58 protein-coding genes and 1 pseudogene (2 of these 59 cut by a window edge) are annotated in these 55,321 nt (G+C 58.3%); 26 read left to right on the forward strand and 33 right to left on the reverse strand.

Annotated elements, in window-relative coordinates:
- From odhB to mdh, 9 genes are all read right to left on the reverse strand, one after another.
- Positions 1-537 carry the 5' portion of a 2-oxoglutarate dehydrogenase complex dihydrolipoyllysine-residue succinyltransferase gene (gene odhB / locus ACR0DL_RS13430; protein ID WP_480689603.1) on the reverse strand. Its footprint begins 975 nt before the window's first position, so 537 of the gene's 1,512 nt are visible here — the first part of the coding sequence; it begins with the start codon at positions 535-537; its stop codon lies beyond the left edge, outside the window.
- 3 nt (positions 538-540) lie between these two features.
- Positions 541-3,498, reverse strand: a complete 2,958-nt coding sequence (locus ACR0DL_RS13435) for a 2-oxoglutarate dehydrogenase E1 component (protein ID WP_480689605.1) — start codon at positions 3,496-3,498, stop codon at positions 541-543.
- Between the two features lie 38 nt (positions 3,499-3,536).
- On the reverse strand, positions 3,537-4,241 hold the full coding sequence (locus tag ACR0DL_RS13440; RefSeq protein WP_170397162.1) for a sulfotransferase family 2 domain-containing protein: 705 nt from the start codon (positions 4,239-4,241) through the stop codon (positions 3,537-3,539).
- A 57-nt stretch (positions 4,242-4,298) separates the two neighbouring features.
- Positions 4,299-4,841: a DUF805 domain-containing protein gene (locus tag ACR0DL_RS13445; RefSeq protein WP_480689607.1), complete on the reverse strand. Its 543-nt coding sequence runs from the start codon at positions 4,839-4,841 to the stop codon at positions 4,299-4,301.
- On the reverse strand, positions 4,838-5,524 hold the full coding sequence (locus ACR0DL_RS13450; protein ID WP_480689609.1) for a hypothetical protein: 687 nt from the start codon (positions 5,522-5,524) through the stop codon (positions 4,838-4,840). Before ACR0DL_RS13450 ends, ACR0DL_RS13445 begins: the two co-directional genes overlap by 4 nt.
- Positions 5,525-5,527: 3 nt before the next feature.
- Positions 5,528-6,409, reverse strand: a complete 882-nt coding sequence (gene sucD, locus ACR0DL_RS13455) for a succinate--CoA ligase subunit alpha (protein WP_117870362.1) — start codon at positions 6,407-6,409, stop codon at positions 5,528-5,530.
- 21 nt (positions 6,410-6,430) lie between these two features.
- On the reverse strand, positions 6,431-6,739 hold the full coding sequence (locus tag ACR0DL_RS13460) for a hypothetical protein (protein ID WP_170551633.1): 309 nt from the start codon (positions 6,737-6,739) through the stop codon (positions 6,431-6,433).
- 10 nt (positions 6,740-6,749) lie between these two features.
- Entirely contained in the window at positions 6,750-7,943 is a 1,194-nt protein-coding gene (sucC, locus tag ACR0DL_RS13465) for an ADP-forming succinate--CoA ligase subunit beta (RefSeq protein WP_170350625.1), read from the reverse strand.
- Between the two features lie 320 nt (positions 7,944-8,263).
- The gene (gene mdh, locus ACR0DL_RS13470; RefSeq protein WP_170377759.1) at positions 8,264-9,226 is read right to left on the reverse strand and encodes a malate dehydrogenase; all 963 of its coding nucleotides are present in this window, start codon (positions 9,224-9,226) and stop codon (positions 8,264-8,266) included.
- Positions 9,227-9,387: 161 nt separating this feature from the next.
- Here mdh and ACR0DL_RS13475 point away from each other — a divergent pair, with 161 nt between their 5' ends.
- Positions 9,388-10,143, forward strand: coding sequence for a sulfite exporter TauE/SafE family protein (locus ACR0DL_RS13475; RefSeq protein WP_425081679.1), 756 nt, complete (start codon positions 9,388-9,390; stop codon positions 10,141-10,143).
- Here the strand turns inward: ACR0DL_RS13475 and ACR0DL_RS13480 are convergent.
- Entirely contained in the window at positions 10,140-10,439 is a 300-nt protein-coding gene (locus ACR0DL_RS13480) for a hypothetical protein (RefSeq protein WP_170551624.1), read from the reverse strand. The genes ACR0DL_RS13475 and ACR0DL_RS13480 overlap by 4 nt on opposite strands.
- 168 nt (positions 10,440-10,607) lie before the next feature.
- On the opposite strand from ACR0DL_RS13480, the gene ACR0DL_RS13485 reads away from it, so the two are divergent.
- The 11 genes from ACR0DL_RS13485 (at position 10,608) to ACR0DL_RS13535 (ending at position 18,228) form a co-directional block, all read left to right on the forward strand.
- Positions 10,608-11,465 carry an HpcH/HpaI aldolase/citrate lyase family protein gene (locus ACR0DL_RS13485; protein WP_480689611.1) on the forward strand — a complete coding sequence of 286 codons (858 nt, stop codon included), beginning with the start codon at positions 10,608-10,610 and terminating at the stop codon, positions 11,463-11,465.
- 7 nt (positions 11,466-11,472) lie between these two features.
- Positions 11,473-12,027, forward strand: coding sequence for an NnrU family protein (locus ACR0DL_RS13490; RefSeq protein WP_480689613.1), 555 nt, complete (start codon positions 11,473-11,475; stop codon positions 12,025-12,027).
- A gap of 12 nt (positions 12,028-12,039) precedes the next feature.
- On the forward strand, positions 12,040-12,246 hold the full coding sequence (locus ACR0DL_RS13495; RefSeq protein WP_170350615.1) for a DUF1737 domain-containing protein: 207 nt from the start codon (positions 12,040-12,042) through the stop codon (positions 12,244-12,246).
- On the forward strand, positions 12,246-13,274 hold the full coding sequence (locus tag ACR0DL_RS13500; protein ID WP_480648155.1) for a MaoC family dehydratase: 1,029 nt from the start codon (positions 12,246-12,248) through the stop codon (positions 13,272-13,274). Before ACR0DL_RS13495 ends, ACR0DL_RS13500 begins: the two co-directional genes overlap by 1 nt.
- 55 nt (positions 13,275-13,329) lie before the next feature.
- Positions 13,330-13,998 (forward strand): DUF1194 domain-containing protein, encoded by a 669-nt coding sequence (locus tag ACR0DL_RS13505; protein ID WP_170551612.1) that lies wholly within the window; start codon positions 13,330-13,332, stop codon positions 13,996-13,998.
- Positions 13,999-14,205: 207 nt separating this feature from the next.
- The gene (gene sdhC / locus ACR0DL_RS13510; protein ID WP_170397177.1) at positions 14,206-14,589 is read left to right on the forward strand and encodes a succinate dehydrogenase, cytochrome b556 subunit; all 384 of its coding nucleotides are present in this window, start codon (positions 14,206-14,208) and stop codon (positions 14,587-14,589) included.
- Positions 14,590-14,600: 11 nt separating this feature from the next.
- Positions 14,601-14,972 carry a succinate dehydrogenase, hydrophobic membrane anchor protein gene (locus ACR0DL_RS13515; RefSeq protein WP_480689615.1) on the forward strand — a complete coding sequence of 124 codons (372 nt, stop codon included), beginning with the start codon at positions 14,601-14,603 and terminating at the stop codon, positions 14,970-14,972.
- A 22-nt stretch (positions 14,973-14,994) separates the two neighbouring features.
- Complete coding sequence (gene sdhA / locus ACR0DL_RS13520) at positions 14,995-16,803, forward strand: succinate dehydrogenase flavoprotein subunit (protein WP_170377745.1); 1,809 nt, start codon at positions 14,995-14,997, stop codon at positions 16,801-16,803.
- 12 nt (positions 16,804-16,815) lie between these two features.
- Entirely contained in the window at positions 16,816-17,595 is a 780-nt protein-coding gene (locus ACR0DL_RS13525; RefSeq protein ID WP_170361401.1) for a succinate dehydrogenase iron-sulfur subunit, read from the forward strand.
- A gap of 88 nt (positions 17,596-17,683) precedes the next feature.
- On the forward strand, positions 17,684-17,932 hold the full coding sequence (locus ACR0DL_RS13530; protein ID WP_480689617.1) for a hypothetical protein: 249 nt from the start codon (positions 17,684-17,686) through the stop codon (positions 17,930-17,932).
- A 155-nt stretch (positions 17,933-18,087) separates the two neighbouring features.
- Positions 18,088-18,228 (forward strand): hypothetical protein, encoded by a 141-nt coding sequence (locus tag ACR0DL_RS13535; RefSeq protein WP_170516755.1) that lies wholly within the window; start codon positions 18,088-18,090, stop codon positions 18,226-18,228.
- 258 nt (positions 18,229-18,486) lie between these two features.
- On the opposite strand, the gene deoD is transcribed toward ACR0DL_RS13535, so the two are convergent.
- The 3 genes and pseudogenes from deoD to ACR0DL_RS13550 all read right to left on the reverse strand — a co-directional run.
- Positions 18,487-19,200 carry a purine-nucleoside phosphorylase gene (gene deoD, locus ACR0DL_RS13540; RefSeq protein WP_425081673.1) on the reverse strand — a complete coding sequence of 238 codons (714 nt, stop codon included), beginning with the start codon at positions 19,198-19,200 and terminating at the stop codon, positions 18,487-18,489.
- 17 nt (positions 19,201-19,217) lie between these two features.
- Complete coding sequence (locus ACR0DL_RS13545) at positions 19,218-19,535, reverse strand: H-NS histone family protein (protein WP_480689619.1); 318 nt, start codon at positions 19,533-19,535, stop codon at positions 19,218-19,220.
- 123 nt (positions 19,536-19,658) lie between these two features.
- Positions 19,659-21,635, reverse strand: a pseudogene (locus tag ACR0DL_RS13550) (methylmalonyl-CoA mutase family protein); the annotation flags it as partial.
- 135 nt (positions 21,636-21,770) lie between these two features.
- On the opposite strand from ACR0DL_RS13550, the gene ACR0DL_RS13555 reads away from it, so the two are divergent.
- From ACR0DL_RS13555 to ACR0DL_RS13585, 7 genes are all read left to right on the forward strand, one after another.
- Positions 21,771-23,159, forward strand: a complete 1,389-nt coding sequence (locus ACR0DL_RS13555) for a 1-acyl-sn-glycerol-3-phosphate acyltransferase (RefSeq protein ID WP_480689621.1) — start codon at positions 21,771-21,773, stop codon at positions 23,157-23,159.
- Between the two features lie 110 nt (positions 23,160-23,269).
- Positions 23,270-24,556: a crotonyl-CoA carboxylase/reductase gene (gene ccrA, locus ACR0DL_RS13560; RefSeq protein WP_170377733.1), complete on the forward strand. Its 1,287-nt coding sequence runs from the start codon at positions 23,270-23,272 to the stop codon at positions 24,554-24,556.
- Between the two features lie 207 nt (positions 24,557-24,763).
- The gene (locus ACR0DL_RS13565) at positions 24,764-24,982 is read left to right on the forward strand and encodes a hypothetical protein (protein ID WP_170350439.1); all 219 of its coding nucleotides are present in this window, start codon (positions 24,764-24,766) and stop codon (positions 24,980-24,982) included.
- Complete coding sequence (locus ACR0DL_RS13570) at positions 24,921-25,640, forward strand: helix-turn-helix transcriptional regulator (RefSeq protein WP_170361413.1); 720 nt, start codon at positions 24,921-24,923, stop codon at positions 25,638-25,640. Before ACR0DL_RS13565 ends, ACR0DL_RS13570 begins: the two co-directional genes overlap by 62 nt.
- An 84-nt stretch (positions 25,641-25,724) precedes the next feature.
- Entirely contained in the window at positions 25,725-26,363 is a 639-nt protein-coding gene (locus ACR0DL_RS13575) for an acyl-homoserine-lactone synthase (RefSeq protein WP_170350599.1), read from the forward strand.
- A gap of 60 nt (positions 26,364-26,423) precedes the next feature.
- On the forward strand, positions 26,424-27,956 hold the full coding sequence (locus ACR0DL_RS13580; RefSeq protein ID WP_480689623.1) for an ATP-dependent DNA helicase: 1,533 nt from the start codon (positions 26,424-26,426) through the stop codon (positions 27,954-27,956).
- Positions 27,953-28,681 carry an SDR family oxidoreductase gene (locus ACR0DL_RS13585; RefSeq protein ID WP_170412735.1) on the forward strand — a complete coding sequence of 243 codons (729 nt, stop codon included), beginning with the start codon at positions 27,953-27,955 and terminating at the stop codon, positions 28,679-28,681. The genes ACR0DL_RS13580 and ACR0DL_RS13585 overlap by 4 nt, the downstream gene beginning before the upstream one ends.
- Before the next feature lie 3 nt (positions 28,682-28,684).
- Here ACR0DL_RS13585 and ACR0DL_RS13590 read toward each other — a convergent pair whose 3' ends face one another.
- From ACR0DL_RS13590 to trpS, 13 genes are all read right to left on the reverse strand, one after another.
- The gene (locus ACR0DL_RS13590) at positions 28,685-29,452 is read right to left on the reverse strand and encodes a TIGR02186 family protein (RefSeq protein WP_170350596.1); all 768 of its coding nucleotides are present in this window, start codon (positions 29,450-29,452) and stop codon (positions 28,685-28,687) included.
- 2 nt (positions 29,453-29,454) lie between these two features.
- Positions 29,455-30,375 (reverse strand): sulfite exporter TauE/SafE family protein, encoded by a 921-nt coding sequence (locus ACR0DL_RS13595; protein WP_170350595.1) that lies wholly within the window; start codon positions 30,373-30,375, stop codon positions 29,455-29,457.
- A 344-nt stretch (positions 30,376-30,719) separates the two neighbouring features.
- Complete coding sequence (locus tag ACR0DL_RS13600; protein ID WP_170350594.1) at positions 30,720-31,730, reverse strand: ABC transporter permease; 1,011 nt, start codon at positions 31,728-31,730, stop codon at positions 30,720-30,722.
- Positions 31,730-32,824, reverse strand: coding sequence for an ABC transporter permease (locus tag ACR0DL_RS13605; protein WP_170350593.1), 1,095 nt, complete (start codon positions 32,822-32,824; stop codon positions 31,730-31,732). The genes ACR0DL_RS13600 and ACR0DL_RS13605 overlap by 1 nt, the downstream gene beginning before the upstream one ends.
- A gap of 3 nt (positions 32,825-32,827) precedes the next feature.
- Positions 32,828-34,357, reverse strand: coding sequence for an ABC transporter ATP-binding protein (locus ACR0DL_RS13610; RefSeq protein ID WP_480689625.1), 1,530 nt, complete (start codon positions 34,355-34,357; stop codon positions 32,828-32,830).
- Between the two features lie 85 nt (positions 34,358-34,442).
- Positions 34,443-35,441, reverse strand: a complete 999-nt coding sequence (locus ACR0DL_RS13615; protein WP_058281934.1) for a BMP family lipoprotein — start codon at positions 35,439-35,441, stop codon at positions 34,443-34,445.
- Positions 35,442-35,600: 159 nt separating this feature from the next.
- Complete coding sequence (locus ACR0DL_RS13620; protein WP_480689627.1) at positions 35,601-36,014, reverse strand: GNAT family N-acetyltransferase; 414 nt, start codon at positions 36,012-36,014, stop codon at positions 35,601-35,603.
- On the reverse strand, positions 36,011-36,595 hold the full coding sequence (gene tsaB, locus ACR0DL_RS13625) for a tRNA (adenosine(37)-N6)-threonylcarbamoyltransferase complex dimerization subunit type 1 TsaB (RefSeq protein WP_480689629.1): 585 nt from the start codon (positions 36,593-36,595) through the stop codon (positions 36,011-36,013). The genes ACR0DL_RS13620 and tsaB overlap by 4 nt, the downstream gene beginning before the upstream one ends.
- Positions 36,585-37,148, reverse strand: coding sequence for a NifU family protein (locus ACR0DL_RS13630; RefSeq protein ID WP_170350589.1), 564 nt, complete (start codon positions 37,146-37,148; stop codon positions 36,585-36,587). The genes tsaB and ACR0DL_RS13630 overlap by 11 nt, the downstream gene beginning before the upstream one ends.
- Positions 37,149-37,217: 69 nt before the next feature.
- Positions 37,218-37,811: a 2-hydroxychromene-2-carboxylate isomerase gene (locus ACR0DL_RS13635; RefSeq protein ID WP_170350588.1), complete on the reverse strand. Its 594-nt coding sequence runs from the start codon at positions 37,809-37,811 to the stop codon at positions 37,218-37,220.
- A gap of 10 nt (positions 37,812-37,821) precedes the next feature.
- A complete protein-coding gene (locus tag ACR0DL_RS13640) occupies positions 37,822-38,277 on the reverse strand; it encodes a universal stress protein (RefSeq protein WP_170350587.1) in 456 nt (151 codons plus the stop codon).
- 65 nt (positions 38,278-38,342) lie between these two features.
- Complete coding sequence (locus ACR0DL_RS13645) at positions 38,343-39,206, reverse strand: branched-chain amino acid aminotransferase (RefSeq protein WP_170377714.1); 864 nt, start codon at positions 39,204-39,206, stop codon at positions 38,343-38,345.
- 58 nt (positions 39,207-39,264) lie between these two features.
- The gene (gene trpS, locus ACR0DL_RS13650) at positions 39,265-40,293 is read right to left on the reverse strand and encodes a tryptophan--tRNA ligase (RefSeq protein WP_480689631.1); all 1,029 of its coding nucleotides are present in this window, start codon (positions 40,291-40,293) and stop codon (positions 39,265-39,267) included.
- A gap of 86 nt (positions 40,294-40,379) precedes the next feature.
- Here trpS and ACR0DL_RS13655 point away from each other — a divergent pair, with 86 nt between their 5' ends.
- Positions 40,380-41,066, forward strand: coding sequence for a rhomboid family intramembrane serine protease (locus ACR0DL_RS13655; protein WP_170350584.1), 687 nt, complete (start codon positions 40,380-40,382; stop codon positions 41,064-41,066).
- On the opposite strand, the gene murJ is transcribed toward ACR0DL_RS13655, so the two are convergent.
- Genes murJ through ACR0DL_RS13670 form a run of 3 tightly spaced genes read right to left on the reverse strand, consistent with a single transcriptional unit; the run spans position 41,067 to position 46,556 of the window.
- Positions 41,067-42,608: a murein biosynthesis integral membrane protein MurJ gene (gene murJ / locus ACR0DL_RS13660; RefSeq protein WP_480689633.1), complete on the reverse strand. Its 1,542-nt coding sequence runs from the start codon at positions 42,606-42,608 to the stop codon at positions 41,067-41,069.
- On the reverse strand, positions 42,605-45,424 hold the full coding sequence (locus tag ACR0DL_RS13665; protein ID WP_170361438.1) for a [protein-PII] uridylyltransferase: 2,820 nt from the start codon (positions 45,422-45,424) through the stop codon (positions 42,605-42,607). Before ACR0DL_RS13665 ends, murJ begins: the two co-directional genes overlap by 4 nt.
- On the reverse strand, positions 45,384-46,556 hold the full coding sequence (locus ACR0DL_RS13670) for a penicillin-binding protein activator (protein WP_170350581.1): 1,173 nt from the start codon (positions 46,554-46,556) through the stop codon (positions 45,384-45,386). The genes ACR0DL_RS13665 and ACR0DL_RS13670 overlap by 41 nt, the downstream gene beginning before the upstream one ends.
- 88 nt (positions 46,557-46,644) lie before the next feature.
- On the opposite strand from ACR0DL_RS13670, the gene rsmI reads away from it, so the two are divergent.
- The 3 genes from rsmI to gshB all read left to right on the forward strand — a co-directional run bounded on the left by rsmI (position 46,645) and on the right by gshB (position 48,869).
- Complete coding sequence (gene rsmI, locus ACR0DL_RS13675; protein ID WP_480689636.1) at positions 46,645-47,502, forward strand: 16S rRNA (cytidine(1402)-2'-O)-methyltransferase; 858 nt, start codon at positions 46,645-46,647, stop codon at positions 47,500-47,502.
- A 1-nt stretch (position 47,503) separates the two neighbouring features.
- The gene (locus tag ACR0DL_RS13680) at positions 47,504-47,875 is read left to right on the forward strand and encodes a YraN family protein (RefSeq protein ID WP_170397216.1); all 372 of its coding nucleotides are present in this window, start codon (positions 47,504-47,506) and stop codon (positions 47,873-47,875) included.
- Positions 47,876-47,936: 61 nt separating this feature from the next.
- Positions 47,937-48,869, forward strand: a complete 933-nt coding sequence (gene gshB / locus ACR0DL_RS13685; RefSeq protein WP_480689638.1) for a glutathione synthase — start codon at positions 47,937-47,939, stop codon at positions 48,867-48,869.
- Here the strand turns inward: gshB and ACR0DL_RS13690 are convergent.
- From ACR0DL_RS13690 to cobU, 4 genes are read right to left on the reverse strand one after another with little or no spacing between them, the layout of a single operon-like run.
- Positions 48,866-50,380 (reverse strand): YifB family Mg chelatase-like AAA ATPase, encoded by a 1,515-nt coding sequence (locus tag ACR0DL_RS13690; RefSeq protein WP_480689640.1) that lies wholly within the window; start codon positions 50,378-50,380, stop codon positions 48,866-48,868. The genes gshB and ACR0DL_RS13690 overlap by 4 nt on opposite strands.
- 45 nt (positions 50,381-50,425) lie before the next feature.
- A complete protein-coding gene (locus ACR0DL_RS13695) occupies positions 50,426-51,310 on the reverse strand; it encodes a glutathione S-transferase (RefSeq protein ID WP_480689642.1) in 885 nt (294 codons plus the stop codon).
- 58 nt (positions 51,311-51,368) lie between these two features.
- Positions 51,369-51,947 carry a histidine phosphatase family protein gene (locus ACR0DL_RS13700; RefSeq protein WP_170350575.1) on the reverse strand — a complete coding sequence of 193 codons (579 nt, stop codon included), beginning with the start codon at positions 51,945-51,947 and terminating at the stop codon, positions 51,369-51,371.
- A complete protein-coding gene (gene cobU, locus ACR0DL_RS13705; protein ID WP_170350574.1) occupies positions 51,944-52,465 on the reverse strand; it encodes a bifunctional adenosylcobinamide kinase/adenosylcobinamide-phosphate guanylyltransferase in 522 nt (173 codons plus the stop codon). Before cobU ends, ACR0DL_RS13700 begins: the two co-directional genes overlap by 4 nt.
- Positions 52,466-52,565: 100 nt before the next feature.
- On the opposite strand from cobU, the gene ACR0DL_RS13710 reads away from it, so the two are divergent.
- The 3 genes from ACR0DL_RS13710 to coaBC form a co-directional block, all read left to right on the forward strand.
- Positions 52,566-53,444 (forward strand): RNA polymerase factor sigma-32, encoded by an 879-nt coding sequence (locus tag ACR0DL_RS13710; protein WP_170350573.1) that lies wholly within the window; start codon positions 52,566-52,568, stop codon positions 53,442-53,444.
- On the forward strand, positions 53,441-54,256 hold the full coding sequence (locus tag ACR0DL_RS13715; RefSeq protein ID WP_480689644.1) for a ChaN family lipoprotein: 816 nt from the start codon (positions 53,441-53,443) through the stop codon (positions 54,254-54,256). The genes ACR0DL_RS13710 and ACR0DL_RS13715 overlap by 4 nt, the downstream gene beginning before the upstream one ends.
- A gap of 63 nt (positions 54,257-54,319) precedes the next feature.
- On the forward strand, positions 54,320-55,321 hold the 5' portion of the coding sequence (gene coaBC / locus ACR0DL_RS13720; protein ID WP_170377690.1) for a bifunctional phosphopantothenoylcysteine decarboxylase/phosphopantothenate--cysteine ligase CoaBC. 195 nt of this gene lie beyond the right edge of the window; the window shows 1,002 of its 1,197 coding nt (coding positions 1-1,002); the start codon lies at positions 54,320-54,322; the stop codon falls past the right edge of the window.

Genomic DNA, 55,321 nt, shown 5'->3' on the forward strand with positions numbered 1-55,321 from the left:
CGAAATCACGGCCAGCTTGGCCGAGGCGTCCACGGTGGTGCCTTCGGGCGCTACGATTTCCGCCAGAACACCAGCAGCCGGTGCCGGAACCTCAACCGAGACCTTATCGGTTTCCAATTCGCACAGCATTTCGTCTTGCGCCACGGCATCGCCAACCTGTTTGAACCAGGTCGAAACGGTAGCCTCGGTCACGGATTCACCCAAAGTGGGCACCATCACATCGACGCTGCCACCACCAGCGGCCGCTGCAGGCGCGGCAGCAGGGGCCGGGGCAGCGGCGGGTGCCGGAGCAGCACCTTCGCCTGCGGTGATGGTGGCCAGCAGTGCGTCAACGCCTACGGTTTCACCTTCGGCAGCGACGATTTCGCCCATCACACCGGCAGCGGGGGCTGGAACCTCGACCGTTACCTTGTCGGTTTCAAGCTCACAGAGCATCTCATCCACGGCCACAGCGTCACCAGGCTTCTTGAACCAGGTGGCAACCGTAGCTTCGGTGACGGATTCGCCTAGCGTAGGTACACGAACTTCAATGGTCATCGTTTACTTTCCTTCGAGGCTCAGCGCTTCGTTCACAAGCGCCTCTTGTTGAGCTTTGTGTTGGCTGGCCAGACCCGTCGCGGGCGAAGCCGAGGTTGCGCGGCCGACATAAATCGGCCTTGTGTGTTTGGCGCCGATGCGGGTCAGCACCCATTCGATATTGGGTTCGATAAAGGTCCAGGCGCCCTGGTTCTTGGGTTCTTCCTGACACCAGACCATCTCGGCCCCTTTGAAACGCTCAAGCTCATTGATCAGCGAGTGGGCGGGGAAGGGGTAGAACTGCTCGATCCGCATCAGATAGACGTCGTCGATCCCGCGGGCGTCGCGTTCTTCCAGCAGGTCATAGTAGACCTTGCCGGAACACATCACGACCCGCTTGATCTTGTTATCCTTGACCAGCTTGGTGTCCGAATTGCCGTGTTGTGCATCATCCCACAGCACCCGGTGGAAGCTTGAGCCCGTGGTGAATTCGTCGGCAGTGCTGACCGCCAGCTTGTGGCGCAGCAGCGATTTAGGCGTCACCAGGATCAGCGGTTTGCGGAAGGTGCGGTGCAGCTGACGGCGCAGGATGTGGAAGTAGTTCGCAGGCGTCGTACAGTTCGCCACGATCCAGTTATCCTGACCACACATCTGCAGGAACCGCTCAAGCCGTGCGGATGAGTGTTCGGGCCCTTGCCCTTCAAACCCGTGCGGCAGCAGGCAGACCAGACCGGACATGCGCAGCCATTTGCTTTCGCCCGAGCTGATGAACTGATCGAACATGATCTGCGCACCGTTGGCAAAGTCTCCGAACTGCGCTTCCCACAGGGTTAGTGCGTTCGGTTCGGCCAATGAAAACCCGTATTCGAAACCCAGTACAGCGTATTCGCTGAGCATCGAGTCGATCACTTCGTATTTCGACTGGCCTGCACGGATGTTGTTCAGCGGGTAATACCGCTCTTCGCTTTCCTGATGCACAAAGCCCGAGTGACGTTGACTAAAGGTGCCGCGTGTCGCGTCCTGACCGGACAGGCGCACCGGGAATCCTTCGGTCAGCAACGAGCCAAAGGCCAATGCCTCGCCCGTGGCCCAGTCAAAGCCCTTGCCGCTGTCGAACATGTTCTTCTTGTGATCCAGCAACCGCCCGACGGTCTTGTGCAGGGCAACGTCGGCGGGTGCATGCGTCAGGGCCTTGCCGATCTCGACCAGAGTGTCCGGCGTGATCGCGGTTTCGCCGCGGACATATTCTTCTTTGTTCTTGTCCAGATGTGACCAGCGCCCGTCCAGCCAGTCAGCCTTGTTCGGTTTATAGTCTTTGCCCGCGTCGAACTCATCGTTCAGATGGGCCTGAAAGGCGGCTTTCATATCCTCGATCTCACCCTCGGGGATCAGACCGTCCTTGACCAAACGCTCGGTGTACAGCGACAGCGTGGTCTTATGGGTTTTGATCTTCTTATACATGATCGGATTGGTGAACATGGGCTCGTCGCCCTCATTGTGACCAAACCGGCGATAGCAGAAGATGTCGATCACGACGTCTTTGTGGAACTTCTGGCGGAACTCGGTTGCGACCTTGGCGGCGTGTACGACGGCCTCGGGATCGTCACCGTTCACGTGGAAGATCGGTGCTTCGACCATCAGCGCGATATCCGTGGGATATGGGCTGGAGCGTGAGAAGTGCGGAGCGGTGGTGAAACCGATTTGGTTATTGACCACGATGTGCATGGTGCCGCCGGTCTTGTGCCCGCGCAGACCCGACAAGCCAAAGCCTTCGGCCACAACTCCCTGACCGGCAAATGCCGCGTCGCCATGCAGCAGGATGCCCATCACTGTCGTGCGGTCATCGTCTTTCAACTGGTCTTGCTTGGCGCGGACCTTGCCCAGCACCACCGGGTTCACCGCCTCAAGGTGCGAGGGGTTCGCGGTCAGTGACAGGTGGACCGAGTTGCCATCAAACTCACGGTCGCTGGAGGCGCCGAGGTGATATTTCACGTCGCCCGAACCATCCACGTCTTCGGGCTTGAAGCTGCCCCCCTGGAATTCGTTGAAGATCGCGCGATAGGGCTTGCGCATCACGTTGGCCAGAATGTTCAGGCGGCCCCGGTGCGGCATGCCTATCACGATGTCCCGAACGCCCAGGGCGCCACCGCGTTTGATGATCTGCTCCATCGCCGGGATCAGGGCCTCGCCGCCGTCCAGACCGAAGCGCTTGGTGCCCATGTATTTGACGTGCAGGAATTTCTCAAAACCTTCGGCCTCGACCATCTTGTTCAGGATCGCCTTGCGGCCCTCCTTGGTGAAGGCGATTTCCTTGCCATAGCCTTCGATCCGTTCCTTCAGCCACGCGGCCTGTTCGGGATCAGAGATATGCATGTATTGCAGCGCGAAGGTGCCGCAATAGGTGCGTTTCACGATTTCAACGATCTGGCGCATGCTTGCCATCTGCAGGCCAAGAACGTTGTCGATAAAGATCGGCCGGTCCATGTCGGCTTCGGTGAAGCCATAGGTTTTGGGGTCCAGCTCGGGGTGTGTACTGGCCGTGCGCATGCCCAGCGGGTCCAGATTGGCGGCCAGATGGCCCCGGATACGGTAGGCCCGGATCAGCATCAGCGCCCGCAGGCTGTCCAGCACCGCGCGCTTGATCTGATCGTCGCTGACGGCAACGCCCTTGTCCGCAGCCTTTTCCTTGATCTTTTGGCCCGCTGCCTTGGCGTCGATCTCGGCCCATTCGCCGGTTAGCGCGCCGGTTAGGTCATCGGCTGGCATCGGCGGCCAGTCGGTGCGCGCCCATGACGGCCCCTCGGCCTCGCGCTGCACGTCCGGCGTGGCGTCACCCATGGCCTTGAAGAACTCGGCCCAGGCGGCATCCACCGCGCCGGGATTCTTGGTGTACTGGGCATAAAGCTGTTCCAGATACTCGGCATTGTGCCCCTGCATAAAGCTAGAGGCGTGAAATGCGGAATTGGGCGTATGTTCGGTCATGTGCGAACCTCGAATGGGCTGGCGTTTCGGTTTTGGTCTCAGTGCTGCGGGCTGTCGGGGTAGCCCAGCTTGTCAAACACCCAGGCCATGTTTCGTCGGACAGTATCGATCGTTTCGGTGTCATAATACTCTGGCACAGGTATTCCTTTTCGTCGTTCCTTCATCGATTTGTCATGCCCCAGGTTAAAACTGTTTTCCGGCAAGCCAAAATCAGCGAAAACACCGTTCAGGTCGGCAACCAGATGCTCCTTTCGAATAAAGCGATCCACGATCAAAATGTTGTCGATCGAGACAATCTTCCAATCGATGGACCAGGTTCCCGACAAGATGAACGATTTGAACTGCTCAAATTCCGTTTTCGGATCTTCCGAGGGCAGGTTCTGCAGGTATTTCATGAAGTGAAACTGAGACACCGCCCGGTCAAAGGGATCGCGGACATTTGCGATTTTGGTGTACTCGTCGAATGTTTCGGCCCCAAGGTTCTCTTTGACTTCCCAGGCCGGCATGTGGTTGCGCCATGGGTATTTGTGCTTGCGCCAGAACTGCCAATCCGGATGCGGTTCACGCCGCCCAGGCCCCCGTGCACCGACGATCCCGTATTTTGAGATCCTAACCTTGCCGTTTTCCAGTTCCCCCAGACCCGGCTTTTCGCAAAGCGGCTGAAGGACCTTTTCCGTCGACGTGCCAGCCGTCTTAGTAGTCTTGAGGTAGATGAATTTATGCTTGTGGCACACCAGAACCATTTCAGCGGTCCTTTCCAGAAGACGATGGCCGGGGTCTTTTATACATTCGAAGTCCGTTCACTGGGGCACCTCAATTGGATTGGGGCCGTATTTATTGGCACCTGGTTGGCTTGGGCGGGTCAACCACCACAACACCAGAAGGGGAGACACAAACAGAACGATCAGCGTCGGAACAACGATCAGCAGCGTGGCGCGGGTGAACAGGATGTCCAGACTGCCACCGTGCTGAAAATGCGACGCAAGACCGATGCCAAAGATCAGAACTGCAAACGCCCCGACGATCAGCAGGATCGGTAGCAATGCGTATAGCCCGCTGCGCCCGGTATCATGCATCCGCCGCCATGCGACGGCCAGATGGGGGATGAACACGATCAGGCTAACGATGCTCTGCACCGGTGCCGAAGACGTGGCGGTGACGGATTTGGATGTTTCAGTTTCAGTCACAGCAACCTGAGTGAAGAACTGTGCATCAATGACCCCGGCGATAAAGCTCCAGATCACGATGAACAGAAAAAAGAACCAGTATTCAGGCCGCGAGGCACGACCCGAGAAGGTGAAGAATTTCGAGAAACAGGTGCGGATGGCGTCGGAGAAGGTCATTTTGAGTTCTCTGCCTGTTTCGTGATATAGGTTGAGAAAATGGAGGACACATCTATCCCAATGTCCGAAACGGTTGAAATGCGCTCGGTGTTCAGTACTGCACTGTCCAGAACCCGTTTTAGGCCATTGCTTTCATAAGATTGAGATCTGAGACGGTACACCGGAGGCAAAGTCGCAGGGTCGCGTCCTGAACCCCCAAGCAAACGCTCAAATGTCACTGGCGAGTCTTCATCCTTGAGTGCAATCAGGCAACGTAATTGACTGTAGGTGTTATACTCATCAGTGCTGATGCGTAAAACACTCCCAGTTTGCAATTTTACAAACCAACGGTTTTTTTGTTCTGTGCCTTCGACAGTTACTAGATTGCGTGTACCGGCGGCATTTTTTAGCGCAAGTTCCCATGTTCTTACTATGCGCGGATCAGCAACGTCCCCATAACCAAACTGTTCTGAAAGTAACGATGCGGCAAAAGACTTTATTGCGCGGTCATCAAGTTCTGCTGGAACAGCGTGAGTCCAACCAATCTTGATCAGGTTATCCGTTACCGTCACCAGATCAATGGCGGATTGACAAGCCGCCACGGTTTCCGAAGCGAATTTTGAGCTGTCGGCGACAGCTGGGGCAGTTGTGGCTGCCGAGACGGCAGCCACAAGGCCAATAAGGGTTCTTGTACCCCAGTTCACAGTTTACCCAATCGCTTCCAGCACTGCCTCACCCAGTTGCGCCGGGCTTTCGGCCACGACGATACCGGCCGAGCGCATGGCTTCGATCTTGTCCTCAGCTCCACCTTTGCCGCCGGCGACGATTGCGCCCGCGTGGCCCATGCGGCGGCCCGGAGGGGCCGTACGGCCTGCGATGAAACCTGCGGTTGGCTTTTTGCGGCCCTTCTTGGCCTCATCCGCCAGGAACTGCGCGGCTTCTTCCTCGGCTGAGCCACCGATCTCACCGATCATAATGATCGACTCGGTTTCGTCATCGGCCAGGAACCATTCCAGCACGTCGATATGCTCGGTGCCTTTGATCGGGTCGCCGCCGATGCCCACGCAGGTGGACTGGCCCAGACCCACATCGGTGGTCTGCTTGACGGCCTCATAGGTCAGGGTGCCCGAACGGGACACAACGCCGACCGAGCCGCGCTTGTGGATGTGGCCGGGCATGATGCCGATCTTGCAGGCGTCAGGCGTGATGACACCGGGGCAGTTCGGGCCGATCAGGCGCGAGCTTGAACCTTCCAGCGCGCGTTTCACCTTCATCATGTCCAGAACCGGGATGCCTTCGGTGATGCAGACGATCACCTCCATCTCGGCATCAATCGCTTCGAGGATCGAGTCAGCCGCAAAGGGAGGCGGAACGTAAATAACCGAGGCGTTGGCTTCGGTCACGTGCTTGGCTTCGTGGACCGAGTTGAACACGGGCAGACCCAGATGCTCCATCCCGCCTTTGCCGGGGGTCACGCCGCCGACCATCTTGGTGCCATAGGCGATGGCCTGTTCGCTGTGAAATGTGCCCTGCGAGCCGGTAAAGCCCTGACAGATCACTTTGGTATTTTCGTCGATGAGGACTGCCATTTTTAGGAGTCTCCTGTTTGTTTATCCCGCGTTAGATGCGGCAATTGCCATACCGATGCAGCCACCCAAAAAGACACAAAAGGCCAAATAGCGGAATGGTTTGTAGAATGATTGCAATCGGAGTTTGTTGGTTGGAAAGGTCATTCCTTTACCGATGCTTGGAACAACGACCGTCAACGGCACGTCACCGTCTTTGTCGGCGCCGATATCGGCGGCATAGTGGCCGAGCACTAACATCAACCAGACCCAAAGGCTGATGATGGTAATCCAAAGGAAAGGGAGAAACTCCCCTTCCGTTGCCCAACCAATAATGCTTTCCAGCAGCGACATTGGAACTAGATTAACCCTTAACCGCCTTAACGATTTTCTCGGCACCATCTTTCAGGTTGTCCGCCGCGATCACGTCCAAGCCAGAGGTGTTGATGATCTCTTTGCCTTTCTCGACATTGGTGCCTTCCAGACGCACGACCAGCGGGACCTGCAGGCCCACCTCTTTCACCGCGGCGACAACGCCCTCGGCGATGACGTCACAGCGCATGATGCCGCCGAAGATGTTGACCAGGATGCCTTTGACCTGCGGGTCCGAAGTGATGATCTTGAACGCTTCGGTCACTTTCTCTTTGGTCGCACCGCCACCCACGTCGAGGAAGTTGGCAGGCTCAGCCCCGTACAGCTTGATGATGTCCATCGTCGCCATCGCCAAACCGGCGCCGTTGACCATGCAGCCAATCTCACCGTCCAACGCGATGTAGTTCAGGTCGTATTTCGAGGCTTCGAGTTCCTTGGGGTCTTCCTCGGTCGTGTCGCGCAGTTCGGCGATGTCGGGGTGGCGGTAGACCGCGTTGCCGTCAAATCCGACCTTGGCGTCCAGCACCTTGAGGTCGCCGCTGTCGGACACGATCAGCGGGTTGATCTCCAGCATCTCCATGTCCTTCTCGACGAAGGCGTTATAGAGCTGACCCATCAGCTTAACGCATTGCTTGACCTGCGCACCTTCCAGACCCAACGAGAAGGCGATGCGACGGCCGTGATAGGGCTGATAGCCGGTTGCAGGGTCAACCGAGAAGGACAGGATTTTCTCGGGCGTGGCTGCGGCCACTTCTTCGATGTCCATGCCGCCTTCGGTCGAACAGACGAAGGAAATGCGGCTGGTCTGGCGATCCACCAGCAGGGCCAGGTACAGTTCACGCTCGATGCCGGAACCGGCTTCGATATAAATGCGGTTAACCTGTTTGCCCGCCGGGCCGGTCTGATGCGTAACCAGCGTGCGGCCCAGCATCTTCTTGGCTTCTTCGGCGGCTTCTTCCACCGATTTGGTCAGACGCACGCCGCCTTTTTCACCGGCATCGGCCTCTTTAAAGCTACCTTTGCCGCGTCCACCTGCGTGGATTTGCGCTTTGACAACCCAAAGCGGGCCGTCCAGTTCACCGGCTGCGGTTTTGGCTTCCTCGGCGCGCAGAACCGCGCGTCCCTCGGAGACCGGAGCGCCATAGCTGCGAAGAAGAGCTTTGGCCTGATATTCGTGAATGTTCATCAACACTGTCCCGTCTGACTACGATTACCCTGTTATAGAGGGCTGTAGAGCGCAAATATAAAGGCTTTTTTGACGGCGAAGAGCTTTTTAGCGAAGATTTTTGTTATTTGTGATCACAGTTTTTTGGGGTGTGATCACAATTCATTCTCGGGCAGTTACTTGATTCGAATCTGAAACCAAACCTGCCAAAAACACATTCAAAAACAAAATTAAAAACGTTTGCGCCAACATTTTCAGTAGCTCCATTCAGACTTGGGCAAACGGGCAATAGAAAAGCCGGACCTGAAAAGGACCGGCTTTCAGAATTCTCACAGAAGGGATCAGGCCAGCGAGCTGTCGATGCCTTTGCACGCCTCGATCAGGCCCTTCACCGCGTTGACCGAATTGTCGAAACCAGCCTGCTCTTCTTCGTTCAAGTTGATGTCGACGATCCTTTCAATACCGCCCGCGCCGATCACGGTGGGTACGCCCACGTACAGGCCGCTGACGCCCAGCTCACCTTCGCAATAGGCTGCGCAGGGCAGGACGCGCTTTTGGTCTTTCAGATAGGCTTCGGCCATTTCGATTGCCGACGTGGCCGGTGCGTAGAAGGCCGAACCGGTTTTCAGCAGGCCAACAATTTCGGCACCGCCGTCACGGGTGCGCTGTACGATAGCGTCCAGCTTGTCTTGCGTGGTCCAGCCCATTTCGACCAGATCGGGCAGCGGGATACCAGCGACGGTCGAGTAACGGACCGACGGCACCATAGTGTCGCCATGGCCGCCCAGAACAAACGCGGTGACGTCTTTCATCGAGACGTTGAACTCTTCGGCCAGGAAATGAGCAAAGCGGCCCGAATCCAGAACACCTGCCATACCGCAGACCTTGTTGTGCGGCAGGCCCGAGAATTCACGCAGCGCCCAGACCATCGCGTCCAGCGGGTTGGTGATACAGATGACGAACGCGTCGGGTGCGTTGGCCGCAATGCCTTCGCCGACAGATTTCATGACCTTCAGGTTGATGCCCAACAGGTCGTCGCGGCTCATGCCCGGCTTGCGAGGGACGCCAGCGGTCACGATGCAGACGTCGGCGCCAGCGATATCTTCGTAGGACTGAGTGCCTTTCAGCTTGGCGTCAAAGCCTTCGGACGGGCCGGATTCAGCGATGTCCAGCGCCTTGCCTTCGGGGGTGCCTTCGGCGATGTCGAACAGGACGACGTCACCCAGTTCTTTCATTGCTGCGAGGTGGGCGAGCGTGCCGCCGATCTGACCTGCGCCGATCAGCGCGATCTTGGGTCTGGCCATTTGGATTATCTCCGGTCGGTTTTGAAATCGCGGTTTTGCTAGTCGTTAAATGGGTTTCGCGCAAGTACCCTTGGGCGCGGCATGCAACCGCATACCATTTGCACCCGGCCGTGTGATTGCGCTAAACGGCCTTTTAGACAGGCCAATTTGCAGGACGCCACATGTTCGAATTGAACTTGATGTTTTTTGCCGTGGCGATCCCTGCGGTGGTCTTTGCCGGAATCTCGAAGGGCGGGTTCGGGTCGGGGGTGGCGTTTGCGTCCTCGTCGATTCTGGCCCTGATACTTGAACCCGGGCAGGCGCTTGCGCTGATGTTGCCGATCCTGATGGTGATCGATGTGGCCACCCTTGGCCCATACTGGAAACGGTGGAGCTGGCCGGATTCACGCCTGTTAATACTGGGCGCTGTGCCGGGGGTTGCGCTGGGGGCGTGGTTGTATCGCGCCACCAATGATGACCTGCTGCGATTGTTGATCGGCGGAATTTCTGTCGGATTTGTGATTTGGCATTTTTCACAGACTAAGGGCTGGGTGCGCGGCTTTGCCAATCGCCTGCCGCCACCTGCGGGTCTGTTTGCGGGGTTGATTGCCGGGTTTACCAGTTTCGTCAGCCACGCCGGAGGGCCCCCGGCCGCGGTCTACCTGCTGTCGCAGCGCTTGACGAAGACTCAGTTTCAGGCGTCGACCGTGCTGGTTTTCTGGGTCATCAATATCGCGAAGTTTGTGCCTTATGCCTATCTGGGGCTGTTCACCTGGCACACCGCTTGGGCTGACCTGCTGCTGACGCCCTTTGCTATTCTGGGTGCTTGGCTGGGCGTCCGGGCGCATTTCATGCTGTCCGAGCGCCTGTTCTTTGGCATCGCCTATGTGCTGCTGACATTGACCGGCAGCAAGCTGATCTGGGACGCGTTGACCTAGACGTTGGGCGGCAGCGCCTCGGCCATATCATCATAGGCCTGGCCCGAGGCGACCAGGCAAGTTATTCCGTCCGGCAATGTCACCGTGATCGTCCAGCTGCCGCTTTGATCCGAAGCGTAAACCTCCATCACGGTCCCTTGCCGCGCGACGCCGATACTGCGGCGTGTTTCGCCGTAGGTCTCAGTCAGGCGCCTCACTATGTCCTCGCGCGGGGCACAGGTGCGGGCCTGTACCTGTTGTGCGGCCAGAACCATGATCCCAAGGCCCATCGTCATCTTGAACAGCGTCGTTTTCATTGCTCACCCCTTTCGATTCCATCGCAATCAGGGTGCGTCCGGCGGGCAGAAATTCGGTTAAAGGTCCGCACGTTGCGTCGCCTATGCTGCAGTGCGGCGATTTTGCCCTTGAACTTTCCGACAAAAAATGCCCCATTCCGCGCAACATTCTTTCAAAGGGAGAGGCCAATGGACCCCCGTCAGCGCCCCTATCGTTCCGTTCTCTATATCCCCGGCTCGCGCGATCGGGCGCTGGATAAGGCCCGCACCTTGCCAGTGGATGCGATCATCTTTGATCTTGAAGATGCCGTTGCCGCCGACGAAAAGGTCAATGCGCGCGAAACGCTCAGGGCGGCACTGGCTGCTGGCGGGTATGGTGACCGGGTCAGGATCGTGCGCATCAACGGGCTGGATACCGAATGGGGCCGTGCCGACGCCGAAGCCGTACGCGAGATGGACGCGGATGCCGTGTTGTTGCCCAAGGTGGGTTCGGCCGCTGACGTGGACGCGCTGGCCGCGATCACCGGCGACATGCCGATCTGGGCGATGATGGAAACTCCGCAAGGGATGTTGAACGCGGCCGAGATTGCAGCGCATCCGTTGATGGCAGGCTTTGTCATGGGCACCAACGATCTGGCCAAAGATCTGCAAACCCGGTTCCGTCCGGACCGACTGCCGTTGATGACATCGCTGGGCCTGTGTGTGCTGGCCGCCAAGGCCCATGGGCTGATCATCGTGGATGGTGTCTATAACGCATTCAAGGATGAGGCTGGTCTGGCCGCAGAATGCGAACAAGGCCGTGACATGGGTTTTGACGGCAAGACGCTGATCCACCCGGCGCAGATCAACATCACCAACGCGGCCTTTGCGCCGTCAGAGGCCGAGATCGACTTGGCCCGCCGTCAGATTGCAGCGTTTGAAGAGACCGAGGCACAAGGGCAGGGCGTTGCCGTCGTGGATGGGAAGATCGTTGAAAACCTGCATGTTGTAACAGCCCGCGAAATTCTGGCAAAAGCAGAGGCGATTTCAGCTTTGCAAGCGGGGTAAGCCAGCAATGGGCTTTGTTCTTCTGATCCTTGGGGTGGCGCTGTGGTGGGCCGCTCATCTGTTCCAACGCGTCATGCCGGCGCAGCGCGCGGCGATGGGCAGCGCGGGCAAAGGCGCGGTTGCGCTGGCGCTGGTCGTGGCAATCCTGCTAATGATCTTCGGCTATCGCATGACCGATACCGTTTTCGTCTGGGCACCACCATCTTTCATGATCCACATAAACAACCTGATGGTGTTGATCGCGATCTATATGATGAGCCCCGCAGGCACCAAGGGTCGCCTGTTGAACAAGCTTCGCCATCCGATGCTGGGCGGTTTCAAGCTGTGGGCTTTTGCGCATTTGCTGGTTAACGGCGACTTGGCCTCGATCATTCTGTTCGGCGGGCTGTTGGCCTGGGCTGTTGTCGAGGTCATTGTGATCAACAAGTCCGAGCCCGATTGGACGCCCGGTGAACCCGGTACCTATGGCAAGGACGCGATGTTTTTTGTCGCCTCGATCGTGTTGTTGGGTGTGATCGGCTATATTCACGGGCTGGTTGGTCCGTCTCCGTTCCCATCTTAAGGAAATGACATCATGGCAAAACTCTATCGCCTGCTGACCGAGGAAGACACATCCGCCTTCTGCCACAAAGTGTCAGACGCCTTGGCAAAAGGGTGGGAGCTGTATGGCGACCCGTCTTACGCCTATGACGAAAACAGCCGCATGATGCGGTGTGCGCAGGCTGTGACCAAAGAGGTCGAGGCCGACTATTCCTCCGATATGAAACTGGGACAGCAATAATGGCAAAGACAAATCCGGGCCGCTTTTTCGAGGACTACTCTGTTGGTCAGGTGCTGCATCACGCCGTGCCGCGTACTGTAACTGACGGAGAGCGGGCGCTGTATCATGCGCTCTACCCGGCGCGGCACGCGCTTTATTCGTCGGATGAATTTGCTCGGAATTGCGGCTTGCAGCAAAGCCCGATTGACGATCTGGCTGCTTTCCACGTGGTGTTTGGCAAGACCGTGCCAGACATCTCGCTGAACGCGGTTGCCAATCTGGGCTATGCTGAGGGACGCTGGCTGTTGCCGGTCTATCCGGGCGATACGCTGCGCTCTGAATCCGAGGTAATCGGGGTCAAGCAGAATTCGAACGGCAAGACTGGCGTGGTCTGGGTACGCACGCGTGGCCTGAATCAGCGCGATGAGGTCGTGATCGAATATGTCCGCTGGGTGATGGTGCGCAAATCGAACCTTGACGCCCCCGCCCCCGAGGCGGTTGTACCGGACCTGAAAAAAGTGCTTGAGCCCAAAGACCTGGTGGTGCCTACGGGGTTGGATTTCTCGAATTACGATTTTGCCCAATCGGGCGAGGCGCATCGTTGGGGTGATTACGAGATTGGCGAAACCATTGATCATGTCGACGGCGTGACGGTGGAGGAGGCCGAGCATATGCTTGCCACCCGGCTGTGGCAGAACACAGCCAAAGTGCATTTCGACCTGACCTTCCGGCCCGATGGTCGTTTGATTTATGGTGGCCACGTAATTTCGATGGCGCGGACATTGTCGTTCAACGGTCTGGCCAATGCGCAGATGATTGTCGGCCTGAACGGCGGCGCCCATGCCAACCCCTGCTTCGCAGGCGACACAATCAAGGCTTGGTCCGAGGTTCTGGACAAGGCCGAAACTGGTGTGCCGGGCGTGGGTGCCATCCGTCTGCGGCTGGTCGCGACAAAGGGTGGAGAGCCGTTTGCGCTGAAAAACGAAGATGGCCGGTATCAGCCGAACGTCCTGTTGGACCTTGATTATTGGGCGCTGATGCCAATCTGAGCACGCCCCACATTCATTTGATCGCAGCCTGTGTCAATCATGCTAGGCTGCGATCATGGTCTTACTTCGATCACTTGCTGCCTTCCTGTTTCTGACGCCGCCCGCTGTCGCGTGCGATCTGGCGTTGGCTTTGGCAGTGGACGTATCCGGTTCGGTCGATACGACGGAATACCGGATACAGATGGATGGGCTGGCCGCCGGGTTGCGCGACCCCTTGGTGTCCGAGGCGCTGGTGCGGGGGCAGGCACAGTTGATGCTGGTGCAGTGGACCGGGTCCTCGCGTCAAAAGGTGACGATCCCGTGGACCCGGATCGATAGCTTTGACACGCTTGAACGGTTTGCCGATCAAGTTGCCGACGACCCCAGGGTTTGGCGTAACTTTTCAACCGCTATCGGTGAGGCGCTTGAGATGACCATGTCCAGCTTCGATGCGGTGGCGGATTGCAAACGGCATCTGATAGACATTTCGGGCGATGGGGTGTCGAACGAGGGTGTCGAACCAACCGAGACGCACAGGGCGTTGCGCACACGCGGGGTGACGGTAAACGCAATTGCGATCGAGGAAAGCGAACCGGACCTGACCGCCTATTTCTTTGAAAATGTCATTGTCGGCGAGGGCGCATTTGTGGTGTCGGCAGCGGGGTTTGCCGATTACCCCGAGCGGATTCGAAAGAAGCTGTTGCGCGAAGTTACACAGCAATCAGCGGCTTTGGAGCAGCAGTAGCAGATTCGTGATCACAATGCTTGTTCCCTGAAAACGCTAACATTCAAGGCTTGGAAGAGTTTTCGTGATCACAGTATTATTTTGCGTGATCACAAACTGATGAAATCTGCTATTTTGAACCCTTTTTACCCATTTTTGCGCATGCAGCACGTGACAGAAGGGCAAAAAACAGTAAAACGACCGGTAGCCAACGAAAGAGGAGCCGACATGGCCGATGTCAATCGGGGCAACCGCCCGCTCTCGCCACACATTATGATCTATCGCCCCCAGATGACTTCGTTGTCGTCGATCATGGTTCGCCTCTCGGGATTGGGCGTCTTTGCCGTTGCAATCCTGATCGTCTGGTGGCTGTTGGCCGCTTCGACATCGGAAAGCGCGTTTCTGGCCATCGACGGATTTTTGCGCAGCTGGTTCGGCGACATCCTCCTGACCTTGGCCACCTGGGCGCTGTGGTATCACACGCTGGGTCGTCTGCGTCACGTCTTTTGGGATTTCGGCTACTGCCTTGATGTTGAGGTCTCTGAGAAACTGGGTCTAGGCATGTTCGTCGGTGCGACCATCCTGACCATTATCACTGTGATTGCGGTTTAAGGGGACGGCACATGCGATATCTGACTGACCGTAAACGCGCGCAGGGTCTGGGCGCAGGGAAATCCGGAACACAAACACATTGGCGCACCATGGTCCGGGCGATGATCCTGACCGTGCTGGTTCCGATCTTCATCTTCACCTTCGGGGCCGGTATCGGCGGCACATACGAAGAAGTCGTCGCCTATTTCAGCCACCCATTCCCGGCAATTGTGACCGCTCTGACTTTGGTCGTGGGCATGCAACAGCTGATGTATGAGGCGCAGGAAACCATCGAAGATTATGTCCATGGTGTTCTCGAGAAAGTCTCGCTCGTTGCAATGTGGGCCTTGGGCTACACGCTGATCGCGGCCGGGCTGTTCGCTCTGGTCAAGCTCGCCCTGTGATGCGCGGTAAGGAACAAGAACAATGACAGCAGCATATGAATATGAAACCCACGAATACGACGTCGTTGTCGTAGGCGCAGGTGGTGCAGGTCTGCGGGCGACGCTGGGCATGGCCGAACAGGGCCTACGCACTGCATGCGTCACCAAAGTGTTCCCGACACGCTCGCACACGGTTGCGGCGCAGGGCGGCATCGCGGCATCTCTGTCTAACATGGGACCGGACCACTGGCAGTGGCACATGTACGATACCGTCAAGGGCTCGGACTGGTTGGGTGACACCGACGCGATGGAATATCTGGCCCGTGAAGCACCCAAAGCGGTGTATGAGCTGGAGCACTACGGCGTGCCCTTTAGCCGGACCGAAGAAGGCAAGATTTATCAGCGTCCCTTCGGTGGCCACACAACCGAATTCGGCGAAGGTCCTGCCGTGCAGCGCACCTGTGCTGCAGCCGACCGGACAGGCCACGCGATCCTGCACACGCTGTATGGTCAGTCGCTGAAGAACAACGCCGAGTTCTACATCGAATACTTCGCCATCGATCTGATCATGTCCGAGGACGGGCAGTGTCAGGGTGTCGTCTGCTGGAAACTTGACGACGGAACGATGCACGTCTTCAACGCCAAGATGGTGGTACTGGCGACCGGCGGCTACGGCCGTGCCTATTTCAGCGCCACGTCGGCCCATACCTGCACCGGTGACGGTGGCGGTATGGTGGCCCGCGCGGGCCTGGCGCTGCAGGATATGGAATTCGTGCAGTTCCACCCGACCGGCATCTACGGTTCGGGCTGCCTGATCACCGAAGGCGCACGGGGCGAGGGTGGCTACCTGACCAATTCGGAAGGTGAACGGTTCATGGAGCGTTACGCGCCCCAATACAAGGACCTCGCGCCGCGCGACTATGTTTCGCGTTCGATGACCATGGAGATCCGCGAAGGCCGTGGCCATGGTGACAACGGCGACCACATCCACCTGAATCTCAGCCACCTACCGGCCGAAGCGCTGGCGGAACGTCTGCCGGGCATCTCGGAATCGGCGCGTGTGTTTGCAGGTGTGGACGTGACCAAGGAACCGATCCCGGTTCTACCGACCGTGCACTATAACATGGGTGGCATTCCGACTAACTATTGGGGCGAGGTTCTGAACCCCACAGCCGATAACCCAACGGCTGTTGTACCGGGCCTGATGGCCGTGGGTGAAGCGGGTTGTGCCTCGGTCCATGGCGCGAACCGTTTGGGCTCGAACTCGCTGATTGACCTTGTGGTGTTTGGCCGGGCGGCCGCGATCCGGGCCGGTGAAGTTGTCGATGCCAAAGCGTCGAACCCGGTTCTGAACCAAGCGTCGGTTGATAAGGCGTTTGACCGGTTTGATGCTGTGCGGAATGCCAGCGGCGCAATCCCTACCGCTGATCTGCGGCTTGAAATGCAGCGGACCATGCAGGAAGACGCAGCCGTATTCAGGACTGCCAAAACCATGGCCGAAGGCGTCGAAAAGATGACGGTGATCGCGGCCAAGATGGACGACCTGAAGGTCTCCGACCGTTCGCTGGTGTGGAACAGTGATCTGATGGAATCTCTGGAACTGACCAACCTGATGCCAAGCGCGCTGGCTACCATCGTTGGTGCCGAGGCACGCAAGGAATCCCGCGGTGCCCATGCGCATGAAGACTTCACCGAGCGTGACGACGAAAACTGGCGTGTCCATACTGTTTCGCGGGTTGAGGGCAACAAGGTTGAGCTCAGCTATCGCCCGGTCATAGCCGATCCGCTGACCACTGAAGAAGAAGGTGGCATCAGCCTCAAGAAAATCGCGCCGAAGGCGCGGACGTTCTAAGGAGAGGAACTTATGGTACAACTGACCCTCCCAAAGAATTCGCGCATCACGACGGGCAAAACCTGGCCCAAACCCGAAGGCGCGACCAATGTGCGTAAGTTCCAGATCTATCGCTGGAACCCGGATGACGGCAAAAACCCCCAGCTCGACACCTATTTCGTCGATATGGACAACTGTGGGCCGATGATTCTGGATGCGCTGATAAAGATCAAGAACGAGATCGATCCGACCCTGACCTTCCGCCGCTCGTGCCGCGAAGGGATTTGTGGGTCCTGCGCAATGAATATCGACGGGATCAACACGCTGGCCTGTATCTACGGTATGGATGAGATCAAGGGCGACGTGAAAATCTATCCGCTGCCGCATATGCCGGTGGTTAAGGACCTGATCCCCGATCTGACGCATTTCTATGCCCAGCACGCTTCGATCATGCCGTGGTTGGAAACCAAGACCAACCGCCCCGCGAAAGAGTGGAAGCAGTCGATCGAAGACCGCAAAAAGCTGGATGGTTTGTATGAATGTGTGATGTGCGCCAGCTGCTCGACCTCGTGCCCGAGTTACTGGTGGAACGGCGATCGCTACCTTGGGCCCGCCGCGTTGCTGCATGCCTATCGTTGGATCATCGACAGCCGCGATGAAGCCACGGGTGAGCGTCTGGACGAGCTGGAAGATCCCTTCAAGCTGTATCGCTGCCATACGATCATGAACTGTGCCAAGACCTGTCCCAAGGGGCTGAACCCGGCCAAGGCAATTGCCGAGATCAAGAAGATGATGGTCGATCGGTCCGTTTGATCACAGCCACAAAAGAAGACAAAACCCGGGGTGGAAACACTCCGGGTTTTTTCGTGTTATGCGGGCATTGTAAAATCGGAGTACATCAATGACCCAAAGACTACTAATAGCCTTTTCAATTTCTGCCATCACCATTCTTTCAGCGTGTGGTGGATCGGGCAGCGACCGGGCGGACTTAGCATTCAAACAGGTAGACTGTGCAAAACAGGCCGGAATTGGGGGGGCATTTACCACTCAATACACCCTTCAGGATGGTAAGCAGACTGAGGTGTTCGTTTCCGGCAACGGCGTCAGCGAAGAACAAGCCGCTAAAGCGAATGCTTGTATGATCGCGTAATTGGCGAAAAACGAGAAAGGCCGGCAGATGCAAGTGCCAGCCTTTTATGCAGTTTTGTCATGCCGAGATTGCAAAAAGATGTGATGAAGTCAGTTGTTGGACTGCTTACCCTTTCAACAGGGGAGGAGTGATGGAACCGAAACGGGATCGCTCCGATGCAAGACCAAAACTCTAAAACGAACGCTGCTGAAGCTCTGGAACTGTTGGAACAAGCTTGGGCTTATTACACGCCGGAACCTGCGCCGGTGGCTGAGGTTCACGAGCCTGAATTGTTCGAATACGCAAACGCCGCCTAACGCTTGAATTTCTCCTTGGATTGGGCAATGCATAAGCATGCCCATTCTGTTGTTAGTACTGGCGGCCGGAGTGTTCGCCTATTTTATCTGGCGATCACGGACGTCGTCGTTGACGCGCGATTGCCGATGGCGGCAGCACCGCAAGGAAGGCGTCTGGGTTTGTGCCTATTGCGGGGCACAGCACGAAGGCGCGAATACACCGACCAGTTGCCTGAAAGGGAAATAGGACAGCAGGGCGATCATTCGCCCAGACTGTGGCTATGCCGCGTCGGGAAATGCTGCTTGCAGCGCGATTTCCACCATATCCCCAAAGCTGCTTTCGCGTTCGGACGACGGCAGTGCCTCACCCGTCAGCAGGTGATCGGACACGGTCAGAACGGCCAGCGCACGGCAATTGTGACGCGCGGCGAGGATATACAATTCGGCGGCCTCCATTTCGACCCCCAGAATGCCGTGTCGCACCATCTGTTCATTCAAATCAGGTCGTTCGTCATAAAACACGTCCGACGAATAAATCCCGCCGATATGCGTGGGTGTCCCTTTCGCAGCCGCCGCCTGAGCCGCCGCCTGTAGCAAACCCCAGTCGGCGCAGGGGGCAAAGTTCAATTCTTTCAGAATGCCGCGTGATGGCGTGCTGAGCGTGGTCGAGGTCATCGCCAATATCACATCGCGGATATTGACACTGTCCTGCATCCCGCCGCACGATCCGATGCGGATCAGGGTTTTAGCACCAAAATCGCGGATCAGTTCATTGGCGTAAATCGACAAGGACGGCATCCCCATGCCGCTGCCCTGAATTGAAACCGGGTTTCCTTTCCAGGTTCCGGTGAAACCCAGCATGCCCCGCACATTATTGACCAGCCTGGCATTCTGCAAAAAGGTCTCTGCCGCCCATTTCGCCCGATAGGGATCACCGGGCATTAAAACGGTTTCAGCAATTTCACCTTTTTCTGCGCCAATATGAATTGTCATTTTTCACTCAATTCCTGTCAGATTTCCAAATCCGAGATATCTGCCCCGGCTTTTAACGCGTCATGAACCCATTGCGGTTTGCGGCCTCGGCCCGACCAGGTTTGTTCAGGATTGGACGGATTCTTGTATTTTGCGTTGGCTTTCGGGCTTTTAGGTAGCTTTGAGCCATTGCCAGATAGGTCTGAAAGTGAAAATCCGAACTCAGCGGCGGCCTTTTCGGCCGCTTTCAAAGCCTCTTTGCGATCACGCTTTTCCGCGGTTTTAAGCGCGATTTCCACCCGGTCGCGCAATTCAAGCAGTTCTTTTCGAGACATTTTATCTAGGCTGATCGCCATTTTTTTCTCCATTCCGCACTTCGTCATACGTGGACGCAATAGTCCACCGTAATTCCAAATCCGAAATTTATCTATCCCCTCGTGAAGGGGAATAGAAACAGAGATTTCCCAAAAAAGGTTGAACTATTCAGCCGCGATATTTTGCGGATCGACCAGAGTTACGATATCGCCCATGATTACATTCAACTCAAAGTTCTTGGGCGTATAGATTTTGGCAACGCCCATTGCCTTGAGTTTCGCTGCATCATCATCGGGAATGATCCCCCCGACCACGACAGGGACATCGTTCAGCCCGGCTTCGCGCAGGCGGGTCATGACGTCTTGCACCAATGGGATGTGGCTGCCGGACAGAATCGACAGACCGATGACATGGGCCTTGTCTTCAATGGCAGCCGTGACGATTTCCTCGGGCGTCAGGCGAATGCCTTCATAGCTGATGTCGATGCCGCAATCGCGGGCGCGGAAGGCGATTTGCTCGGCTCCGTTTGAATGGCCGTCCAATCCCGGCTTACCCACCAGGAATTTCAGGCGGCGCCCCAGTTTGTCACTGACCGCATCAACAGCAGCGCGCAGATCCTCCAGCCCTTCGGTCTTGTTCGACACCGAGCCGGACACGCCGGTTGGGCCACGGTAGGTGCCGTAGACCTTGCGCATTTCTTCAGCCCACTCGCCGGTGGTGACACCTGCCTTGGCGGCGGCGATTGACGGCTCCATCACGTTGGTGCCGGATCGCGCCGCCTCGCGTAGTGCGGCCAAAGCCGCCGCGACGGCTGCGTCGTCACGATCTGCGCGCCATTCATTCAGGCGGTTGATCTGTTCTTGTTCGACGGCCGGGTCGACGACCATGATACCGCCGTCTTCGGTCTCCAGCGGTGAGGGTTCTCCCTGTGTCCACTTGTTTACACCGACCACAACGGTTTCATTCCGTTCGATCCGGTTCAGACGTTCGGCGTTGGAATCGACCAGACGGGATTTCATGTATTCGATCGACGCCACCGCGCCGCCCATCGATTCGAGGTTGCCCAATTCAGCCCGCGCGCCTGCTTTCAGCACTTCAACCTTAGCGTCCACGGCGGGGTTGCCGTCAAACAGGTCACCATATTCCAGCAAGTCGGTTTCATAGGCCAGGATTTGCTGCATCCGCATCGACCATTGCTGATCCCACGGGCGTGGCAAACCCAACGCTTCATTCCATGCGGGCAATTGCACAGCACGGGCCCGGGCCTTTTTCGACAAGGTCACGGCAAGCATTTCGATCAGGATGCGATAGACGTTGTTTTCGGGCTGCTGCTCGGTCAGACCCAGCGAGTTGACCTGAACACCATAGCGGAACCGACGGTATTTTGAATCCTCGACGCCATAGCGTTGTTGCAGAATCTCGTCCCAAAGATCCACGAAAGCTCGCATCTTGCACATTTCGGTGACAAAGCGGATGCCCGCGTTCACAAAGAACGAAATACGACCGCAAAGCGCCGGGAAATCCTCGGCTGGGACGCGGGGGCGCAGCTCATCCAATACGGCGATGGCCGTGGCAAGTGCATAGGCCAGCTCTTGTTCGGGTGTCGCGCCGGCTTCTTGCAAGTGATAGGAACACACATTCATCGGGTTCCATTTCGGCACGTTGGTATAGCAATACTCGGCCACGTCCGCGATCATCTTCAGCGACGGTTTTGGCGGGCAGACATAGGTGCCGCGGCTCAGGTATTCCTTGATCAGGTCGTTCTGCACGGTGCCTTGCAGCTTGGACACGTCCGCGCCCTGTTCCTCGGCCACAGCGATATAAAGCGCCAGCAACCAAGGGGCGGTGGCGTTGATAGTCATCGAGGTGTTCATCTGTTCCAATGGAATCTGATCGAACAATACCCGCATGTCGCCCAGATGGCTGATCGGAACGCCAACCTTGCCGACCTCGCCGCGCGCCAATGTGTGATCGCTGTCGTAACCGGTCTGCGTCGGCAGGTCGAAAGCCACGGAAAGACCGGTCTGTCCCTTCGCCAAATTCCCGCGATACAGCGCGTTTGAGGCCTTGGCGGTGGAATGACCGGCATAGGTTCGGATGAGCCAAGGGCGATCTTTCTGCGTCTGCGTCATAGCTGGGCCTCGTGTTGCGGGTGGGCAAGAAAATTACGTCACTGGCCTCTAAAGCGCAATTTTCGGGATATGTCAATTCGCTGCGTCGCGGCATTTCAGGTTCTTCAGATTGTAGGTGGCCCGGTTTGGTGGCAGGGTGCGTGCATGACTCAGACCGTGGAACTTCCGCTTTGGCTGTTTTTGCTGATCGTGGTGTTTGCCGCGGTCACTCTGGCCTCGCATTTTCTGTTTCCTTCGGTGCGCTGGTTTTTTCGCCGCCGGCTTGAGCGGGCAGTCAAACGCCTGAACAAACGCCTGCAGCGACCTATCCAGCCGTTCAAGCTGGCGCATCGACATGACATGATTCAGCGGCTGATTTATGACCCGCAGGTCGGGCAGGCGGTTCAGAACTTTGCACGCGAGGAACGTGTTCCCGAGGCCGTGGCCTTTGAAACGGCCCGTCGTTATGCGCGCGAAATCGTTCCGTCCTTTTCAGCGGTAGCCTATTTCAGCATCGCCATCCGCCTGACTCGTATGCTGAGCAACGCGTTTTATAACGTGCGTCTTAGCTATATGGACGAAAAAGCCCTGCGCAACATTGACCCAGAGGCGACGGTTGTTTTCGTCATGAATCATCGCAGCAATATGGACTATGTGTTGGTGACCTATCTGGCGGCGCAACAATCTGCGCTGTCTTATGCAGTTGGGGAATGGGCGCGCGTCTGGCCGCTTAGCCGTTTGATCCGGGCAATGGGTGCCTACTTTATCCGCCGCAAATCGGGCAGTGAGCTTTATCGGCAGGTGCTGGCTTGCTATGTGCGGCACGCGACCGAAGCGGGCGTGACACAAGCCATGTTCCCCGAGGGCGGTCTTAGCTTGACCGGCGCACTGGGTCGGCCAAAGCTGGGGCTGCTCAAATACATCATTGATGCCACCACCCCCGACGGTAGGGACGTTGTTTTTGTACCCGTCGCGCTGAATTATGACCGCGTGCTAGAGGATACAATCCTGACCAAAGCGGCGCTGGGAAATGAACGCAGGTTTCGGGCCAGGATCGGGGTCATCGCCTGGTGGATTATCAAACAGGTCGGCCGACGGTTGGTAGGTCGTTATCAGCGATTCGGCGTGGCTTCGGTGCGGTACGGCCAGCCTGTTTCGCTGCAGTCGTTCCGGGCGGACCACAAAACCAACCTGATGACCGATCTGGCGCGGGACTTGATGGTGGGCATTGGTAAAGCGATTCCGCTGGTTCCGGGGCCTGCTACGTGTTGGTTGGTGCGTGAAAAGGGCGAAATTGCCGAAACAGACGCGGTGGCGCTGATAGACCAACTGCTGCGACGCAACGGAAGTTCTACACCATTGGAGCACAGTGCAATCGAGGCTAGTATTCAGCAATTGGTGGATCGCCGCATTCTGAAACGCGAGGGCGGGATATTATCGTCGTCAGGTCAAAGAGTTGACCTGTTGAACTATTATGCAGCCTCGGCGCCACTGGATGCAGGGCAAGTGATTTCTGCGACTGCAAAAGAAATTTCTGCACCCGCTGGGTCATAAAATTACAAAATGAACTCAAAATGGGTTGCAATATTGCTCGATGGAAAATACTCATCGGGTAAAGCCGCCGATTCTGCGTTGCGGCAAGGATTATAGAAAAGGAGGCCAACATGGCTCTGGACACCGATAGCGGCATCGCGTCGTACGAGGCACCGGAAAAAGACCTCTATGAGATGGGTGAAATCCCTCCGATGGGGTTTGTCCCGAAACAAATGTATGCATGGGCGATCCGCAAGGAACGCCATGGCGAGCCGGACACGGCCATGCAGCTGGAAGTGGTAGATGTCCCCAAGCTGGACAGCCACGAGGTGCTGGTTCTGGTGATGGCCGCTGGCGTCAACTACAACGGCGTCTGGGCGTCGTTGGGTAAACCGATCAGCCCGTTTGATGGTCACGGACAGCCGTTCCACATTGCTGGATCGGATGCGTCGGGCATCGTTTGGGCCGTAGGCGACAAGGTCAAGCGCTGGAAAGTGGGCGACGAAGTCGTAATCCACTGCAACCAGGATGACGGTGACGACGAAGCCTGTAACGGCGGCGATCCGATGTATTCGGACAGCCAGCGGATCTGGGGTTATGAGACGCCGGACGGGTCGTTCGCTCAGTTCACTAATGTTCAGGCACAGCAGCTGATGCCGCGCCCCAAGCACCTGACATGGGAAGAAAGCGCCTGCTACACGCTGACGCTGGCCACCGCATACCGGATGCTGTTCGGTCACGAACCACACGATCTGAAGCCGGGCCAGAACGTTCTGGTTTGGGGTGCGTCGGGTGGTCTGGGCTCATATGCAATCCAGTTGATCAACACTGCGGGTGCAAACGCAATCGGCGTGATCTCGGACGAAAGCAAACGTGACTTTGTAATGGGTCTGGGTGCTAAGGGTGTTCTGAACCGCAAAGACTTTAACTGCTGGGGCCAATTGCCCACAGTGAACACCCCGGAATATGCCGATTGGTTCAAAGAAGCACGCAAGTTCGGCAAGGCCATCTGGGACATCACCGGCAAGGGCAACAATGTCGACATGGTGTTTGAACACCCCGGCGAAAGCACCTTCCCGGTGTCGACCTTCGTGGTGAAAAAGGGCGGCATGGTTGTGATCTGCGCCGGCACCACCGGCTATAACCTGACCTTCGACGTGCGCTATATGTGGATGCACCAGAAGCGTCTGCAGGGTTCGCACTTTGCGCATCTGAAACAAGCGGCTGCTGCGAACCAGCTGATGGTCGAGCGTCGCCTGGACCCATGCATGTCCGAGGTGTTCTCGTGGAATGAACTACCCGATGCGCACATGAAGATGATGCGCAACGAGCATAAGCCGGGCAACATGTCGGTCTTGGTTCAAGCTCCGCAAACCGGAATGCGCACTCTGGAAGAGGTTTTGGACGCCCGCGGTTGAGCCGCACCAAAATCAGGTAATGGTGCCCGCGAATCGTGTTAACGGTTCGCGGGCGTCACTTTTTTTAAGAGTAAGTCTATTCATTTTAAGGGGCTATAGAAATTAACCCCACTGTTTTGGGGGAGTAGAAAGCAGCGAATAGGCAAAAAAATACTGCACATGTTATGGTTGTGTTAACCCTTCGTTAACCGTTTCGGAGAGACCCTGATGGCGCAGAATGAGTGGATACTGGACGTGTTGTCGGACCTCAACGCCTTCGCTGTTGAGAATGGTATGATCGCGCTGGCCGAACAGCTGGACGACACCAAGCTGATCGCCGCAGCCGAGATCGCGTCCATGAAGGCTGAGGTACGGACGCCGGCGGATGGGAAAAATACTCGATATGAGCCAAGTCCTGGAGGACTTGGAAAACACCAGCACGCTTGATGAATTAAGTGGCGTCGCAATCCGATTGCGTGACCGGCTGAAAGTCGAGCACCTTATATACCACTGGGTCGATGGTGCCGGGGATCAGTACGGCTATACGACCTATCCCGATGCTTGGGCAGAGCGATATTTGGAAAAGAGTTATCACCGCATTGATCCGGTAATCCTGGGGTGCTTTCAGCGGTTCCACCCGGTCGATTGGAAAACGCTGGATTGGTCCAGCAAAGTGGCCAAGGCATTTCTGCAAGACGCACAAAGCCACGGTGTCGGCAATCAAGGCTATTCCATCCCGATCCGGGGGCCGAACGGGCAATTCGCCTTGTTTACGGTCAACCATACCTGTGATGATGAAACCTGGCAGCGTTTCATCGAGCGTCATGGTCGTGAGCTGATCCTGATCGCGCATTATTTCAACCGCAAAGCGCTGGAATTCGAAGTTGACCGACAGCCCGACTCTGCCCGCAGCCTGTCGCCACGCGAAGTCGACGCGATGACCTTGCTGGCGCTGGGGTACAGCCGGGCCCAGGTGGCCCATTCGTTGTCTATCTCTGAACATACGCTACGGGTCTATATCGAAGGCGCCCGGGCCAAGCTTGGGGCGCAGAACACCACTCACGCCATCGCCACAGCGCTCAGCCGAGGATTAATAGTGGTTTAAGAGGCGCGCGCCCTCAGAACGGGAAATTAACTATGACTTTGTACCCCCTTCGTTCCTGCACAGGACGACAAGGGGAAAAAAGTCATGTTGCGCTATTTGTATGCGGATGAGCTGCACAAGTTTCCGGATCTGGCCGAAGGGATGTTCCGGGATCGCGCGGATCAGTTCAAAACCCGGTTGGGTTGGGACGTACACGTGAACGAAAAAGGGGAAGAGCGGGATCGGTATGACGATCTGAACCCGCTTTATGTCATCTGGGAAGAAGAAGACGGCAGTCATGGAGGCTCAATGCGCGTGTTGCCGACCACCGGCCCGGTCATGGTGAACGAGGTGTTCGGCCATCTGACCGGTGGCAAACCAGTCTGCAGCCCGCTGATTTGGGAGGTCACAAGGTTCTGCCTGTCGCGCACGGCCAGCCCACACACCGCAGGCGCCATCATGCTAAGCGGCGGTGAGATGATGGAAGGGTTCGGCCTGACCCATATCGCCGGGGTCTTCGATGCACGCATGATTCGGATTTACCGCCTGATCGGATCGTCCCCGGTGGTTCTGGGGACCGAAGGGCATGGGCGTGATCAGATTTCGGTCGGGCTGTGGCCCTATTCTGCCGATGATTGCAACCGCGTGGCCGAACGCGCGGGGATCCCGCGAGAGTTGTCGCGGCTGTGGTTCAAGACGGCATTCGGGATCGGACGGCAGCATCGCTTTTCTCTGTCGGCCTGATCAGGCGAAAAGCCCAATCCCTCTCTGGTGATAGCTGGCGCGGCCCTGTAGGGTCGCGCCATGTCTTTGCCCCCCGTGACCTTCTCTGACGACCAAGCCGCCGCCTATGACAGCATCTCTGAAATGCTGCGATCAGCCGGTGTAGATCTGGATGATGATGCCCTGATGAAATTGCCAGGCAACGGCAAATCCGGTGTGATGGCGGTGATCGGCAAAGCCGGCTCGGGCAAGACCCTGTTGCTGGCCGAGCTGTACAAGGCCTTGGCCGAAACCGGTGTTCAGATTGTGTCGGGTGATTTCGAAAGCCGCAAGGCGAAGGAAAAGCGCAGCCTTGCGATCCTGGCCCCCACCAACAAGGCCGCCAGCGTGTTGCGCCTGCGCGGGGTCCCTGCAACGACCATTCACCGCATTCTCTATACCCCGGTTTATGACCCGGAATATGAACGCATCGCCGAATGGCTGGCGGGCAATGACGAACGCCCCGAGATCGAAGGTCTGACGGACGAGGCGTTGGACCGGGCAGCGGCGTTTTATGCGAATAATAAATCGATCCCTGGTGCCTTGGCCGCCGCCGGATTGCGCGGGTCCGATTTCATCACCGGCTGGAAACGTCGGGACGAGCCTTTGGATATCGGGTTCGTCGATGAGGCCTCGATGCTGGACGACCGGCAATTCGAGGACCTGCAAGAGATTTTTCCGACCTTGTTGTTATTTGGTGACCCTGCGCAGCTGGCCCCTGTCAATCAATCGGGCAGCATGGTGTTTGACGCTTTGCCCGAGCCGCGCAAACAGATCCTGCACCGGGTCCACCGGCAAGAGGCGGACAATCCTATCCTGGATCTGGCCCACGCGCTGGCAGACCCTAAGATGGGGTTCGAGGATTTCGAACGTCTTATAGAACAAACCGCCCGTCAGGATGACCGCGTGGTCTGGGGTCAGCGGGTCGAGGTTGATCTGATGGCCCGCAGCCCAGTTCTGGTCTGGCGCAACGCCACACGTATTCGGTTGATTCAGGCGTTTCGGCAAGTTCACGGCGCGCCGGAGACCGAGCTGCTGGAAGGTGAACCACTGATCTGTGATGGCATCGAACTGCCGTTGAAACACCGCAAGAAACGTTTGGACCTTGAGGCGCGCGGGCTGATCAAAGGCGCGCAAGTCATCTATTTGGGACGGGGGCGCAAGCCGGGTTTTTCACGCCTGCACGTGATGGGCGCCGAGGACCCACAGGTCAGTGCGGCCTCGATCGTCAAGATCGAAAAACCGGATGAAGAAGAACCCTTTATCCCCTTCGCCGCCCGCATGGGTGCCACCTTTCTGCATGGCGCGGCGGTAACCATTCACAAGGCGCAGGGCTCGCAATGGGACACGGTACAGGTCTTTGCACCGGATATTTACGCCGCCGCCCGCATGGGCAGGACCGAGGCCGGGCAGCCGCTTTGGAAGCGGCTGGCCTATGTCGCCATCACCCGCGCGCAAGAGCGGTTGATCTGGGTTGTGCGCAACCGTCTGGCCAAGCCCACCCATCCGCTGCGTGTGGATGATCTGCGCGCGGTTCCGGCGGCGTCCTTGACATTGGAGGCTGAAGATACATGACATCCATCATAGTAACCGGCGCAAGCTCGGGCATTGGGCGGGCCACGGCGGAATTGTTCTTGAACGAAGGCTGGACAGTGGGCCTGTTGGCGCGCAGTGCCGATACGTTGCACGAGATGGCCAAGGATCGCACAAACGCGATCCCAATGGTTGCGGATGTAACGGACGCGGATGCGGTCCATGCGGCCTTTGGCGCGTTTCAGGAAAAGGCTGGCCGGTTGGACGCGTTGTTCAACAATGCGGGCATCTTTGCGCCCGGCGGAACCATCGACGAGATCGCGCTGGAGGATTGGTATCAAACCGTCAACGTCAATCTGAACGGCATGTTCCTATGCGCGCGCGAGGCTTTTCGGATCATGCGCCATCAGTCGCCGCAGGGCGGGCGCATCATCAACAACGGCTCGATTGCCGCATATGTGCCGCGCCCGAACTCGGTGCACTACACGACCACGAAACATGCCATCACCGGTCTGACCCGCAGTCTGTCGCTGGACGGGCGGGACCTCGGAATTGCTTGCGGTCAGATCGACATCGGCAACGCGCGCACGCAGATGGTACAGGGACTGGTGGATGCCGCGGTTGAGGCCGGTCAGACGCCCGACCCGACCATGGCGGTTGAAGATGCAGCACGCTCGGTGCTGCATATGGCGACCCTGCCGCCCGAGGCGAATGTGCAGTTCATGACCGTGATGGCAACAACGATGCCCTATATCGGGCGCGGTTAGGGGTTAGTTTTCACGCAGCAATCGGAACGCAGTCGACGCCCCCCAGCCCGCTGCAATCGCAATGACCAGTGACATCAGCCCGTACCACACAGGTTGCTGTCGGGACATGTTGTACAAAAACCGCTCCAGCCCCACTTTGCGCACGTCGATGGTTGTCTCGAATTCCGAGATCACCTCTTTGCCGCGGGTCAGGAAGATGCGCGCAGCATAGTCGCCTTCGGTCAGGTCGGCAGGCATTGCAATTGAGGTGCGGAACAGGGTTTGCTCATCCACGGCCACTGTGTTTTCGCGAATGGAATACAGCCCCTCATCCTCGCGAATGCGCACCACGGCATCTGCAAAATCCTGCGCGCCTCGGATATGCATGGCTGCCCCGACCGAGCGAATGGCGCGTTCGATTGAAATCCGGTATCTCAGGTCCTCGGTGTCCAAAAGGATATTATCCAGCGGCCCGCTTGTGGCGACGGCGTAGAAACTTGGCGCAAGGTCGACCAGAACGCTGTCGGTGTTGACCCAGATGCCCAGTTTGCGTTCCTTGCGCCGGACTGTCACTGGGCTGGACGGCCCGGCCACAGTCACGATCACCTCAAGCGGTGGGCCGGCGGGGATCGGTGCTTCTCGTTTGACGGCACCGAAGATCAGGATTTCAGAACCATCGAATGTCGCGGTAATGGCGACCCGGTCCTGGCTGAGACCCAGCACCACCTGCTCTTCTTGCGCAAGGGCTGGCGAGCAGCAGAAAACCAGCAGGGCAATCAAGCGTTTCAGCATGATCAGTGCCCTCCTTCGCTGCCAATGGAATACAGCTCGGATGGTTCGATCAATAAGTCCAGTGCCAGCTTGCCGCAGACCACCAGAACCAGGGCTGCCAGCAGTACGCGCAACTGCTCGGCGGGCATCTTCGCGCCAATCACCGTGCCAATCTGCGCGCCCACGACACCGCCGACCAGCAGCAGAACGGCCAGAACAACATCAACCGTATAGTTCGTGGTTGCGTGCAGCATGGTGGTAAACCCGGTCACGAAGATGATCTGAAACAAGGATGTTCCAACCACCACCTTGGTGGGCATGCCCAGTAGATAGATCATTGCAGGCACCATAATAAAGCCGCCGCCGACGCCCATGATGGCCGCCAGTACACCGACGCAAAGCCCGACCAGAATTGGGGGAATGACCGAGATATACAGGCCCGAAGTGCGAAAGCGCATTTTGAACGGCATCGCATGAACCCAGCCACGCTGGCGCCGTTTTGCTGGTGCGCCGCCGCCCTTTTTGGCCTTGCGCAGTGCCCGCAAGCTTTCGATGAACATCAGGCCACCAACGACGCCAAGGAAGACGACGTAGCATAGCGTGACAAGCAGATCGACCTGGCCCAGGCTTTTGAGATAGTTGAACACCACCACCCCAAGGGCCGCACCCATTAAGCCCCCGATCAATAAGACCGTGCCCATTTTCAGATCTACGGTCTTTCGTCGAAAATGCGCTAATACACCGGAAAAGGACGAGGCGACGATCTGGTTGGCTTCGGTTGCGACGGCGACAGCGGGGGGGATGCCGATGAAGAACAGCAGCGGCGTCATCAGAAACCCGCCGCCTACACCGAACATGCCCGACAGGATGCCAACCATCCCACCCAGCCCCAGCAGCAAAAAGGCGTTGACGGAGACTTCGGCGATTGGAAGGTAGATCTGCATGTGTATTTACCGGATGAGGTCAGACGCGTCACACAAAGTGATCCGGCCCGTCTCATACCACAGGGATGAGGCTTTAATACTGCGCGCGCAATGCGGCCGTATGGCGAATACCAACCTGCCGATCGCGCGGGCTGCGTGACCGACAAGCCGATCTGGCTGAATTGAAAAACGGACCCCGGAACCGAGACGTTTTTGTGCGTTTGCCACCGTGACAGGAACGAATCCGATCTTGGCTATCACAGGAAACAAACACATACCCCCTTAGAGCGGTTGCGGCATGCAAAATCAACTCTGCATGCCGCTCTGCAGCGAACAGGACTGAAATGAGTCTTAAACTGGACTTATCAGCGCTCTTTCACATAGGGTTCGCCACCGGCGCGTGGCGGGACGGCTTTGCCTACGAACCCGGCCAGAATAACCACCGTCAGGATATAGGGCAGGGCGTCCATGGCCTGTACCGGGATAACCACGCCGCCCAGGTCGATGTTCTGGAAACGCAGCGCAATCGCCTGTAGCAGACCGAACAGCAGGCAAGCCCACATCGCATGCCAAGGCCGCCATTTCGCAAAGATCAGCGCGGCCAAAGCGATGAACCCGCGACCGGCGGTCATTTCCTTGACGAACCCGGCCTGCAGGGCAGTGGCCAGATAGGCCCCGGCGATCCCACACAGCACGCCGCAGATGGCAACGGCCGCAAATCTCAGGCCGACAACCGAGACACCTGCGGTATCCACCGCAGCCGGATTTTCACCCACCGCGCGCAGGCGCAAGCCGAACCGGGTGCGATACAGAATCCACCATGTCAATGGCACCATCAGAAACGCCACATAGACCAATATCGAATGACCCGAGAGTAGTTCGGAATACACCATGTGAAACGAATTTGTGTCAGACATCAGTTCAGAAACCGGTTTTCCCGACAGTTCAGCATCTTCGGGGCCGATTGCATAAGGAAACTCTGCAGATTCGAACCGTCCACCGCCAAAGAGAGAAGGCGTGCGCCCGCCCTGTTTGAACCAGCTCTGCGCAATCAGAACAGTCAGGCCCGAGGCCAGAAAGTTGATGGCAACGCCCGAGATCAGCTGATTGCCCCTGAAGGTGATCGAAGCGAGCCCGTGCAAGCCGGACAAAATCAGCGAGGATCCGATCCCCGCCAGCAGGCCCAACCAGACAGACCCGGTCACTGCCGCAATCGCCGCCGAGAAAAACGCCGCCATCAACATCTTGCCTTCCAGCCCTATGTCGAAAATACCCGCGCGTTCCGAATACAACCCGGCCAGACATGCCAGTAAAAGCGGTGTTGCCAGACGGATCGTTGAATCAAAAACCTGAATGAGTGTTACGAAAATCTCCATCACTCGGCCCCCTTCCGCAGACCGAGGAACAGTTTCTCAAGCGGCATGCGCACCATGTTGTCCAGTGCCCCGGTAAACAGGATCACCAGCGCTTGAATAACCACGATCAGCTCACGCGGGATCGAGGTCCACAGCGCCAATTCGGCACCGCCCTGGTACAGGAACCCGAATAAAAGGGCCGCCACAAACACGCCGAATGGATGCGACCGGCCCATCAGCGCCACGGCAATCCCGATGAAACCCGCGCCCTCGGTCGAGTTGAGCACTAGCCGTTCAGCCTCACCCATCACGTTGTTGGTGGCCATTAACCCAGCCAGCGCGCCCGAGATCAGCATGGCAACGATGGTGATGCGTACGGGAGAGATACCGGCGTAGACAGCACCGGTTTCGGAATGACCATAGGCACGGATTTCGTAACCTAGCCGCGTCCGCCAGATCAGCGCCCAGACCACGAAACAGGCCAGGATCGCGACAAAGAACGAGATATTGGCCGGCGCACCCTTGAACACCGCGTTTTCAGCGGTCGAGAACATCGACTGGAAGGTCGGCAGATGCACGGCCTCGGGGAAGCGTGCAGTTGCAGGATCTTGCGAGCCCTGCGGGCGCATCACATTGACCAGCATATAGTTCAGGAAGGCCGCCGCGATAAAGTTGAACATGATCGTGGTGATGACGATGTGACTGCCGCGCTTGGCTTGCAGATAGGCCGGGATTGCGGCCCATGCCGCCCCAAACAGCATCGACGCCGCACAGGCGGCCAGCAGGGCAATGCTCCAATGCGGCCAGTCGATGTACAGACACACTATGGCAACGCCAAGCCCGCCCAGCATGGCTTGGCCTTCGCCGCCGATGTTGAACAGCCGCGCGTGGAACGCCACAGCCACCGCCAGCCCGGTGAACATGAAATTGGTCGCGTAATAGAGCGTATAGCCCCAGCCATAAGTCGACCCGAGCGCGCCGGTAACCATCAGATTCACCGCTTCAACCGGGTTCTCACCAATGGCCAGAATAACCAGCGCCGAAAGGATAGCGGCCAGTATCAGACTGATCAGCGGGATCAGAACGACATCGGCCCATTTGGGCATTTTATCCATGCTTCACGCGGCCTCTTCCGCAACACCGGCCATCAGCAGGCCCAGTTCTTTTTCATCTGTCTCATGGGGCAGGCGTTCGCCCATAACATGTCCGTCGAACATCACCGCGATCCGATCGGACAGCGAGAAGATCTCCTCCAGCTCGACCGAGACCAGCAGGATTGCCTTCCCCTGATCGCGCAGGGCGACGATTTGTTTGTGAATGAATTCGATCGCGCCGATATCCACACCGCGTGTCGGCTGGCCGACCAGCAACAGGTCGGGGTTCCGCTCGATCTCGCGCGCGACGACGATTTTCTGCTGGTTGCCGCCTGAAAAGCTTTTGGCGGTCAGCCAGCCATTGGGCGGGCGCACATCGAACTTTTCAATCTTGCGCTCGGTATCCGCGCGCAGGGCGGCATTGTCCATGAACAGACCGCGTTTATAGGCAGGGTCGCGGTGATAGCCGAACGCCACGTTTTCCCACGCGTGGAAATCCATGATCAGGCCCTCGCGCTGACGATCCTCGGGGACGTGAGCGATGTGCTGCGCACGCCGCGCCTGACCGTCAGACCCATGCCCACTAAGCGCCAGCGGTTCACCATTCAGCTTGATCGACCCTTTTCCAGGCCGCATCCCGCCCAAAACCTCAAGCAGTTCCGACTGGCCATTACCCGCAACACCGGCGATGCCGACGATCTCACCCGCGCGGACCGTCAAGTCGATACCCTTGACCCGCTCAACGCCCGCTGAATCGAAGACGCGCAGGTTTTCGACCTCAAGAATGGGTTTGCCGGGTTTTGCAGGAACCTTGTCGACCTGCAGTAGAACCTTGCGGCCTACCATCAGCTCGGCCAGCTCCTCGGGGCTGGTCTCGGCGGTTTTTACTGTCGCCGTCATCTGCCCGCGCCGCATCACCGAGACTGTATCGGTGTTTTCCATGATCTCGCGCAGCTTGTGGGTGATCACGATGATCGTCTTCCCTTCGGCCCGCAGACGGTCGAGAATGCGGAACAGCTGATCGGCTTCGGCCGGGGTCAGAACGCCGGTCGGTTCGTCCAAAATCAAAATCTCGGCCTTGCGATACAAGGCTTTGAGGATTTCGACCCGTTGCTGCATCCCCACGCCGATTTCGTCAATGCGCTTGTCTGGGTCAACGAACAGCTCGTATTCTTCTTCCAGCTCTTTCAGTTCCTTGCGAGCCTTGGACAAAGACGGAGCCAGCAGCCCGCCATCTTCGGCGCCCAGAACGATGTTTTCCAGAACCGTGAAATTCTCAACCAGCTTGAAATGCTGGAACACCATCCCGATGCCCGCCGCAATCGCCGCCTGACTGTCGGGGATGTCGGTCTTGGTCCCGTTGATCCAAATCTCACCTTTGTCGGCTTTGTAGAAACCGTAGAGAATACTCATCAGCGTGGATTTGCCCGCACCGTTTTCACCGATGATCCCGTGGATCGTGCCGGGGGCGACGCTGATGGAAATGTCTTTGTTGGCCTGAACCGGCCCAAAGGCTTTGGAAATCCCTTTGAGCTCAATGGCGGGGACTGTCATGTCGTGTCCTCAATTGCCGAAAAGGCCGCGAGCGAAGCGGCCAAGTGGGGATGAGGCGGAGGATCAACCCCCGCCCCACGCGATATCAGAACTGCAGTGCCGGGCAGCTGTCGTTCTCGTAATAGCTGACGACGGTGACGTTTCCGTTGATGATGTCACTGCGTGCGTCTGCAACGGCCGAGCTCATCTCTTCCGTAACTAGTTCAGCGTTGTATTCATCCATGGCGACGCCCACACCCTCTTCGGCCAGACCCATGGCGAAAACGCCGGTTTGCAGATCCTCGCCAGCCTTCATGGCGTCATAAACGGCCACGTCCACGCGCTTCAGCATCGAGGTCAGAACCTTGCCCGGATGCAGGTGGTTCTGGTTGCTGTCCACACCGATCGAAAGGATGCCTTCATCGGCGGCGGTCTGCAGAACGCCCACACCGGTGCCGCCCGCAGCAGCATAGATGACGTCAGCACCCTGGCTGATCTGTGCCTTGGTAAGTTCGGAGCCCTTGACCGGGTCGTTCCATGCCGATGGGGTGGTACCAGTCATGTTGGCAACGATATTGATGTCGGGGTTCACGGCTTTGGCGCCTTGCGCGTAACCGCAGCCAAAGTGACGGATCAGCGGAATATCCATGCCACCGATGAAGCCAACTGTTCCGGTCTTAGATGCCATCGCAGCCATCATTCCAACCAGATAGGAACCCTCATGCTCGGCAAAGCCGATCTGACGCACGTTCGGAGCATCTAGCCAATTCACATCAACTGCAACGAATTTGGTGTCGGGATAGTCGCCCGCGACAGCCGCCAGCGGATCAGCCATTGCGAAACCCATGGTGATGATTGGGTTCAGGCCTGCTTCGGCAAAACGACGCAGGGCTTGTTCACGCTGGGCTTCAGACTGCAGTTCGATTTCGCGATAAGTCTTACCGGTCTGTTCCGCCCAACGTGATGCCCCATTATGGGCTGCTTCGTTGAACGATTTGTCAAACTTGCCACCCAGGTCGAAGATCAGGGCTGGTTCAGCCAGGGCCGCACCCGCGGTCAACGCGACGGCGGCGGCAGCGCCCATCAAGGATTTCATCAGGGTCATTTCATACTCCCGTTTGTTATTGTTGGTCGGGGTCAAGATAGCCCCGATTACTCACTGTGAGCGAGCATAACTGTTGTGATGGCGGGAATTAAGGGCGTTTGCAACCGGTGCGGTCAACTGATTCTTGACCAAATGGTCGAAAAAATTAGGGGGCGTTGGTCAGGTCAGGGCGCAGACCATGACAACGGCGTCGATTTTCTCAGCTTTTTCGCGCAGATAGTAACCCTTGCGCAGGCCGCAGGTTGTGTATCCGCAGCGCTGGTACAACGCGATAGCCGGGTGATTGTCTGCCGCAACGTCCAGAAAGGCGCGGGTTGCGCCCAAAGCTTTGGCTTTTGCGTGCCAGTCCTGCATGAGGCGCAGGGCAAGACCTTGGCGCTGACTATTGGGGTGGGTGGCGATTGTCAGCAGTTCAGCTTCACCTGCAGTGACTTGAAACAGGGCAAAACAGTCAGCGTTACCAATGACATGCGTGAACCGATTGGTCAGAAGATCAGCAAATTCTGATTCCGTCCACGGGCGCGACTGCGTGAAGGCTGCCGTATGGGTATGAGCCAATTCTTGCGGGGTCATCCGTCCAGCAGAACCGGTGGTGAGTCCTTTGACGGGGCCGCATCAGCCGGGCGCACATATAACGGGGCAGGGGGCTGGGTCGTGGTGGACCATCTTTGCGCTGTCAGCCGGGCAAGGGCGTTGACCAGCAAATCGGCGGCATCATTCAGAATCAGATTTCCAAGTGATTCTGCCTGTTCCTGCGCCATCAGTGCGGGGTCCTGACCGGGCAGCGCGACATAGACTTGCTCGCGGGGTGCGCGGATCGCGGGAATTCCATCCCCGATTTCGGCCAAGGCATCAAAACCGGTAACTCCAACAGCCGGGATACCAAGTCCCAACGCCAATCCCCGCGCCGCCGAAACCGAGATACGGATGCCGGTAAAATTCCCCGGCCCGATCCCGACTCCAATGGCGGTCAGATCGCGCCACGTGCAATCCGCCTCGGCCAGAATCTCTTCTAACAGCGGCATCAACCGTTCTGCCTGCCCGCGTGACATGGGCTCAACGCGCGAAGCGACAATCGTGTCGCCATGTAGCAAAGCGGCCGCGCAATGCGCGGCCGATGTGTCAAATGCCAAAATGATCGGGTCAGACGGCAACGGGGCGAACCTCGGTCACTTCCGGGATGTAGTGGCGCAGCAGGTTCTCAATTCCCATTTTCAGCGTCAGGGTCGAGGACGGGCAGCCCGCGCAAGCGCCTTGCATGTGCAGGTAAACAACGCCCCGGTCGAACCCGTGGAACGTGATGTCACCGCCATCCTGCGCCACCGCCGGGCGCACGCGCGTATCCAGCAGGTCCTTGATCTGATTGACCACTTCGGCATCCTCGCCGAAATGTTCTGCGTGACCTGACCCATCAACAGCATCTTCACCCAATACCGGCTGACCGGACTGAAAATGCTCCATCACAGCGCCCAGGATGGCCGGTTTGATGTGATCCCACTGAACGTCATCCGATTTGGTCACGGTGACGAAATCATTGCCAAAGAACACGCCGGTGACACCAGACACTGCAAAAATCCGTTTCGCCAAGGGCGATTTTTCCCCGGCTTCCGCCGAAGGAAAGTCTGCAGTGCCCGCTTCCAGCACCGGCTGACCGGGCAGAAATTTCAGCGTTGCAGGGTTCGGCGTGGATTCGGTCTGGATGAACATGTCACGGCTCCGTTTCAGTTGTACCTGATATGCGGGTCCGGGCCGGGGAAGTCAAGATTTGGAACCATTCTAAATTTCTGCCGCCAGTTGCATCGCCGCATCCAGCCGGTCATCGCCCCAGAACAGTTCATCCCCCACTAGAAAGCTTGGCGCCCCGAAAATCCCCTTGGCCTGCGCGGTCTGAGTCTGTTGGATCAAGGCCGCCTTGATATCCGGGTCTTGACAACCGGCCAGCGTTTCTGGGGGCAGGCTGGCTTGGGACAGGCAGTCGATCAGCACCTTGTCGTCCGAGATATTGAGGCCATCAACGAATTCGGCGGCATAGACGGCCCGAACAAAGGCAGCCCGTTGAGGGTGGGTTTCAATCGTCATCACTAGCCGCGCAGCCTTCAGACCATTTTGGGGAAAGGGGTCAGGCCGGGCAAATCGCAACCCCCGACGGGCCGACAACCTCTCCATATCGCGCCACATATAGCGCCCTTTGGCGGGATAGATATTGAACGGGGAATTGTCCCAGCCCTGCGCGGCGAATATCGGACCGAGCAAAAAGGGATGCCATTCAACTGACACCCCGTTCTGCGCAGCCAGATCCTCGATTCGCATCGCACTTAGGTAAGAGTATGTGGATGCGAATTCGAACCAGAACTGGATGCTGCGCTGCATGGGTGCCCTTTTAGGTGATTTCTTCCAGCTTTTCCTTGCTCAGATCACCAGGAACGATGGTGATCGGAATTGGCAGGTTGCCCGAATTCTTGGTCAGTTGCGTCACCAGCGGCCCGGGGCCTTTCTTTTCAACGCCTGCGCCTAGCACCAGCACCCCGATCTCGGGGTCTGATTGCACATGTTCGATGATCTCGGCGACCGGCTCACCTTCGCGGATGGCCAGTTCGGGGTCGATGTTTTGCTTGTCGCGCATCCACTTGGCGAACACCTCGTAATGGGCGTGAATACGCTCGCGTGCTTCCTCGCGCATTACCTCGGCCACGCCGATCCAATGGTTGAACTCATCCGGCGGAATGACCGATAGGATTGTAACGCCACCGCCGGTGTGGGCTGCGCGCATAGCGGCAAAACGCATCGCGTTCAGGCATTCGCGACTGTCATCCAGAACGACCAAGAATTTGCGCATGAAGTGTCCTCGTATATTTCAGGCGATCATGCCCGACCATTTGCGTGCTGGCAATAAGCGGCTGGTTAGCGGGTGCTTAGTGCCCAGTCCCAATACAGCTCGCGCGCACGGCGGGCTATGGGGCCGATTTGATATTGCGTATCCTCCAGCGCGGTGACCGGGGTGATCTTGTTCATGTTGCCGGTCATAAAGACCTCATCCGCCTTGTGGAAATCGTCAAAGCCAAGGATGGCTTCGTGAACGACCGTCCCGTCGGCGCGCAGGTTTTCAATGTGACGCGCGCGGGTGATGCCAGCCAGGAAGGTGCCGTTGGGGGTTGGGGTAAACACCTCTCCGTCACGGACCATGAAGATGTTGGCGGTTGCGGTCTCGGCCACGTGGCCCAGTGCGTCCGCGACCAGCGCATTCGAGAACCCCTTGGCGCGAACCTCTTGCAGCATGCGCGCATTGTTGGGGTACAGGCACCCGGCCTTGGCATTCACCACCGACGATTCCAGAACCGGACGGCGGAATTTTGTGGTACCCAGCGTGACCGAGGCGGTCTCGGGCGCCATCGGGATCTCTTCTAGGCAGATGGCAAAACCAGTGCTGTTTTCCTGTGGGACAATCGCGGTCGCGTCACCGTCGATGCCCCAATACATCGGGCGGATATAGACGGCTGAGTCCGGTCCGTAAGAAGCCAACCCCTCGCGGATGATCTCGACCATCTGCTGGGTTGAGACGAACGGGGTCAGCATCAGTGCCTCGGCTGAGCGATTCACGCGGGCACAATGTGCCTCAAGATCCGGGGCCATGCCGTCGAAATAGCGCGCACCGTCGAAGACTGACGATCCCAGCCAAGCACCGTGATCGGCCGCGCGCATGATCGGGGCATCCCCGTCATGCCATTGACTTTCGAAATAGGTGCGGATGTTCTTGCCGACTGCCATGACGCCCTCCCATGCTTTGCGCAAACCTAGGAAGGCGCTGCGGTAACGTCCAGCGCAATCAGCCTTGTTTTGAGCTGACCATGCCCACAATTTCGTAAGTCTGCTGCAGGATCGGCGCGGCAATCGCGCGGGCCTTTTCCGCACCTTTGCCCAGAATCCGGTCAATCTCGGCTTCTTCGCCCATCAGGCGGGCCATTTCAGACGAAATCGGTGCCAGTTTTTCCACCGCCAGTTCTGCAAGCATCGGTTTGAATTCACCGAACTGTTTACCGCCAACATCGGCCAGCACCTGATCGACCGTCTGATCGCTGAGCGCGGCATAGATGTTCACCAGATTGCGCGCCTCGGGGCGGTCTTCCAGACCATCGATCTCGGATGGCAGCGCATCCGGGTCGGTCTTGGCTTTGCGAATCTTCTTGGCGATCGTGTCGGCGTCGTCCGTCATGTTTATGCGGCTCATGTCCGAGGGGTCGGACTTGGACATCTTTTTGGACCCGTCGCGCAGGCTCATGACACGGGTCGCGGCCCCTTCGATCACAGGTTCGGTGGTCGGAAAGAAATCGACGCCGTAATCATGGTTAAACTTGATCGCGATATCGCGCGTCAGCTCAAGATGCTGTTTCTGGTCGTCGCCAACCGGCACATGCGTTGCGTGATAGGTCAGGATGTCGGCGGCCATCAGCGACGGATAGGCGAACAGACCCAACGAAGCGTTTTGCTGGTTCTTTCCGGCCTTGTCCTTCCATTGAGTCATCCGCTGCATCCAGCCCATGCGGGCGACGCAGTTGAAGATCCACGCCAATTGCGCATGCTCAGGCACCTGGCTTTGGTTGAACAGGATCGACTTATCCGGGTCAAGACCTGCAGCGATGAAACCAGCGCACAGTTCGCGCGTCGAATGGGCCAGTTCCTTGGGGTCCTGCCAAACGGTGATCGCGTGCAGATCGACCATGCAATAGATGGTCTCCATGTCCGGCTGCTGCATATCCACAAACCGCTTGAGCGCACCCAGATAGTTGCCAAGATGCAGGTTTCCCGACGGCTGGATGCCGGAAAACACGCGCGGTGTGAACTGGGTCTCGGTCATCGAAGGGAACTCCCGTCTGGAAAAATCAGCCCCCGTCGCTTACCCATGAGGCTAAGGGACGTCAACCGCCGCGAAAGGCCAGCCCAATGAGCAGTGAGAATTATACACCCGCCGTGAACCCTTTGCCTCCCGTTGTGGTGGCCTTGGTGCTGTTCATTATGGGGGTGGAACTGGCCTTTACCCTGGGAACACGCGGGCTGATCGGCGGTCCGTCGGCGGTGGGATGGCGGCTGGATGCGCTGCAGAGCTATTCGTTTTCGCCTGATATCTTTGATTGGATGGTCGAGAACGGGCGCTGGCCGTTCGAACATGTCATGCGTTTCGTGACCTACCCCTTCGTGTCGGGCTCTTTCACGCAGGCCGTTTTTGTCTGCGTCTTCCTGTTGGCCATGGGCAAGATGGTGGCCGAGGTCTTTGGCGGGTTTCAGATGTTGGTGATCTTCGTGCTGTCTGGCGTGGGCGGGGCACTGGCCTATGCACTGTTGCTGGACCCCCAATACCCGCTTGTCGGAGGGTTCCCGCCTGTCTATGGCCTGATCGGCGCATTCACGTGGTTGCTATGGCGCAAACTGTCATTGGTTGGCGAAAACCAGCACCGCGCCTTTGGTTTGATCGCGGCCCTGATGGGGATTCAACTGGTGTTCGGCCTGCTGTTCGGCGGTACGTCTGACTGGGTGGCCGATCTGGGCGGGTTTGCCACAGGCTTTGGCCTTTCGTTCCTGCTTGCCCCGGGTGGCTGGGCGCGGATCGTGCGGCGCATTCGCCGCGACTGATCACGACCGACGCAAGGCTTTGCGGAACTCTGACACCTCGAAAGCGCCAAACAGGTGGCCCAGAAAGAAATAGGTGGCCGCGGCAATCTTGATCAGGATGATCAGCGCCAGATAACGCCAGCCGGACAGTTCGAATGCCCAGCCGAACAGGTGAATGGCGGCGTATAGAACGACACCCATCCCCAGCGACGCGGCCACGATGCGCCATGCTCGGTGTTTGAAGCGGTCGTCAAACCGTGCCTCTTCACCCATGCGTCGTGCACCGAGGATTAGCAGACAGACCATGGCCCAACCCGCAGCCGATGCCGCGATTGCCGGTGCGATCCATCCCACCAGCGGAAAAAGACCAAAGGCCAGCACCGCATTCACGATCATCGCGACCATGGCATAGCGGAACGGAGATCGCGTATCCTCACGCGCGAAATAGAGCGGCTGCAGCAGCTTTTGCAGCATGAAGGCAGGCAGGCCGATGCCATAGATTGCTACTGCCAACGCCGTGGCGGCGGTGTCCTCGGCGCTGAATTGACCGCGCTCGAACAGGACCGAGACCATCGGGTTTGGCAGGATCACAAACGCCACGGTCGACGGTATGGTCAGCAACAGCGTGAACTCACCTGCGCGGGAAAATGCGTTGCGGGCGCCGTCCTTGTCCCCAGCGCGCAGGCGGCGGGACAGATCGGGCAATAGCACGATGCCGACGGCAATGCCCACCACGCCCAGCGGCAGTTGATACAACCGGTCAGCCGCGAACAGCCAACTGATCGCCTTTTCGGTTTTCGAGGCTACCAATTGCCCCACCACCAGATTGATCTGAGTGACGCCCATGGCCAGCGCCGCCGGAACGGCGATGCGCACCATGCGGCGCATCTCGGGGCTGAGCTTCGGCAGGCCGGGCCGGATGCGAATGCCTGCACGCTCGGTCGCCACCCAGACCAGCGCCAGCTGTGCGACCCCGGCCACGGGAATGACGGCGATCAACCAACGGATCACCTCGCCTCCAGCGGCTGCCCCAGCGATCAGGGCCGTGCAGGCAAAGATGTTCAGCAATACGGGTGCGGCGGCGGCGGCGGCAAAGCGACCCGTGGCGTTCAAAACACCGGAGAACAGCGCCGCCAGCGACATGAACAGGATGTAAGGGAACACCACATATCCATAGTCCACGGCCAGATCGAACCGTTCATCACCGTGAAACCCCTCGGCCGTGATCCAGACCAGCGCGGGCATGAACAACATTGCCAGCCCGACCAGCGCCAGCACCGCCACGGCCAACAGATTGAAGGCGTCCTGGGCAAAGCCTTGGGCGTTTTCCTCGCCTTCCAGCCGCTTGGAAAACATCGGCACAAAGGCCGCGTTGAACGCGCCTTCGGCAAAGAAACGACGGAACATGTTTGGCAGACGGAAGGCCGCGACAAAAGCATCCATCACCGGACCTGGACCGATATAAGCCGTCAGCAGTATTTCCCGCAAAAAGCCCAGAATCCGGCTGGCCAGCGTCCAGAACCCGACCGTGAACAGGCCTGAAAACAACCGGATCTGCTTCATGAGGCCGCGCGCTCGGCGCCTTCGGTGATGGCTTTGCGCAGTTTGGTTTCAAGCGTGCGCTGTTTGCCTTCCGCATGGTATTTTAGACCAAACATATCCTTGACGTAAAAGGTGTCGACCACCTGTTCGCCATAGGTCGCGATCACTGCGTTGGCGATATAGACATTGGCCGCGGCCAACGTTCGGGTCAGGTCATAGAGCAGACCCGGACGGTCGCGGGTATCGACCTCGATGATAGTGTAAATCTCGGACCCATCATTATCAAAGGTGATATGGGTCGGCACGTTGAAGGCGCGTTCGCGTTTCTTGATCTTGTCGCGCGATTTCAGCGCATCGCGGGCAACAACCTCACCCTTGAGCGTCTTTCGGATCATCTGGGCCAGGCGTGGCAGGCGGCTGGCCTCGAACGGGTGGCCTTCGGTGTCCTGAATCCAGAAGGCATCGGTTACATAACCGTCTTTGGTGGTATAGCTGCGCGCATCCACCACGTTGGCCCCGACCAGCGCCAGAGCACCCGCAATTCGCGCAAAGATACCGGGGTGATCGCCCATTGCGAAACAGGCCCGTGTGGCGTCCCGGTCTTCGTCCGGTTGCATGCGGATTTCTACCTCACCCGGATCACCGCTGTGTTCCAGCGCCCGCAGCATCTCGGCAAACTCGACTTGGGTGTGCAGGTTCAGGCCCTGCCAATAAGGCGGGTAATGCCGACCAGTTTCGGTCTTGAGGTCCGCCTTGGACCAATCCGACAACGCGTTGCGCAGGGCTTTTTTGGCCTCGGTCCCGCGATTGGCGCGGTTGAGGTCCTCCATCCCGGTTTCAAGCGCGCGCTTGGTTTCGGCGTGCAGGGCGCGCAAAAGTGTGGCTTTCCAGTTGTTCCACGTGTTCGGCCCGACCCCGCGAATATCGCAGACTGTCAGAACCGTCAGCAGGTCCAGCCGTTTGACCGTTTTCACCGCTTTGGCAAAATCGCGCACAGTGCGCGGGTCTGAGATGTCGCGCTTTTGCGCCATGTCCGACATCAGCAGATGATACCGCACCAGCCATTCCACGGTTTCCGAGTCCGCCTTGTTCAGCCCAAGCCGGGGCGCAACCTTACGGGCGATTTGCGCGCCGAGGATCGAGTGATCTTCGGGTCGTCCCTTGGCGATGTCATGCAACAACAACGCAACATACAGCACCTTGCGGTTCACACCGCCTTTCAGAATGGACGACACCAGCGGCAGCGGTTCAATCAGTTCTCCGCGTTCGATCTGGGCGAGGTTGACGATACATTGGATGGTGTGCTCGTCCACCGTATAGCTGTGATACATGTTGAATTGCATCATCGCCACGATGGGCTCGAACTCAGGCAGAAAGGCGGACAGCACCCCCAGTTCGTTCATCCGCCGCAGCGCGCGTTCGGGGTTGCCGTGTTTCAGCATCAGATCAAGGAAGATGCGCCGCGCCTCGCGGTTTTCGCGCATATCTTCGTCGATCAGGTCCAGGTTCGCGGTCACCAACCGCATCGCGTCTGGGTGGATCAGCATGCCGGTGCGCAAGCCTTCTTCGAACAGACGCAGCAGGTTCACCTTGTCGGCAAGGAATTTCTCGGGATCGGCCACGTCCAGACGACCATGCACCACCCTATAGCCCGCCTTGACCCGTGGTCGGCGACGGAAGATGCGTTCAAGCAGGGCCTCACCTTTCATATGCGAGGCTTCCAGCTTGGTCAGGAAAATACGCGTCAATTCCCCGACATAAGTGGCCTCGCGGAAATAGCGCTGCATGAACACTTCGACCGCGCGGCGCCCGGCCCGGTCTTCATAACCCATCCGGTCGGCCACCTCGACTTGCAGGTCAAAGGTCAGTTGTTCGGTCGGGCGTCTGGTGATCAGATGCAGATGCGAACGGACGGCCCACAGGAAATCCTCGGCCTTTACGAATGTTTTAAACTCTTCGGGCGTAAACAGGCCCAGAGGCACCAGTTCAGCCACATCCTGAACGCCATAGATGTATTTCGCGATCCAATAGAGCGATTGCAGATCGCGCAGCCCGCCTTTGCCTTCTTTGACATTGGGCTCGACCATATAGCGCTCACCCTGTTTTTGGTGACGCTCATCGCGTTCCTGCAATTTGGCTTCGATGAACTCTCGCTCGCTGCCTTTGAACAGGTCAGCCTTCAGGCGGTTGTCCAGCTCGGCGGCCAGTTTGCTGTCCCCCGCCAGATAGCGCTGTTCCAGCATCGAGGTTCGGATGGTGAAATCCTCGGCCCCAAGCCGCAGGCAATCCTTGATCGTGCGGGACGAATGGCCAACCTTCAGCCGCAAATCCCACAGGATATACAGCATGGATTCAATCACGCTCTCGGCCCAGGCGGTGATTTTGTAGGGCGTCAGGAACAGCAGGTCGACATCAGAGGACGGTGCCATTTCCCCGCGCCCATAGCCGCCCACCGCCAGCACTGCGATCCTTTCCCCCTGTGTCGGGGTGGCCAGAGGGTGCAGATCCTCGCTGGATACCTTCATGGCGGTACAGACCAGCCCATCGGTCAGATAGGTGTAGGAATGGGTCAGCGGCCGTGCATCAAACGGGCGTTCGGCAAAGGCATCGGCAATGGCCTGGCGCCCGCCTTTCTGGGCATCACGCAAGATGCGAACGGTCTCATTGCGCCGCGCTGCGTTGTCCGAGGTCTTGTCAAAGGCCTCCGACAGCTGTGCCATGACGGCGGCGCTGTCGAAAATTTCATCCGCCGGGCAGATCAGCTCACCCCTGGGGGTGAGCTTCAAACCCGTTTGCTCAGAAACCGGCGCCTGTGAAGCTTTGTGGGGCAGGGTCAATCACTACTACCTGTTTATTTTGGATCGTGGCGACAGCCAGACCGCGTTCATTCGTACCGTTCGGCCGCAGGCGGAAGATACCGCCAACCCCCTGGAAACCGGCGTTTTGCGTCAGCGCCGAAGCGGTCAGAGCGTTGGATTTACCCTGGCTGACAAGTGCGGCGATTGCGGCGATGCCGTCATAGGCCAATCCACTGATCGGGTGCGGGGCCTCGCCATAGGTATTGTTATACCGTTGTCGGTATGCCTGCGCCTTCGATGGGTCCGGCAGCGCAAACCAGCCACCTTGTACGCCTGGCAGGTCCAGTGTTTGCGGCGGGATGTCCCAGCGTGTCAGTCCGATAAACTGCGTGCTTGTTGTGGAAACGCCCGCCTCAGGCAGTAGCTGAGTGAAAAGCGGCAGCGCGCCGGCTGTGGTTGCCGTTAAGAACAGCGAATCCGCGCCAGACGCATCTACTGTTGCTTTGACTGAGGGAACCGAGTTGATGACGCCCTGCTGCGAACGGTCATACCCCACCGATCCTGCATTGTTCACGCGGCTGCCGGCAAGCGCGTTGGCAATGGCGGTTTGACCCAACTGGCCCGCAGCATCGTTGCTGTGAACGATGACCATGTTTGATTTGCCTTGCGACCCAGCAAAACTGACAAGGCGGTTGGCTGTATTGTCGAAAGTTGGTCCAAGCACGAAAACATTGCCGCCTGCAATGCTGGTGTTGTTCGAGAAGGACAACACGTTGACGTTGCTGCTCAGCGCCGCAATGCCTGCAGAGTTTGCAGCCTGCGCATAGACCGGACCGAGTATGATTTTCGCCCCGTCCGCCACCGCCTGTTGCGCAACCGCAGCGGCCGTATTTGAACTGCCCCGCGTGTCATAAACGCGCAGATCAATCTGAACATTCTGCAGATCTGACATGGCCAGTCGGGCGGCGTTTTCCAGGCTACGTGCCAGCGCCGCATCACCGGCCTGCCCCGATCCCGCGGGAACCAGTAGGGCAACAGGCACGGGGTCTGACGTGTCGATCGACGGACCTCCGCCGATGGTGCTGACGTCACAGGCGGCCAGAAATGCGGCGGTTGCCAGTACGGCGGCGGTGCGCGCCAGTTTGCGAACGGGCTTGCAAACGGTAAACATCTGAATGAAAACTCCCTGTCCCGGCGGCTTGAGATGCCGCCAATCTATTGGGTCGCGATAATAAACGTCACGCTGTGAGGGTCCAGCTTTGAATTTCCAAAAAGTCAGATTGGGCACCGGCCTGTATTTTGTTGCCACTCCGATTGGAACAGCGCGCGATATCACGCTCAGGGCGCTGGACGTGCTGGCCTCGGCCGATGTGATTGCCGCCGAAGACACTCGCAGCGTGCGGCGGTTAATGGAGATTCATGGCGTCCCGCTCGAAGGGCGGCGCATTCTGGCTTATCACGACCACAGCGGCGCGGGGGCACGTGGCAAAATTCTGGATGCTCTTGCCGAAGGGAAATCGGTTGCTTATGCGTCCGAGGCCGGAATGCCGCTGATTGCCGATCCGGGTTATGATCTGGGGCGGCAGGCGGCCGAGGCCGGGCATATGGTGACGTGCGCGCCGGGGCCGTCGGCGGCTTTGATGGCCCTGACGCTGGCGGGATTGCCGACGGACGCGTTCTTTTTCGCGGGTTTCTTGCCCAACGCAACCGGCGCGCGCCGGACGCGGATCGAGGCGTTGCGCGACATTCCCGGCACGCTGGTGTTTTACGAATCGCCCAAGCGCGTGGCGGCTTGCTTGTCGGATTTGGCCGAGGTGTTGGGTGAAGACCGCCAGGCCGCGATGTGCCGTGAGTTGACGAAAAAGTTCGAAGAAATCCGGCGCGGCTCATTGGGTGAACTGGCTACTGCCCTGCAAGGACAGACGGTCAAAGGTGAAATTGTTCTTCTGGTTGACCGAGGTCATTCGGAAACTGTTAACGAATCCGACATAGAAGAGGCTTTGACGCGCGCCTTGGAAACCCATTCGGTGCGTGATGCGGCGGATCTGGTGTCGCAGATGTACAAACTACCGCGCCGTCCGATTTATCAAAAGGCGTTGAAATTGGGAAAGGGATGACATGACCTCGCGATCTGTCCGAAGTTCGGTTTCCTACCATGCCGGACAGGCGGCAGAGTTGCAGGTCGCAGCCGACTATGAACGTAGGGGTTTCAAAATCGCGCATCATCGCTGGCGCGGCGCAGGCGGTGAGATCGATCTGATCGCCCGGGGCAGTGACGGGCTTGTGTTCATCGAAGTCAAGAAAAGCACCAGTTTCGACATGGCCGCGGCGCGGATTAGCCAGCGGCAGATTGACCGGATTTTTACTTCAGCAGCGCAATTTCTGGAAACGGAACCGGGCGGGCAGCTGACAAATGTTCGGTTTGATGCGGCGTTGGTGGATGCCACGGGGGCTGTTCAAATCATCGAAAACGCGTTTGGTCAGGCCTGACACCCATTGAACCCTCGGCCCCTCTGGGCCATGTATCTGGCGTGAAACTGAGGGACACGCCATGAAAATTGCCTTTCAGATGGACCCGATCGGGGCCGTGGATATCAACGCAGACAGCTCATTCCGTCTGGCCGAAGAAGCACAGGCGCGCGGGCATACGCTGTTTTTCTACAGCCCGGACCAGTTGGCCTATCAAGAGGGGCGGATCACCGCGCGCGGTCAGGACATGAAAGTGCAGCGTGTGGCAGGCAACCCCGCCGAGCTGGGCCCGGAACGCGAGGTGGATTTGGCCGAGTTCGACGTGATCTGGCTGCGTCAGGACCCTCCGTTCGATATGCATTATATCACCTCGACTCATCTGCTGGATCGTCTCAAAGGGCAGGTGTTAGTGGTCAATGATCCGTTTTGGGTGCGGAATTACCCCGAAAAGCTGCTGGTTCTGGATTTCCCTGACCTGACCCCGCCAACCACGATCGCGCGTGATCTGCAAACCATCAAAGCGTTTAAGGAAAAGCACGGCGATGTCATTCTGAAGCCGCTCTATGGCAACGGTGGCGCGGGCGTGTTCCGGCTGGATGCGAATGACCGCAACCTGACCTCTCTGCACGAGCTGTTTACAGGCTTCTCGCGCGAGCCATTGATCGTGCAGAAATTCCTGCCCGATGTCAGCAACGGCGACAAGCGCGTGATCCTTGTGGATGGCGAGGCCGTGGGCGCGATCAATCGTGTTCCGGCGAAGGGTGAGACACGGTCAAACATGCATGTTGGGGGGCGGCCCGAAAAGATCGGCCTGTCCGAGCGTGACCGAGCGATTTGCGCGGCGATCGGCCCGTTGCTGAAAGAAAAAGGCCAGATTTTCGTCGGGATCGACGTGATCGGAGACTATCTGACCGAGATCAACGTGACCTCGCCCACCGGCATTCAGGAGCTTGAGCGGTTCGACGGTGTGAACATCGCCGAAAAGATCTGGCAGGCCATTGAAGCCAAGCTTTAAGAGGCAACCTTGGCGCTGATGCGAAAGCTCAGCGCCTCGGCCACGTGCGGGCGCCGGACATCTGGTGCGCCATCGAGATCGGCAATCGTGCGCGCGACCCGTAAAATACGGTGAAAGGCGCGCGCTGACAGGCCAAACCGTTCAGCGGCTTTCAGCAGCAACTCTTTGCCTTCGGCATCCGGCGCGGCAATTTCTTCCAGTATCGAACCTTCAACATCGGCATTCTGCCGCGTAGCGGGTGTATCCCGGAACCGCCCAGCCTGAATGGCGCGGGCCTGGTCGACGCGCGATGCAACTGTCGCCGAACTGTCGCCGGAAGGTGGCAGGTCCAGATCGGTGAACCCGACTGGGGGCACCTCGATCCGCAGATCAAACCGATCCATCAGCGGGCCTGATATGCGGCCCAGATAGTCCTCTCCGCAGACAGGCGCGCGAGAACAGGCGCGGGCGGGATCGGTCAGATATCCACATTTGCAGGGGTTGGCCGCAGCCACCAACATGAACCGGCACGGGTATTTCACATGGGCATTTGCGCGCGCGACCATAACCTCGCCAGTCTCGATAGGTTGGCGCAGGGTTTCCAGCACGGTGCGCGGGAATTCGGGAAATTCGTCCATGAACAGTACGCCATTATGAGCCAAAGAAATCTCGCCCGGATTTGCGCCCTTGCCACCCCCAACGATCGCCGCCATAGAGGCGGTATGGTGGGGTTCGCGAAAGGGACGGCTGCGGCTGATGCCGCCTTCGTCCAGCAACCCGCACAGGGATTGGATCATCGAAGTTTCCAACGCCTCGGTTGGGGTCAGAGGCGGCAGAATACCGGGCAGGCGCGCAGCCAGCATAGATTTGCCCGATCCGGGTGTGCCGATCATGATCAGGTGGTGGCGGCCTGCGGCGGCGATCTCCAGCGCGCGCTTGGCCCGTTCCTGCCCTTTTACATCGCGTAGATCGCGGGCGCTGGGTGCCAAGTTCACTTCGCCGGGTTGGGCCGCAGGCAAGGGCGACTGGCCCGAAAAATGGCGTACGACATCGCCGAGTGACCCCGCGCCTATGACCTGTGTGGCATCCACCCAAGCGGCCTCGGCGCTGGAGGCTCGAGGACACAGCAGCGTGCGATCCTCGGCTGCGGCGGTCATGGCGGCAGGCAGCGCACCGACGACCGGAACCAGCGAGCCGTCCAGAGACAGCTCGCCCAGCGAAACCGCGCCTTCGGCGGCGTCGGGCGGGATGATTTCCAACGCCGAAAGTAGCGCGACGGCGATGGGCAGGTCGAAATGGCTGCCTTCTTTGGGCAGGTCAGCGGGAGACAGGTTGATGGTGATCCGCTTCGAAGGCAGCGCGATGGCCATCGAACTCAGCGCGCTGCGGACGCGGTCGCGGGCCTCGGACACGGCCTTGTCGGGCAGGCCTACGATGGAAAAAGCGGGCAGGCCCGGCGAGACGGCGCATTGCACCTCGACCGGGCGGGCATCAACCCCTTGGAAAGCGACGGTATGAGAACGGGCGACCATGAACGACCTGTTTGGTTAACAGGTCGTTGCTGCCATGGATGCGGTTTACGAATGGTTAACGGTGTCGGTCATTGCTAAGAATTTTGGCCAGGCACCGGGGTCCGCAACCGTTTTGTCGCGGCAGAATTGGTTACAGAATCCCCAGCGCTGACTGTCCAGTTCCAGAAAATGGGTGACCGCTTTGCCGGAATAAGGACAGATATCGTTGATCGATGGTCCGCTATCTACAGATTGGGCATCGGTTTGCGCGCCGATGGGCCATGCCTGTGACGGCAGGTCGAATGCGTAGGGGAACGGATCATAGGTCACGGTCAATCCCATTGCGCGCCATTGTCGGACCGAAGGGTCGGATAGCAAATCCAGGCAATATTCCCGATTAGCCACGGACACAGGCAAACCATAGCCAATGATCCGCGCGGCCACGGGGGTGTAAAATACATCCACCAGAGAATACCTGCCGAAAAGCGGCCCGGAGTCTGCACCGGATGTAGTGCGGGCATGTGCCCAGAGGGTTTCGATCCGGTCCAGATCAACCAGCGTTTCAGGCGATGGACCAAATCCCTGCCAGCAGTGCAACAGCTGCATCGAACATTCCGCGCGCAACGCGGCGAATCCGGCAGTCATTTCGGCGCATAGCCACCGGGCCGTTGCGCGGGCGGCCACGTCTTCGGGCCACATCCCGGCCTCTGGATGCCGTTCGGCCAAGGTCTCGGCCATGGCAAGGCTTTCGCCCACTATGGTCCCATCCGGCAGGCGCAGAGCAGGGACAAGGCGCGCCGGGGCCAGCGGCTTCATATCCTCGGCCATGGTGCCGGAATAGAGGCCAATCATGTGGTTTCGGTAGGGCAGGCCGAACTTTTCCAGCATCAGCCAACCGCGCAAGGACCAGCTGGAAAACAGGCGGTCTCCGATAAATAAATCATAGGTCATACGACTACGATGGCGCGCCGCGATCGTTCAGTAAATCAGTGATTTGTGCGGGGTGTGATCACGGACAGTGATTGATCTGCCCAACCGACCAGCGATCGCCGTGATGGGTGATGTCGGTGACCGAGAGGTTGTCGATGCGATGGCTGAACGCCTCTTGTGCGTCAACGCCAAGGGCGCGCTGCACCTGGGTCAGGATCACGCCGAAATGGGCCACGATGATCAGGTCGTGGCCCGTGTGATCGACAATCAACTGGTCGATCACGGCATCGACGCGGGCGCAAACCTCGTTCCAGCTTTCACCTTTGGGCGGGCGCACGTCGCCGGGATTGTCCCAATACGCAAAGGCCAGATCGGGGTTTTCGGCCTCAATCTCTTTGAAATTGCGCAATTCCCATGTGCCGAAGTGAATCTCGCGCAGGTCGCTATGATGCGGCAGGCGCTGGCGTTTACCCTGAATGGCCGATGCCGTATCGGTGGCCCGCAGCAAGTCAGATGATACCACCAGCGCCTTGTCTGGCAGATGGTCGTGCAATCGCGCGATAGCGGCGTGATCGCTGAGGTCGGCAGGCAGATCGGACCACCCGACCATGGTTTTCGCATGGGTCGGCCCGTGACGAACAAGATGCAGACGTGTCACGGCAATTGTCCTTTCAGCACCAGCGGAAGCCCTGCTGTGACCTGCACGGCCAGATCGGCCTGTGCGGCCAGCGCGATGTTCAACCGTCCCTGTGCTTCGCGGAAGCGGCGGGACAGAGCGTTGTCCGGGACGATGCCATGGCCGACTTCGTTCGAGACGATGATAACCGGCGCCCGGCACGATTGAAGGGCCTGCAACAGCACAGATTGGGCTTGTTCCAGATCGTTTTCAGCCAACAGATGATTGGTCAGCCACATGGTGGCGCAGTCGATCAGACAGATATGATCGGGGGTCAAATCGGACAGGGCCGGGTCAAGATCAAATGGGGCTTCGATCGTCGCCCATCCTGCACCTCGTTGGGCGATATGGCGCTGAACCTTGTCGCGCATCTCATCATCAAACACTTGTGATGTGGCGAGATAAACGCGATTTTTCCCTGATGAAACAACAAGTTGCTCGGCAAAAACGGATTTACCAGAGGCCGCGCCACCCAACACAAAGGTTAAATCCGGATACACTATTATTACCTTTCTGGTGATCCACCCGGTTTTGTTCTGCGTATCGACCCTAGGTCGGTAAGGCAAGCCCGGCCCGCGCCTGTGAAAAGGGGAGATTTCCATGGCACTGGATAATGGAACCGATTTTTCGATGTCCCGGCAGGCGATGAAAGCCGAATTGCTGGACGCAGAAACTGAATTAAAGCTGGCTTATGCGTGGCGTGACGACCGTGACGAACAAGCGTTGCATCGGTTGATCACGGCCTATATGCGGCTGGCGATTTCGATGGCGGCCAAGTTCAAACGATACGGCGCGCCGATGAATGATCTGATTCAAGAGGCCGGATTGGGCCTTATGAAAGCGGCCGACAAATTTGATCCCGATCGAGGCGTGCGCTTTTCAACCTATGCGGTCTGGTGGATCAAGGCGAGCATTCAGGACTACGTGATGCGCAACTGGTCGATGGTGCGCACTGGGTCGACCTCATCGCAGAAATCCCTGTTTTTCAACATGCGGCGGGTTCAGGCGCGTTTGGAACGCGAGGCCGCAACCGAAGGGATGGATCTGGACCGTCATCAGTTGCACCAGATGATTGCAGCTGAAATCGGCGTGCCCTTGCGTGATGTTGAGATGATGGAAGGGCGCCTTTCGGGCTCGGATTTCTCACTGAACGCGGTGCAATCGAGCGATGAAGACGGTCGGGAGTGGATCGATGCACTAGAGGATGAACGCGAGCAGGCTGCCGAGACGGTTGAAAACAGCCACGATACTGAACAGCTGCGCGAATGGCTGGTGACGGCGATGCAGGCGTTGAACGACCGCGAACGCTTTATCGTGCGCGAACGCAAGCTGCGCGATCCTGCCCGCACGCTGGAAAGTCTGGGGCAAGAGCTTGGCCTGTCGAAGGAACGCGTGCGTCAGCTTGAGGCTGCGGCTTTTGTGAAAATGCGTAAGAACCTTGAAGCACAGTCGCGCGAGGTGCAACACTTCATCGCATGAGACAGCTTGCGATTCTTGTTTGTACACTGATGGTTATGACCGCGCCCGGCCAGGCCGAAGATTTGATCCCCAATGATATTTTGGCCGCGATGACCTCGGCGGATGTAGTCATTTTGGGCGAGATACACGACAACCCGCAACACCATGTCATTCAGGCCGAAGCATTGAAGGCCATCACCCCCTCGGCTGTTGTGTGGGAGATGGTAACCGAAGAAGGTGCGCAGCGACTGGCGGATAAGGCTGTATCCAACCCCGAAGAGCTTGCGCGCATTCTGGAATGGCTTGAATCGGGCTGGCCGCCGCTCAGCATGTATTACCCGGTGTTTCAGGCATCAGACGCGCCCGTCTACGGGGCCATGGTTCCACGTGCCGCAGCCCGTGCGGCGATGGAGCGAGGGGCAGCCACCGCTTTGGGCGCGGATGCGGCACGTTATGGACTGACCGTGCCTTTGCCAGCCGACGAACAGGCCGCGCGCGAGGCCGATCAACTGGCCGCCCATTGCGATGCGATCCCAGAAAGTGCCTTGCCGCAACTGGTGGCCATTCAGCGCTTGCGCGACGCTGTGCTGACGCGCGCCATCTTGCGCGCCACCGATGAAACCGGCGGCCCGGTTGCGGTGATCACCGGGAATGGCCATGCCCGTAAAGATCGGGGCATTCCCACCTTTTTGAACCGATTGCGCCCGGGGCTGAAGGTCTTTGTGCTGGGTCAATCCGAAGATGGCGTGGTTAATGGCACCTTCGACGCGGTAATCGACAGCCCCAGCGTTGAACGCGAAGACCCATGTCTGGCGTTTCAAAAGCAGAATTAACCGCTGGAACTGTCAGGCCCCCTTGCCTAATGTCGGGGCCGACCGGGACAGGAAGGGCTGAACATGCTGGCATCGAAACGCATTCTGCTGATTATCGGCGGTGGGATCGCGGCCTATAAGTCGCTGGACCTGATCCGGCGCCTACAAGAACGCGGCGCGGCCGTGACGCCCGTGTTGACGCGCGCGGCTGAGGAATTCGTGACACCCCTGTCCGTGGCGGCTCTGGCTGGTGAAAAAGCCTATCGCGATCTGTTCGATCTAACAGATGAGGCCGAGATGGGGCATATCCAATTGTCGCGCTCGGCGGATTTGATCGTTGTGGCCCCCGCGACTGCGGATTTGATGGGGAAGATGGCTACCGGGCTGGCGAACGATCTGGCCTCGACCCTGTTGATGGCGACCGACACGCCGGTTCTGTGTGCCCCTGCGATGAATGTTCGCATGTGGGACCATCCGGCGACGCAGCGCAATTTGAAACAATTGCAGGCCGACGGCGTCCGTTTTGTCGGCCCGAACGAGGGTGATATGGCTTGCGGCGAATACGGCCCCGGCCGTATGTCCGAACCGCTTGAGATCGTCGCAGCGATTGAGGCGGAACTGGGTCAGGGCCCGCTTAGCGGTAAGCGTGTGCTTGTGACCTCGGGGCCGACACATGAACCGATTGACCCGGTGCGTTATATCGCCAATCGCTCCTCTGGGGCGCAGGGTACGGCGGTAGCCCGGGCGCTTGCTGCACTGGGCGCTGACGTGGTCTTTGTCACCGGCCCAGCGGATGTTCCGCCACCCCCAGGGGTGCAGGTCGTGCAGGTCGAAACCGCGCTGCAAATGTCGGACGCCGTGAATGCCGCACTGCCAGTGGATGCAGGCGTGTTCGCCGCAGCTGTCGCGGATTGGCGGGTCGCAAGTGCCTCGGACAAAAAGCTGAAGAAAAGCCGCGATGGGATGCCAGCGCTGGAGTTTGCCGAAAATCCCGACATCCTAAAACGCGTATCGCATATGAAAACTGGTCGCCCGGCGCTGGTTGTGGGATTTGCCGCCGAGACGGACAATGTGATCGAACATGCC

The sequence above is a fragment of the Ruegeria sp. BB5 genome (assembly GCF_056539405.1).

What these genes read in the sequence shown, in the direction of transcription:
- ACR0DL_RS13435 (WP_480689605.1), bottom strand. Translation starts at nt 3,498, where the DNA reads ATGACCGAACATACGCCCAATTCCGCATTTCACGCCTCTAGCTTTATG.
- ACR0DL_RS13440 (WP_170397162.1), bottom strand. Translation starts at nt 4,241, where the DNA reads ATGGTTCTGGTGTGCCACAAGCATAAATTCATCTACCTCAAGACTACT.
- ACR0DL_RS13445 (WP_480689607.1), bottom strand. Translation starts at nt 4,841, where the DNA reads ATGACCTTCTCCGACGCCATCCGCACCTGTTTCTCGAAATTCTTCACC.
- sucD (WP_117870362.1), bottom strand. Translation starts at nt 6,409, where the DNA reads ATGGCAGTCCTCATCGACGAAAATACCAAAGTGATCTGTCAGGGCTTT.
- ACR0DL_RS13460 (WP_170551633.1), bottom strand. Translation starts at nt 6,739, where the DNA reads ATGTCGCTGCTGGAAAGCATTATTGGTTGGGCAACGGAAGGGGAGTTT.
- sucC (WP_170350625.1), bottom strand. Translation starts at nt 7,943, where the DNA reads ATGAACATTCACGAATATCAGGCCAAAGCTCTTCTTCGCAGCTATGGC.
- mdh (WP_170377759.1), bottom strand. Translation starts at nt 9,226, where the DNA reads ATGGCCAGACCCAAGATCGCGCTGATCGGCGCAGGTCAGATCGGCGGC.
- ACR0DL_RS13475 (WP_425081679.1), top strand. Translation starts at nt 9,388, where the DNA reads ATGTTCGAATTGAACTTGATGTTTTTTGCCGTGGCGATCCCTGCGGTG.
- ACR0DL_RS13480 (WP_170551624.1), bottom strand. Translation starts at nt 10,439, where the DNA reads ATGAAAACGACGCTGTTCAAGATGACGATGGGCCTTGGGATCATGGTT.
- ACR0DL_RS13485 (WP_480689611.1), top strand. Translation starts at nt 10,608, where the DNA reads ATGGACCCCCGTCAGCGCCCCTATCGTTCCGTTCTCTATATCCCCGGC.
- ACR0DL_RS13490 (WP_480689613.1), top strand. Translation starts at nt 11,473, where the DNA reads ATGGGCTTTGTTCTTCTGATCCTTGGGGTGGCGCTGTGGTGGGCCGCT.
- ACR0DL_RS13495 (WP_170350615.1), top strand. Translation starts at nt 12,040, where the DNA reads ATGGCAAAACTCTATCGCCTGCTGACCGAGGAAGACACATCCGCCTTC.
- ACR0DL_RS13500 (WP_480648155.1), top strand. Translation starts at nt 12,246, where the DNA reads ATGGCAAAGACAAATCCGGGCCGCTTTTTCGAGGACTACTCTGTTGGT.
- ACR0DL_RS13505 (WP_170551612.1), top strand. Translation starts at nt 13,330, where the DNA reads ATGGTCTTACTTCGATCACTTGCTGCCTTCCTGTTTCTGACGCCGCCC.
- sdhC (WP_170397177.1), top strand. Translation starts at nt 14,206, where the DNA reads ATGGCCGATGTCAATCGGGGCAACCGCCCGCTCTCGCCACACATTATG.
- ACR0DL_RS13515 (WP_480689615.1), top strand. Translation starts at nt 14,601, where the DNA reads ATGCGATATCTGACTGACCGTAAACGCGCGCAGGGTCTGGGCGCAGGG.
- sdhA (WP_170377745.1), top strand. Translation starts at nt 14,995, where the DNA reads ATGACAGCAGCATATGAATATGAAACCCACGAATACGACGTCGTTGTC.
- ACR0DL_RS13525 (WP_170361401.1), top strand. Translation starts at nt 16,816, where the DNA reads ATGGTACAACTGACCCTCCCAAAGAATTCGCGCATCACGACGGGCAAA.
- ACR0DL_RS13530 (WP_480689617.1), top strand. Translation starts at nt 17,684, where the DNA reads ATGACCCAAAGACTACTAATAGCCTTTTCAATTTCTGCCATCACCATT.
- ACR0DL_RS13535 (WP_170516755.1), top strand. Translation starts at nt 18,088, where the DNA reads ATGCAAGACCAAAACTCTAAAACGAACGCTGCTGAAGCTCTGGAACTG.
- deoD (WP_425081673.1), bottom strand. Translation starts at nt 19,200, where the DNA reads ATGACAATTCATATTGGCGCAGAAAAAGGTGAAATTGCTGAAACCGTT.
- ACR0DL_RS13545 (WP_480689619.1), bottom strand. Translation starts at nt 19,535, where the DNA reads ATGGCGATCAGCCTAGATAAAATGTCTCGAAAAGAACTGCTTGAATTG.
- ACR0DL_RS13555 (WP_480689621.1), top strand. Translation starts at nt 21,771, where the DNA reads ATGACTCAGACCGTGGAACTTCCGCTTTGGCTGTTTTTGCTGATCGTG.
- ccrA (WP_170377733.1), top strand. Translation starts at nt 23,270, where the DNA reads ATGGCTCTGGACACCGATAGCGGCATCGCGTCGTACGAGGCACCGGAA.
- ACR0DL_RS13565 (WP_170350439.1), top strand. Translation starts at nt 24,764, where the DNA reads ATGGCGCAGAATGAGTGGATACTGGACGTGTTGTCGGACCTCAACGCC.
- ACR0DL_RS13570 (WP_170361413.1), top strand. Translation starts at nt 24,921, where the DNA reads ATGGGAAAAATACTCGATATGAGCCAAGTCCTGGAGGACTTGGAAAAC.
- ACR0DL_RS13575 (WP_170350599.1), top strand. Translation starts at nt 25,725, where the DNA reads ATGTTGCGCTATTTGTATGCGGATGAGCTGCACAAGTTTCCGGATCTG.
- ACR0DL_RS13580 (WP_480689623.1), top strand. Translation starts at nt 26,424, where the DNA reads ATGTCTTTGCCCCCCGTGACCTTCTCTGACGACCAAGCCGCCGCCTAT.
- ACR0DL_RS13585 (WP_170412735.1), top strand. Translation starts at nt 27,953, where the DNA reads ATGACATCCATCATAGTAACCGGCGCAAGCTCGGGCATTGGGCGGGCC.
- ACR0DL_RS13590 (WP_170350596.1), bottom strand. Translation starts at nt 29,452, where the DNA reads ATGCTGAAACGCTTGATTGCCCTGCTGGTTTTCTGCTGCTCGCCAGCC.
- ACR0DL_RS13595 (WP_170350595.1), bottom strand. Translation starts at nt 30,375, where the DNA reads ATGCAGATCTACCTTCCAATCGCCGAAGTCTCCGTCAACGCCTTTTTG.
- ACR0DL_RS13600 (WP_170350594.1), bottom strand. Translation starts at nt 31,730, where the DNA reads ATGGAGATTTTCGTAACACTCATTCAGGTTTTTGATTCAACGATCCGT.
- ACR0DL_RS13605 (WP_170350593.1), bottom strand. Translation starts at nt 32,824, where the DNA reads ATGGATAAAATGCCCAAATGGGCCGATGTCGTTCTGATCCCGCTGATC.
- ACR0DL_RS13610 (WP_480689625.1), bottom strand. Translation starts at nt 34,357, where the DNA reads ATGACAGTCCCCGCCATTGAGCTCAAAGGGATTTCCAAAGCCTTTGGG.
- ACR0DL_RS13615 (WP_058281934.1), bottom strand. Translation starts at nt 35,441, where the DNA reads ATGACCCTGATGAAATCCTTGATGGGCGCTGCCGCCGCCGTCGCGTTG.
- ACR0DL_RS13620 (WP_480689627.1), bottom strand. Translation starts at nt 36,014, where the DNA reads ATGACCCCGCAAGAATTGGCTCATACCCATACGGCAGCCTTCACGCAG.
- ACR0DL_RS13630 (WP_170350589.1), bottom strand. Translation starts at nt 37,148, where the DNA reads ATGTTCATCCAGACCGAATCCACGCCGAACCCTGCAACGCTGAAATTT.
- ACR0DL_RS13635 (WP_170350588.1), bottom strand. Translation starts at nt 37,811, where the DNA reads ATGCAGCGCAGCATCCAGTTCTGGTTCGAATTCGCATCCACATACTCT.
- ACR0DL_RS13640 (WP_170350587.1), bottom strand. Translation starts at nt 38,277, where the DNA reads ATGCGCAAATTCTTGGTCGTTCTGGATGACAGTCGCGAATGCCTGAAC.
- ACR0DL_RS13645 (WP_170377714.1), bottom strand. Translation starts at nt 39,206, where the DNA reads ATGGCAGTCGGCAAGAACATCCGCACCTATTTCGAAAGTCAATGGCAT.
- trpS (WP_480689631.1), bottom strand. Translation starts at nt 40,293, where the DNA reads ATGACCGAGACCCAGTTCACACCGCGCGTGTTTTCCGGCATCCAGCCG.
- ACR0DL_RS13655 (WP_170350584.1), top strand. Translation starts at nt 40,380, where the DNA reads ATGAGCAGTGAGAATTATACACCCGCCGTGAACCCTTTGCCTCCCGTT.
- murJ (WP_480689633.1), bottom strand. Translation starts at nt 42,608, where the DNA reads ATGAAGCAGATCCGGTTGTTTTCAGGCCTGTTCACGGTCGGGTTCTGG.
- ACR0DL_RS13670 (WP_170350581.1), bottom strand. Translation starts at nt 46,556, where the DNA reads ATGTTTACCGTTTGCAAGCCCGTTCGCAAACTGGCGCGCACCGCCGCC.
- ACR0DL_RS13680 (WP_170397216.1), top strand. Translation starts at nt 47,504, where the DNA reads ATGACCTCGCGATCTGTCCGAAGTTCGGTTTCCTACCATGCCGGACAG.
- gshB (WP_480689638.1), top strand. Translation starts at nt 47,937, where the DNA reads ATGAAAATTGCCTTTCAGATGGACCCGATCGGGGCCGTGGATATCAAC.
- ACR0DL_RS13690 (WP_480689640.1), bottom strand. Translation starts at nt 50,380, where the DNA reads ATGGTCGCCCGTTCTCATACCGTCGCTTTCCAAGGGGTTGATGCCCGC.
- ACR0DL_RS13695 (WP_480689642.1), bottom strand. Translation starts at nt 51,310, where the DNA reads ATGACCTATGATTTATTTATCGGAGACCGCCTGTTTTCCAGCTGGTCC.
- ACR0DL_RS13710 (WP_170350573.1), top strand. Translation starts at nt 52,566, where the DNA reads ATGGCACTGGATAATGGAACCGATTTTTCGATGTCCCGGCAGGCGATG.
- ACR0DL_RS13715 (WP_480689644.1), top strand. Translation starts at nt 53,441, where the DNA reads ATGAGACAGCTTGCGATTCTTGTTTGTACACTGATGGTTATGACCGCG.